At 71.0% G+C, this 55,408-nt stretch carries 55 protein-coding genes, 2 tRNA genes and 1 pseudogene (1 of these 58 cut by a window edge); 38 read left to right on the top strand and 20 right to left on the bottom strand.

What is annotated here, in order from left to right; genetic code table 11:
- The 3 genes in view from Apa02nite_RS36760 to Apa02nite_RS36750 are tightly spaced (at most 45 nt apart) and all read right to left on the bottom strand, a layout consistent with a single transcriptional unit that may run on beyond the window.
- A protein-coding gene (locus Apa02nite_RS36760) for an Mrp/NBP35 family ATP-binding protein (RefSeq protein WP_203829156.1) crosses the window boundary here: on the bottom strand, positions 1–330 show its beginning. Its footprint begins 813 nt before the window's first position; the window shows 330 of its 1,143 coding nt (coding positions 1–330); it begins with the start codon at positions 328–330; its stop codon lies beyond the left edge, outside the window.
- 45 nt (positions 331–375) lie between these two features.
- A complete protein-coding gene (locus Apa02nite_RS36755; RefSeq protein WP_067697585.1) occupies positions 376–900 on the bottom strand; it encodes a DUF1003 domain-containing protein in 525 nt (174 codons plus the stop codon).
- Entirely contained in the window at positions 897–2,180 is a 1,284-nt protein-coding gene (locus Apa02nite_RS36750; RefSeq protein WP_067697583.1) for a magnesium transporter MgtE N-terminal domain-containing protein, read from the bottom strand. Before Apa02nite_RS36750 ends, Apa02nite_RS36755 begins: the two co-directional genes overlap by 4 nt.
- A gap of 27 nt (positions 2,181–2,207) precedes the next feature.
- Between Apa02nite_RS36750 and Apa02nite_RS36745 the strand changes: the two genes are divergently transcribed.
- Positions 2,208–3,083 carry a PhzF family phenazine biosynthesis protein gene (locus Apa02nite_RS36745; RefSeq protein ID WP_203829155.1) on the top strand — a complete coding sequence of 292 codons (876 nt, stop codon included), beginning with the start codon at positions 2,208–2,210 and terminating at the stop codon, positions 3,081–3,083.
- A 49-nt stretch (positions 3,084–3,132) separates the two neighbouring features.
- Here the strand turns inward: Apa02nite_RS36745 and Apa02nite_RS36740 are convergent, their stop codons facing one another.
- Positions 3,133–3,624: a hypothetical protein gene (locus tag Apa02nite_RS36740; RefSeq protein ID WP_203829154.1), complete on the bottom strand. Its 492-nt coding sequence runs from the start codon at positions 3,622–3,624 to the stop codon at positions 3,133–3,135.
- Positions 3,625–3,904: 280 nt separating this feature from the next.
- Positions 3,905–4,603 (bottom strand): HAD family hydrolase, encoded by a 699-nt coding sequence (locus Apa02nite_RS36735; RefSeq protein ID WP_203829153.1) that lies wholly within the window; start codon positions 4,601–4,603, stop codon positions 3,905–3,907.
- A 134-nt stretch (positions 4,604–4,737) separates the two neighbouring features.
- On the opposite strand from Apa02nite_RS36735, the gene Apa02nite_RS36730 reads away from it, so the two are divergent.
- The 3 genes from Apa02nite_RS36730 to Apa02nite_RS36720 all read left to right on the top strand — a co-directional run bounded on the left by Apa02nite_RS36730 (position 4,738) and on the right by Apa02nite_RS36720 (position 7,545).
- Entirely contained in the window at positions 4,738–5,676 is a 939-nt protein-coding gene (locus Apa02nite_RS36730) for a DMT family transporter (protein WP_203829182.1), read from the top strand.
- Between the two features lie 154 nt (positions 5,677–5,830).
- On the top strand, positions 5,831–6,475 hold the full coding sequence (locus Apa02nite_RS36725; RefSeq protein ID WP_203829152.1) for a hypothetical protein: 645 nt from the start codon (positions 5,831–5,833) through the stop codon (positions 6,473–6,475).
- Positions 6,476–6,609: 134 nt separating this feature from the next.
- On the top strand, positions 6,610–7,545 hold the full coding sequence (locus Apa02nite_RS36720) for an SDR family NAD(P)-dependent oxidoreductase (protein ID WP_067697572.1): 936 nt from the start codon (positions 6,610–6,612) through the stop codon (positions 7,543–7,545).
- 79 nt (positions 7,546–7,624) lie between these two features.
- Here Apa02nite_RS36720 and Apa02nite_RS36715 read toward each other — a convergent pair whose 3' ends face one another.
- The 3 genes from Apa02nite_RS36715 to trxA form a co-directional block, all read right to left on the bottom strand.
- Positions 7,625–8,032: a CoA-binding protein gene (locus Apa02nite_RS36715; protein WP_203829151.1), complete on the bottom strand. Its 408-nt coding sequence runs from the start codon at positions 8,030–8,032 to the stop codon at positions 7,625–7,627.
- A 29-nt stretch (positions 8,033–8,061) separates the two neighbouring features.
- Positions 8,062–10,011, bottom strand: coding sequence for an intein-containing Rv2578c family radical SAM protein (locus tag Apa02nite_RS36710; RefSeq protein ID WP_203829150.1), 1,950 nt, complete (start codon positions 10,009–10,011; stop codon positions 8,062–8,064).
- Between the two features lie 131 nt (positions 10,012–10,142).
- A complete protein-coding gene (trxA, locus tag Apa02nite_RS36705) occupies positions 10,143–10,568 on the bottom strand; it encodes a thioredoxin (RefSeq protein ID WP_067697567.1) in 426 nt (141 codons plus the stop codon).
- 494 nt (positions 10,569–11,062) lie between these two features.
- On the opposite strand from trxA, the gene Apa02nite_RS36700 reads away from it, so the two are divergent.
- The 7 genes from Apa02nite_RS36700 (at position 11,063) to Apa02nite_RS36670 (ending at position 15,994) form a co-directional block, all read left to right on the top strand.
- Entirely contained in the window at positions 11,063–11,695 is a 633-nt protein-coding gene (locus Apa02nite_RS36700) for a TrmH family RNA methyltransferase (protein WP_203829149.1), read from the top strand.
- Between the two features lie 60 nt (positions 11,696–11,755).
- The gene (locus Apa02nite_RS36695) at positions 11,756–12,433 is read left to right on the top strand and encodes a DUF6758 family protein (protein ID WP_307872015.1); all 678 of its coding nucleotides are present in this window, start codon (positions 11,756–11,758) and stop codon (positions 12,431–12,433) included.
- 136 nt (positions 12,434–12,569) lie between these two features.
- Complete coding sequence (locus tag Apa02nite_RS36690) at positions 12,570–12,728, top strand: hypothetical protein (protein ID WP_198171056.1); 159 nt, start codon at positions 12,570–12,572, stop codon at positions 12,726–12,728.
- Positions 12,729–12,737: 9 nt separating this feature from the next.
- Complete coding sequence (locus Apa02nite_RS36685; protein WP_067697562.1) at positions 12,738–13,553, top strand: PH domain-containing protein; 816 nt, start codon at positions 12,738–12,740, stop codon at positions 13,551–13,553.
- Positions 13,550–14,404 carry a PHP domain-containing protein gene (locus tag Apa02nite_RS36680; protein WP_203829181.1) on the top strand — a complete coding sequence of 285 codons (855 nt, stop codon included), beginning with the start codon at positions 13,550–13,552 and terminating at the stop codon, positions 14,402–14,404. The genes Apa02nite_RS36685 and Apa02nite_RS36680 overlap by 4 nt, the downstream gene beginning before the upstream one ends.
- A gap of 51 nt (positions 14,405–14,455) precedes the next feature.
- Positions 14,456–15,073 (top strand): MarC family protein, encoded by a 618-nt coding sequence (locus Apa02nite_RS36675; RefSeq protein ID WP_067697560.1) that lies wholly within the window; start codon positions 14,456–14,458, stop codon positions 15,071–15,073.
- Positions 15,074–15,163: 90 nt separating this feature from the next.
- Positions 15,164–15,994 carry a RecB family exonuclease gene (locus Apa02nite_RS36670; RefSeq protein ID WP_083971853.1) on the top strand — a complete coding sequence of 277 codons (831 nt, stop codon included), beginning with the start codon at positions 15,164–15,166 and terminating at the stop codon, positions 15,992–15,994.
- Positions 15,995–16,018: 24 nt separating this feature from the next.
- Here Apa02nite_RS36670 and Apa02nite_RS36665 read toward each other — a convergent pair whose 3' ends face one another.
- On the bottom strand, positions 16,019–16,450 hold the full coding sequence (locus Apa02nite_RS36665; RefSeq protein ID WP_203829148.1) for a Fur family transcriptional regulator: 432 nt from the start codon (positions 16,448–16,450) through the stop codon (positions 16,019–16,021).
- Positions 16,451–16,595: 145 nt separating this feature from the next.
- Between Apa02nite_RS36665 and Apa02nite_RS36660 the strand changes: the two genes are divergently transcribed.
- Positions 16,596–17,063: a DUF2231 domain-containing protein gene (locus Apa02nite_RS36660; RefSeq protein ID WP_067697554.1), complete on the top strand. Its 468-nt coding sequence runs from the start codon at positions 16,596–16,598 to the stop codon at positions 17,061–17,063.
- Between the two features lie 61 nt (positions 17,064–17,124).
- Here the strand turns inward: Apa02nite_RS36660 and Apa02nite_RS36655 are convergent, their stop codons facing one another.
- Positions 17,125–17,457 (bottom strand): translation initiation factor 2, encoded by a 333-nt coding sequence (locus Apa02nite_RS36655; protein WP_239164793.1) that lies wholly within the window; start codon positions 17,455–17,457, stop codon positions 17,125–17,127.
- A 64-nt stretch (positions 17,458–17,521) separates the two neighbouring features.
- Here Apa02nite_RS36655 and Apa02nite_RS36650 point away from each other — a divergent pair, with 64 nt between their 5' ends.
- Positions 17,522–17,701 (top strand): hypothetical protein, encoded by a 180-nt coding sequence (locus tag Apa02nite_RS36650; protein WP_067697551.1) that lies wholly within the window; start codon positions 17,522–17,524, stop codon positions 17,699–17,701.
- Between the two features lie 136 nt (positions 17,702–17,837).
- Here Apa02nite_RS36650 and Apa02nite_RS36645 read toward each other — a convergent pair whose 3' ends face one another.
- Entirely contained in the window at positions 17,838–18,425 is a 588-nt protein-coding gene (locus Apa02nite_RS36645; protein WP_203829146.1) for a hypothetical protein, read from the bottom strand.
- Positions 18,426–18,816: 391 nt separating this feature from the next.
- Here Apa02nite_RS36645 and Apa02nite_RS51405 point away from each other — a divergent pair, with 391 nt between their 5' ends.
- Positions 18,817–19,041 carry a hypothetical protein gene (locus tag Apa02nite_RS51405; protein WP_239164798.1) on the top strand — a complete coding sequence of 75 codons (225 nt, stop codon included), beginning with the start codon at positions 18,817–18,819 and terminating at the stop codon, positions 19,039–19,041.
- A gap of 14 nt (positions 19,042–19,055) precedes the next feature.
- Here Apa02nite_RS51405 and Apa02nite_RS52045 read toward each other — a convergent pair.
- A pseudogene (locus Apa02nite_RS52045) lies at positions 19,056–19,196 on the bottom strand (FmdB family zinc ribbon protein); the annotation flags it as partial.
- 188 nt (positions 19,197–19,384) lie between these two features.
- Positions 19,385–19,999: a 5-formyltetrahydrofolate cyclo-ligase gene (locus tag Apa02nite_RS36635; protein WP_203829144.1), complete on the bottom strand. Its 615-nt coding sequence runs from the start codon at positions 19,997–19,999 to the stop codon at positions 19,385–19,387.
- An 82-nt stretch (positions 20,000–20,081) separates the two neighbouring features.
- On the opposite strand from Apa02nite_RS36635, the gene Apa02nite_RS36630 reads away from it, so the two are divergent.
- From Apa02nite_RS36630 to Apa02nite_RS36605, 6 genes are all read left to right on the top strand, one after another.
- Positions 20,082–22,109: a GGDEF domain-containing protein gene (locus Apa02nite_RS36630; protein ID WP_203829143.1), complete on the top strand. Its 2,028-nt coding sequence runs from the start codon at positions 20,082–20,084 to the stop codon at positions 22,107–22,109.
- A gap of 45 nt (positions 22,110–22,154) precedes the next feature.
- Positions 22,155–23,066, top strand: coding sequence for a UTP--glucose-1-phosphate uridylyltransferase (locus Apa02nite_RS36625; protein ID WP_203829142.1), 912 nt, complete (start codon positions 22,155–22,157; stop codon positions 23,064–23,066).
- Entirely contained in the window at positions 23,063–24,373 is a 1,311-nt protein-coding gene (locus Apa02nite_RS36620) for a molybdopterin molybdotransferase MoeA (protein WP_067697540.1), read from the top strand. Before Apa02nite_RS36625 ends, Apa02nite_RS36620 begins: the two co-directional genes overlap by 4 nt.
- Complete coding sequence (locus Apa02nite_RS36615; RefSeq protein ID WP_203829141.1) at positions 24,374–25,009, top strand: GNAT family N-acetyltransferase; 636 nt, start codon at positions 24,374–24,376, stop codon at positions 25,007–25,009.
- Positions 25,010–25,154: 145 nt separating this feature from the next.
- Entirely contained in the window at positions 25,155–25,910 is a 756-nt protein-coding gene (sepX, locus tag Apa02nite_RS36610; RefSeq protein WP_203829140.1) for a divisome protein SepX/GlpR, read from the top strand.
- 342 nt (positions 25,911–26,252) lie between these two features.
- Positions 26,253–26,326: transfer RNA gene (locus Apa02nite_RS36605), tRNA-Ala, on the top strand.
- Positions 26,327–26,574: 248 nt separating this feature from the next.
- Here Apa02nite_RS36605 and Apa02nite_RS36600 read toward each other — a convergent pair.
- Positions 26,575–27,081, bottom strand: coding sequence for a DUF2199 domain-containing protein (locus Apa02nite_RS36600; protein WP_083971841.1), 507 nt, complete (start codon positions 27,079–27,081; stop codon positions 26,575–26,577).
- Between the two features lie 165 nt (positions 27,082–27,246).
- Here Apa02nite_RS36600 and Apa02nite_RS36595 point away from each other — a divergent pair, with 165 nt between their 5' ends.
- The gene (locus Apa02nite_RS36595) at positions 27,247–28,491 is read left to right on the top strand and encodes a GAF domain-containing sensor histidine kinase (RefSeq protein WP_203829139.1); all 1,245 of its coding nucleotides are present in this window, start codon (positions 27,247–27,249) and stop codon (positions 28,489–28,491) included.
- A gap of 153 nt (positions 28,492–28,644) precedes the next feature.
- Here Apa02nite_RS36595 and Apa02nite_RS36590 read toward each other — a convergent pair whose 3' ends face one another.
- The 3 genes from Apa02nite_RS36590 to Apa02nite_RS36580 form a co-directional block, all read right to left on the bottom strand.
- Positions 28,645–30,996, bottom strand: coding sequence for a bifunctional polysaccharide deacetylase/glycosyltransferase family 2 protein (locus Apa02nite_RS36590; protein ID WP_203829180.1), 2,352 nt, complete (start codon positions 30,994–30,996; stop codon positions 28,645–28,647).
- A 65-nt stretch (positions 30,997–31,061) separates the two neighbouring features.
- A complete protein-coding gene (locus Apa02nite_RS36585) occupies positions 31,062–31,763 on the bottom strand; it encodes a hypothetical protein (protein ID WP_203829138.1) in 702 nt (233 codons plus the stop codon).
- Positions 31,764–32,278: 515 nt separating this feature from the next.
- Positions 32,279–33,859 carry a dolichyl-phosphate-mannose--protein mannosyltransferase gene (locus Apa02nite_RS36580; protein WP_203829137.1) on the bottom strand — a complete coding sequence of 527 codons (1,581 nt, stop codon included), beginning with the start codon at positions 33,857–33,859 and terminating at the stop codon, positions 32,279–32,281.
- 60 nt (positions 33,860–33,919) lie between these two features.
- Here Apa02nite_RS36580 and rsmI point away from each other — a divergent pair, with 60 nt between their 5' ends.
- Positions 33,920–34,774 carry a 16S rRNA (cytidine(1402)-2'-O)-methyltransferase gene (gene rsmI / locus Apa02nite_RS36575; protein WP_203829136.1) on the top strand — a complete coding sequence of 285 codons (855 nt, stop codon included), beginning with the start codon at positions 33,920–33,922 and terminating at the stop codon, positions 34,772–34,774.
- Here the strand turns inward: rsmI and Apa02nite_RS36570 are convergent.
- Positions 34,768–35,820, bottom strand: a complete 1,053-nt coding sequence (locus Apa02nite_RS36570) for a hypothetical protein (RefSeq protein ID WP_203829135.1) — start codon at positions 35,818–35,820, stop codon at positions 34,768–34,770. The two genes, rsmI and Apa02nite_RS36570, sit on opposite strands and share 7 nt — an antisense overlap.
- A 120-nt stretch (positions 35,821–35,940) precedes the next feature.
- Here Apa02nite_RS36570 and metG point away from each other — a divergent pair, with 120 nt between their 5' ends.
- Together metG and Apa02nite_RS36560 are read left to right on the top strand one after the other, a co-directional pair.
- Positions 35,941–37,743, top strand: coding sequence for a methionine--tRNA ligase (metG, locus tag Apa02nite_RS36565; RefSeq protein ID WP_067697526.1), 1,803 nt, complete (start codon positions 35,941–35,943; stop codon positions 37,741–37,743).
- Between the two features lie 278 nt (positions 37,744–38,021).
- Positions 38,022–39,311, top strand: a complete 1,290-nt coding sequence (locus tag Apa02nite_RS36560; protein ID WP_203829134.1) for a hypothetical protein — start codon at positions 38,022–38,024, stop codon at positions 39,309–39,311.
- Positions 39,312–39,369: 58 nt separating this feature from the next.
- Here the strand turns inward: Apa02nite_RS36560 and Apa02nite_RS36555 are convergent, their stop codons facing one another.
- On the bottom strand, positions 39,370–40,404 hold the full coding sequence (locus tag Apa02nite_RS36555) for a hypothetical protein (RefSeq protein WP_203829133.1): 1,035 nt from the start codon (positions 40,402–40,404) through the stop codon (positions 39,370–39,372).
- 69 nt (positions 40,405–40,473) lie between these two features.
- On the opposite strand from Apa02nite_RS36555, the gene Apa02nite_RS36550 reads away from it, so the two are divergent.
- The 6 genes from Apa02nite_RS36550 (at position 40,474) to Apa02nite_RS36525 (ending at position 46,223) form a co-directional block, all read left to right on the top strand.
- Positions 40,474–41,391 carry a TatD family hydrolase gene (locus Apa02nite_RS36550; RefSeq protein ID WP_203829132.1) on the top strand — a complete coding sequence of 306 codons (918 nt, stop codon included), beginning with the start codon at positions 40,474–40,476 and terminating at the stop codon, positions 41,389–41,391.
- A gap of 77 nt (positions 41,392–41,468) precedes the next feature.
- A complete protein-coding gene (rsmA, locus tag Apa02nite_RS36545) occupies positions 41,469–42,356 on the top strand; it encodes a 16S rRNA (adenine(1518)-N(6)/adenine(1519)-N(6))-dimethyltransferase RsmA (protein ID WP_203829131.1) in 888 nt (295 codons plus the stop codon).
- Positions 42,353–42,928 carry a Uma2 family endonuclease gene (locus tag Apa02nite_RS36540; RefSeq protein WP_203829130.1) on the top strand — a complete coding sequence of 192 codons (576 nt, stop codon included), beginning with the start codon at positions 42,353–42,355 and terminating at the stop codon, positions 42,926–42,928. Before rsmA ends, Apa02nite_RS36540 begins: the two co-directional genes overlap by 4 nt.
- The gene (locus Apa02nite_RS36535; protein ID WP_203829129.1) at positions 42,925–43,872 is read left to right on the top strand and encodes a 4-(cytidine 5'-diphospho)-2-C-methyl-D-erythritol kinase; all 948 of its coding nucleotides are present in this window, start codon (positions 42,925–42,927) and stop codon (positions 43,870–43,872) included. Before Apa02nite_RS36540 ends, Apa02nite_RS36535 begins: the two co-directional genes overlap by 4 nt.
- A 7-nt stretch (positions 43,873–43,879) precedes the next feature.
- A complete protein-coding gene (locus Apa02nite_RS36530) occupies positions 43,880–45,682 on the top strand; it encodes an ABC-F family ATP-binding cassette domain-containing protein (protein ID WP_203829128.1) in 1,803 nt (600 codons plus the stop codon).
- A gap of 79 nt (positions 45,683–45,761) precedes the next feature.
- Positions 45,762–46,223: a DUF4383 domain-containing protein gene (locus Apa02nite_RS36525; RefSeq protein WP_203829127.1), complete on the top strand. Its 462-nt coding sequence runs from the start codon at positions 45,762–45,764 to the stop codon at positions 46,221–46,223.
- Between the two features lie 58 nt (positions 46,224–46,281).
- Here Apa02nite_RS36525 and Apa02nite_RS36520 read toward each other — a convergent pair whose 3' ends face one another.
- Positions 46,282–46,884 carry a TetR/AcrR family transcriptional regulator gene (locus tag Apa02nite_RS36520; protein ID WP_203829179.1) on the bottom strand — a complete coding sequence of 201 codons (603 nt, stop codon included), beginning with the start codon at positions 46,882–46,884 and terminating at the stop codon, positions 46,282–46,284.
- 174 nt (positions 46,885–47,058) lie between these two features.
- On the opposite strand from Apa02nite_RS36520, the gene Apa02nite_RS36515 reads away from it, so the two are divergent.
- The 8 genes from Apa02nite_RS36515 to cysD all read left to right on the top strand — a co-directional run bounded on the left by Apa02nite_RS36515 (position 47,059) and on the right by cysD (position 55,325).
- Positions 47,059–47,129: transfer RNA gene (locus Apa02nite_RS36515), tRNA-Gln, on the top strand.
- A 76-nt stretch (positions 47,130–47,205) separates the two neighbouring features.
- Positions 47,206–48,648 (top strand): bifunctional UDP-N-acetylglucosamine diphosphorylase/glucosamine-1-phosphate N-acetyltransferase GlmU, encoded by a 1,443-nt coding sequence (glmU, locus tag Apa02nite_RS36510; protein WP_067697662.1) that lies wholly within the window; start codon positions 47,206–47,208, stop codon positions 48,646–48,648.
- A 114-nt stretch (positions 48,649–48,762) separates the two neighbouring features.
- Entirely contained in the window at positions 48,763–49,743 is a 981-nt protein-coding gene (locus Apa02nite_RS36505) for a ribose-phosphate diphosphokinase (protein WP_203829126.1), read from the top strand.
- Positions 49,744–50,129: 386 nt separating this feature from the next.
- Entirely contained in the window at positions 50,130–50,750 is a 621-nt protein-coding gene (locus tag Apa02nite_RS36500; protein ID WP_203829125.1) for a 50S ribosomal protein L25/general stress protein Ctc, read from the top strand.
- Positions 50,751–50,844: 94 nt separating this feature from the next.
- On the top strand, positions 50,845–51,447 hold the full coding sequence (pth, locus tag Apa02nite_RS36495) for an aminoacyl-tRNA hydrolase (protein ID WP_203829124.1): 603 nt from the start codon (positions 50,845–50,847) through the stop codon (positions 51,445–51,447).
- Between the two features lie 135 nt (positions 51,448–51,582).
- Positions 51,583–53,382: a sugar transferase gene (locus Apa02nite_RS36490; RefSeq protein WP_203829123.1), complete on the top strand. Its 1,800-nt coding sequence runs from the start codon at positions 51,583–51,585 to the stop codon at positions 53,380–53,382.
- Between the two features lie 60 nt (positions 53,383–53,442).
- The gene (locus tag Apa02nite_RS36485; protein WP_203829122.1) at positions 53,443–54,333 is read left to right on the top strand and encodes a 3'(2'),5'-bisphosphate nucleotidase CysQ; all 891 of its coding nucleotides are present in this window, start codon (positions 53,443–53,445) and stop codon (positions 54,331–54,333) included.
- A gap of 80 nt (positions 54,334–54,413) precedes the next feature.
- Positions 54,414–55,325, top strand: a complete 912-nt coding sequence (gene cysD / locus Apa02nite_RS36480; protein ID WP_203829121.1) for a sulfate adenylyltransferase subunit CysD — start codon at positions 54,414–54,416, stop codon at positions 55,323–55,325.
- The last annotated feature ends 83 nt before the right edge of the window (positions 55,326–55,408 follow it).

Raw genomic sequence — 55,408 nt, 5'->3', positions numbered from 1 at the left:
GGCGAACGGGATGACCGGCTCCTCCGTGCCGCCACCGCGCAACGTGGTCTGCAGCGCCTTGCGCTGTTCCTCGTTCATCACCCCGAAGTCGATCTCCACGGTGGTGATCCCGGGGACCTTGGTGACCGCGGCGGTGATGTCGTTCGTCAGCTTGTCCCGCAGGGGGCAGCCGGCGACGGTGAGCAGCAGATCGACCCGGACCAGGCCATCGCTGACGGTGAAGCCCTTGACCATGCCGAGGTCGGTGATCGGGCGGCGGATCTCAGGGTCGTCGACGGTCGCCAGAGCAGCCTGGATCGCGTCCTCGAGAGTTGCGGCTGGTGCGGACATGACGCCCATGCTACGTCGAGGCGATATCGAGGGCAGGGGCCGAGGTCAGGGGTGGTCCTCTTCCCACTCCATACGCGCCCGCTTCTCCCGCCGATGCGCCGCCTCGTCCAGTTCATCGGCCAGCCGGACCAGCTCGTTGCGCAGGAAATCCCTGGTGGTGACCTCACCGAGAGCGATCCGCAGCGCCGCGATCTCGCGGGCCAGGTATTCCGTTTCGGCCTTCTGCATCGCCGCCCGGCGTCGATCCTCTTCCATGATCAGGCGGTCCCGGTCGGCCTGCCGGTTCTGCGCCAGCAGGATCAGCGGGGCGGCGTACGACGCCTGCAACGACAGCACCAGCGTCAGGAACGTGAACGTGTACGGGTCGAACCGCATCCGGTCCGGCGCCATCGTGTTCCACGCGAACCAGGCGCCGATCACCACGGTCATGTAGACGATGAACTTCGCCGTGCCCATGTACCGGGCGATGCCCTCCGACCACCGGCCGAACGCCTCCGGATCGAACTTCGGCAGCCGGACCCGCCCCGGCTCCCGCGGCTGGTCCAAACGGTCCCGCCGTGCCTCGCTCATGGCTCGAGATCCTCGTCCTCGTGGGCGTCCGCGTCCCGGTCCCGCCAGTCACGCGGCAACGAGTGGTCCAGCACGTCGTCCACCGTGACCGCGCCGAGCAGCCGGTGCGTGCCGTCGACCACCGGCATGGCGACCAGGTCGTACGTCGCCATCCGCCGGGTGATCTCGTGCAGGGTGAGGTGCGGTCGCAGCGGCTCGATCCCGCTGTCCACCAGGCCGCCCACGATGGTGGACGGCGGTTCCCGGAGCAGCCGCTGGAAGTGCACCATCCCCAGGTACTTCCCGGTCGGGGTGTCGCTCGGCGCCCGGGCCACGAACACCTGCGCGGCCACCACCGGGGACAGCTCCGGCTCACGGATCCGGGCCAGCGCCTCGGCGACCGTCGCGTCCGGGGTGAGGATCACCGGCTCCGAGGTCATCACGCTGCCCGCGGTGCCGGGGCGGTAGCTCATCAGCTGGCGTACCGGTGCGGCCTCCTCCGGCTCCATCAGGTCCAGCAGCACGATCTGCTCGGTCTTCGGCAGCTCGGCGAGCAGGTCCGCCGCGTCGTCCGGGTCCATCCGTTCCAGCACGTCGGCGGCCCGCTCCCGGTCCAGCTGGATCAGGATCTCCACCTGGTCGTGCTCGGGCAGCTCCTCCAGCACGTCGGCGAGCCGGCGGTCGTCCAGCGCGGCGGCCACCTCGTTGCGGCGGGCGTCCGGCAGGTCCTGCAGCGCGTTCGCCATGTCGGCCGGGCGCATCTGTTCCAGCAGCGCGATCAGGTTCGAGGTGCCCTGCGTGTCGGTCGGGCCGACCAGGCCGCGGACCCGGTTGTACTCCACCTGGTAGATGTGGCCGCGCCGGGCCAGCCGGCCGGTGTGCGCGCGGACCGCCACCCGGGTGACCATCCACTCGGTGTTGCGGTTCAGGTCCATGCCGATGTCGACCACGACGGCGTCGTTCTCCTCGCCGCCCTCCTGCTCCGGCACCACGGTGACCCGGCGGTCCAGCAGGTCCTCCAGCGCCAGCAGCTCGTTCGGCCGCTTCTCGAAGCGGCGCAGGTTCAGCGCGCCGCTGGCCAGCACGACCGCCTCGGAATCCATGCTGGTGATCCGGCCGACGGGCAGGAAGATGCGCCGGCGCAGCGCCATCTCCGCCACCAGGCCGACGATCTGCGGCGGGCGGTTCGTGGTGCGCAGCCGGACGACCGCGTCGCGGACCCGCCCCACCCGGTCTCCGTTGGGGTCGAACACCGGCAGGCCGGCCAAGCGGGCCAGATAAACCCTCGTCCCCATGGTCACAGCCCCAGATTAGGTTAGGGTCCGGACATGTCCACCGTGGCCTACGAGATCGTCGACGTGTTCACGGATCGGCCGTTCGCCGGCAATCCGCTCGCGGTGGTGTTCGGAGCCGAGCATCTGGCCACCGATCAGATGCAGACGCTGGCCCGGGAGTTCAACCTGGCCGAGACCACGTTCGTGCTGCCACCGACCGAGCCCGGCGCGACGTACCGGATCCGGATCTTCACGGCCTCGGCCGAGCTGCCGTTCGCCGGCCATCCCAGCGTCGGCACCGCGGTGACGCTGATGCGGCAGGGCCGGTTCGCACCCGGACGGGTGGTGCAGGAGTGCGGCGCGGGGCTGCTGCCGCTCGACGTGACCGCCGCGGGCGCGGCCACGCTCACCGGCGCCGCTCCCCGGCTCGGCGACCCGATCGACCCGGCCGGCCTGCTGGAGATCGCCGGCCTGCCGGCCTCGGCGTTCGCCGGGTCACCGTCCGCTGTTCCGCGCGAGGCGGGCTGCGGGCTGGACTGGACGTTTCTTCCGGTACGACGATCCGCGCTGGCCGGGGTCCACTTGGACGTGCCGGCCGCGGCCCGGCTCGGGGTGACCGGGCTGACCGTGTTCTCGTGGGAGAGCGGGGAGGCGCACGCGCGGGTGTTCGTACCCGGTGACGCGGTGTGGGAGGACCCGGCCACCGGATCGGCGGCGCTCGGGCTCGGGGTGTGGCTGGTCGGTGCGGGGTGGCTGCCGGGGGACGGGGTGTCGTCGTACCGGGTGCATCAGGGCCTGGAGATGAAGCGGCCGTCGCTGTTGAGCTGCACGGTGAGCGCGGCCGGGGGCGTGGCGACCGGTGCGACGGTGGCCGGGCACGTCTTTCCGGTGGCGGCGGGGGAGATCGCGGTTCCACCGTTCATCGGCTGATCGCCATCAGGTCAGCTGATCGCTTTCAGGCCGGCCGATCGGCGTCAGGTCAGCGCCGGACGACTTTGTGCAGGCGGAATGGTTTGCGGGTGGCCACCCGGGCCGGGGTTTCCCGGGGCGGTGCGGCGGCCGACTCGGCGGGCAGGTCCGGCGCGGCGACCAGGGTGTCCACCGCCGGGGCGATGACGAGCAGCGCACAGTCCGCGACGGCCCAGCGGGCGGCAAGCTCGGTGGCAGTGCCGGAGGCGTTCAGCCGTTTGCCGGCGAGTTGCGGGGCGAGTTCCGCCCACTCCGGGCCCTGCGGGTCGAGCCGGGTCACCGTGGCCTCGGTCGACACGATCAGGCCGCCGTGGTCGCCGCGGAGCCGGACGGTCGCCGTTTTTGCGTCGGCGAGGCCCGGGGCGTACTGCTCGCCGGGACCGGTGATCACGGCAAGGGACAGCTCGACCGGCATGCACCACAGGGCGTAGGCGGGGCCGTCACCCGTCGAGATCCAGGCGATCGACGCCTTCTTGATCGCCTCGTCCAGCACACCCGTCACCGCGCCATCCTCCCACGCTCCCACGCTGACGCAGCACCAAGCTCACGTGTGAAGTTCCGGTGCCCTCCGCACCCAAACTCCCCACGCAGATGGTCGCGCGGCCTTGTGTGTGAAGTTGTGGTGCGGTGCGCGCCCAAAGTCCCCACGCAGGTGGTCGCGCGGTGTTGTGTGTGAAGTTGTGGTGCGGTGCGCGCCCAAAGTCCCCACGTAAGTGGTTGGGCGGCGCTGCGTGTGAAGGTGTGGTGCGCGCCCGAAATCCCCACGCTCGGGAGCGGTGGGGTTAGACCAGGGCGGGGGCGTGGTCGAGCAGCGTCAGGACCTCGGTCAGGGAGCGGACGGTGCGGCCCGTGAACGTGGTGTCGGCGTCGAAGACCAGGTGATCGGCGAGGTCCAGGGCGGCCAGCCGGACCGGGGTCATGCCGACCGCGGCCGCGCCGGTCAGTTCGTGGCTGCCGCCGTCGCCGACGTACAGGCACTCCTCCGGGTGGACGTCGAGCCGCTCGCAGGCGGCCAGGTAGATCCGGGGGTCCGGCTTGCAGACGCCCAGCTCGACGGAGAAGATCTGGGCGTCCAGCAACGGCGCCACCGGGAGCCCGGGCAGGAAGGCGGGTAGCTCGTGGGTGCAGTCGCTGATCAGTGCCGTGCGCACACCGCGGTCGCGGATCGCGGTGAGCGCGCTGACCGCGTCGGCGCGGAGCCGGGTGTCGGCGCGGAGCGCGTCGACGCGGGCCGGCATGGCCGCCCGGATGGCGCCGGGGCGGGGCCGGCCGCCGGCCTGCTCGATGACGAAGCGCAGGGTGGCCTCGGCCGAGCCGTACCGGCCGCAGGCCCGGGCCCGGAACGTGCGATCCAGGACGCCGACCATCGTCTCCGGGTCGGCGCCGAGCGCCCGGGCGATGGCCGCGTGCTGAGGACCGCGCTGCACCGAGCGGGTCAGGGTGCCGAAGAAGTCGAATACCACCGCGCGGTATGCGGGCATGGAAATCGGCCTCCGGGGCATCGAGGGATGAAAATGGCCATGGGGCCGTCGGTGACTGTAGCGATTCCGTCACTGTCCGCCAACCGACAGTGGCAAACACCCCTGCTGGGCTGTGCAAGAAGCGACGGCCGGTGATGAATATGCGCTCATCAGGGCAACCGATCGCCCCGCTCACGGTGTTGGCGCTGGCAGTGGCGGTCTGCGCGGTCTCCTCGTCGGCGCCGTTGATCGCGTTCGCGGCGGCGCCGGCGCTGGCTGTCGCGTTCTGGCGCAACGGGCTGGCGTCGGTGGCGCTCACCCCGGTCGCGCTCGGCCCGCGCCGGGCCGAGGTGCGTGACACGATCCGCGGTTCGCGCCGCCGGGCCGGGATGTTCGCGTTGCTCGCCGGGGTGGCGCTGGCCGCGCACTTCGGTACGTGGATGCCGAGCGTGCAGCTCGGCACGGTGGCCACCTCGACCGCGCTGGTCGCCACCCAGCCGGTGTGGCAGGGCCTGATCGCGGCGTGGCAGGGGCGGCGCCCGTCGGCGGCCGGCTGGGTCGGCATCGTGCTGGCGGTGGCCGGTGCGGCCTGGGCGACCGGCGCCGACGTCGGGGTGTCCGGGCAGGCCGTGCTGGCCGACGCGCTGGCCGTGCTCGGCGCGATCTTCGCGGCGGTCTACACGGCGCTCGGCGAGCAGGCCCGGGTGGCGTTGAGCACCACGACGTACACCTGGATCTGTTACGGCGTGTGCGCCGTGCTGCTGCTCGTCGTCTGCCTGGCCGGGGGTGTCGACCTGACCGGGTATCCGCCCCAGGCCTGGGCCGCGATCCTCGGGCTGGTGGCCGGCGCGCAGCTGCTCGGGCACTCGATGTTCAACTACGCGCTGCAGCACACCTCGGCGACCACGGTCAGCGTCCTGATCCTGCTCGAGGTGCCGGGCGCCGCGCTGCTCGCCTGGCTCTGGCTGGGCCAGGTCCCGCGACCGGGCACCCTGCCGGGGCTGTCGCTGCTGCTGGCCGGCGTGGCGGTGGTCATCATCGGCGCGGCGCGCTCCACCCGGGCCGCCCGGGTGCGGGAGTCGCTGCCGACCTGATCATCCGTACCCCGAAGGGTTGGGGTTTGTGGAAACGGTGACGGCTGTCGTTTTTGCGGGGTTTTGCTGACATCTGAGCCGTCACTGGGGAACCCGGCCGCGTCGTTGCACGAGTGGCGAGGTTCGAGCGGGCACGGTATTGAGGGGAGATGCGATGCATCGGGTACGGCTCAGCCGGCTGCTCCTCGTCGGACTGCTCATGATCGGCGGATGTGCGGAACCGGACAGCGCCGGGGAGGCGGAGGCGGCCGGCCGGGTCGGTGGGTGGCGGACGGCCGGCTGCGAGTTCAGCCGGGCACCGGAGCACACCGAGGTCGGCGGGGTCCGGATGCCGGTCACGCCGGCGCCGCTGCGCGCGGCGATGGAACAGATCGAACAGGCCGGGCGGACGCGGTTCGCCGCCAGCTTCGCCGGGCTCGAGGTGGATCAGCTTCGGGTACGGGCGATCGTCTATCGCGTGCCGTCCGCCGCGGCCGGGTTCGACGATTTCCTGCGGCAGACCGCCGGCAACAACTGCATCGTCGTACGGGACGCCGCGCACGCGGTCACCGACCTCGGCGAGTGGCACGATCGGGTGGTTGCCGACCTGGCGTACTGGTCCGCCCGTGGAGTGCGGATCGTCACCGTGGGGAGTCGTCATGACGGCGCCGGGGTCGAGATCGGCACCCGGGACGTGGATCTGGCCCGCGTCGCACTGCCCGCGCACTACGGCGACGAGGCGCCGCTGGTCTTCGTCGAGGAGGGTCCGGTCACCCCGCTGACCAGCACACGGATCAATTCTCCGGAACCGGGTCGCTGAATTACCGGCGTGCCGGAAAATCGGCTCGGTGAGTCGCGGGCCGCCGGTGCGGCGTTCCGCGGCGGCGGGCCGCCGATTACGCCACGGTGACGCAGATGTTTGCCCCCGCCTCCGGGAGCGGGCAGGATCGCCGCATGGTCTTCGACGCCCGTTCCACCGGCGGCAGCCCCTCGCGGCGTGACGCCACCCGTCCGGCTGACAGCCGGCCACCACGGTCCGGCGTGCCTGGCAGTGATCCGGACCGGCCGGTCGAGATCACGGCCGAGGTGGTCGAGGCGGAGTTCGAGGAAGCGAGTGCGGAGGCTGCGGTGACCATGCGTTTGGATGGGAAGGTCGCGCTGGTGACCGGCGCGGGAAGCCCGGACGGTATCGGGTACGCGACCGCTCGCCGGCTGCGTGACCTGGGCGCCCGGGTGGCGATCGTGTCCACCACCCGCCGGATCCACGACCGCGCCTCCGAGTTGGGTGTCACCGGCTTCGTCGCCGACCTGACCGACGAGGCCGAGGTGGGCGCGCTCGCCGACGCGATCATCGACCAGCTCGGCGACGTCGAGGTGCTGGTGAACAACGCCGGCCTGGCGAGCCGGGCCAGCCCGGAGGTGCTCCGCCCGGTCGCCCAGCTCACCCTGGACGAGTGGAAGGCCGAAATCGATCGGAACCTGAGCACGGCGTTCCTGTGCAGCCGGGCGTTCATCGGCGGCATGTCGGAGCGCGGCTGGGGCCGGGTCGTGAACCTCGCGGCCACCGCCGGCCCGGTGAACGCGCTGCCCACCGAGGCGGCCTACGCGGCGGCCAAGGCCGGCGTGGTCGGGCTGACCCGGGCGCTGGCGATGGAACTGGTCGCCGACGGGGTCAACGTGAACTGCGTGGCACCGGGGACGATCTACACGGCGGCCTCGACGGTGACCGAGATCAAGCAGGGCCTGGGCACGCCGATCGGTCGCCCCGGCACGCCGGACGAGGTCGCCGCGGCGGTGGCGTTTCTCTGCTCGCCGGCCGCGTCCTACATCACCGGGCAGATGCTTGTCGTGGACGGCGGGAACAGCGTGCGCGAGGCCCAGTTCCGCTGATCCGTGCCGGTCTCAGGCCGGGGCCGCTCCGACGGGCCCGGCCTGACCGCTCCCGGTCACGCGCTCGCGTCGGTCAGCGTCAGGTGTTCTTCGTGAGGTTGCCGCGGGCGCGTTCCACGGCGAGGCAGCTGTCCTCGACGTAGTCGATGCCGGCCTCCTCGGCGATCCGCCGGGCCTCGGCCGAGAAGATGCCGCTCTGCAGCCACACCGCGGGCGCCCCGATCGCCACCGCCTGGCGCACCACCTCGGCCGCCTCCCGCGACGGACGGAAGACGTCCACCAGGTCGACCGGCTCCGCCAGGTCCGCCAGGGTCGGGACCGTCTTCACCCCGAAGACCTCATCGACGTACGGATTGACCGGGATGATCCGCCAGCCGTGTCGCAGCATCTGCAACGGCACCGCGTGCGCGGGCTTGAACGGATCCCGTGACGCGCCGACCACCGCGATCACGTTCGCCTCGGCCAGGATCTGCTGAGCAGTACGCATACACCGACTCTAGCCAGGCGCGGGTGGGGTCACAGCAGCGTGAGCTGGTCGGCGCGGGGTGCGGCCGGTGCGGGCCCGGCCGGGTCGGGCAGGGTGCGGAACTCGGCCGGAGTGGGGCGGTGCAGGCCGTGGCGCCGGGCGGCCATCCGGACCCGGGCGGCGAGCTCGTCCTGATAGCGCCGCGGTGAATAGGCGCCGTCGGCGAACAGCTCGCGGTGCCGGGGGACGAGACGCGGATACTCCCGGGCCAGCCAGGACGCATACCACTCCCGGGCGCCGGGGCGCAGGTGCAGCGGGATCGGGGTGACGCTGGTGGCGCCGGCCGCGGCGACGGCGGCGACCGTCGCGTCGAGCGACTCCTCGGAATCGGTCAGCCCGGGCAGGATCGGGGCCAGCAGGACGCCGACCGCGAAACCGGCGTCGGTCAGCCGGCGGACGGCGTCGAGCCGGCGGCCGGGGCTGGGCGTGCCCGGCTCGGCGGAGCGCCACACCTGCTCGTCCAGGAAGCCGATCGAGAAGGCCAGGCTGACCCGGGCCACCTCGGCGGCCTGCCGGAGCAGCTCCAGGTCGCGCAGGATCAGCGTGCCCTTGGTGAGGATCGAGAACGGGTTGGCGTGGTCGCGCAACGCGGCCAGGATCTCCGGCATCAGCCGGTAGCGGCCCTCGGCGCGCTGGTAGACGTCGACGTTGGTGCCCATCGCGATCGGGGCGCCGGACCAGCGGGGCCCGGCGAGCTCGCGGCGGATCAGCTCGCCGGCGTTCACCTTCACCACGATGCGGGTGTCGAAGTCGCGGCCGGCGTCGAGGTCGAGGTATTGGTGGGTGCTGCGGGCGAAGCAGTTGTGGCTGACCACGCCGTCGGCGATGAAGTCGCCGGTGCCGGTGGAGATGTCGAAGAGCGGCAGGGTGAGGCCGAGGTCCTCGATGTCGACGACGGTGAGCCGGCGGTCGCCGCGGACCCCGACACCGGACGCGTCGAGCGGGGCGTCCAGCACGCCGGTGAGGTGCCGGAAGCGCAGCGCCGACCAGAGGTCGCGCCCGGTCTCCACCCGGCCGGCGTCCGCCCCGCCGGACCGGCCGGACCGGCTGCGGGCCGGGGTCCGGCTGGTCAGGCCCAGGTGGGTGAGCGCCTCGGTGATCCAGCGGAGGTAGATCCGGTCGGGGCTCTCGAAGACGACGGCGAGCCGCTCGCAGCGCCCGACCGCGCCGAACGCCCCGGCCAGGAAGCCCCGGAACCAGTCGCCGGAGGGCAGCTCGGGCCAGCGCAGCGCCTCCGGCAGGGAGACGTCGTGCAGATAGCCGTCGGCGCGGATCCAGGAGTCGCCCTCGCGGCCGATCCGGCCGGCGGCGTCCCCGCGGAGCAGGCCGCAGAGGAAACCGGCCTGGTAGTCGGGGGACTCCTTGGGCGGGTCGGCGAACCGGCCCACCCCGGACATCAGGTCGCCGATCGCGAGGGCCGGCTGGTGCGGCCGGCTCGGGCTGACGTGCCGCCACCCGCGGTCGGTGAGGAACCGGTGATCGCCGCTGGAGACCAGCCGGGTGCCGTCGGCCAGGGTGACCCGGAACGCCGGCTTGCTGGTGGCCCAGTGGTCGAGCACGGTGGTCGGCACATACCGCCGGTGCGGGCCGGCGCCCATCGTGCCCAGCACCGAGTCGCCCGGGCGGATCTCGGCGAGCGGCCGGGTGGACCCGTCGGCGAGCAGGATCGGGGTGTCACCGGACAGGCAGTACGTGCAGGCGTGGGAGCAGCCGCGATAGGGGTTCACGGTCCACTCGAACGGCACGCGGGAGGCGCCGGGCACCCGGTTGATCAGTGACTTGGCGCGGATCTCGTAGAACGTCATGCCGGCGAACCCGGGGGTGTCGAAGGTGCGCACGGTCGCGCCGGGCAGCGCCAGCGGCAGGGGAGGAGCCGTTGCCGCCGCCCCGTCCGGGAGCGCGCCGTCGCCGGTCGGAGCCGACAGGTGAGACCATCGCATGGCGGATATTCGAACACACGTACGAGTCGCTGTCCATCACTTCCGCCGACCGCGGACACGGACGGCGTACGGCGGCGGACAGCAAAAGGCCCGCGGACCGGAACCGGTCTGCGGGCCTTTGTTTCAGCTGGTCAGCTCGTCGCGCCACTGGTGGCGCGGGCGGGCTCCTCGGTGCTCGGTGCCTTGGTGTCGTGCGTCTTCTTGTGCGCCGCGACCTGATCGCGCACCTCGGTCATGTCGAGTTGCTCGACCTTCTCGATGAGGCTCTCCAGAGCCGACTCGGGGAGCGCGCCGGGCTGCGCGAACACCACGATGCCGTCGCGGATCGCCATGATCGTCGGGATTGACCGGATGTCGAACTTGGCCGCCAGAGCCTGCTCGGCCTCGGTGTCCACCTTGCCGAAGGTGATCGCCGAGTGCTTCTCCGAGGAACGCTCGTAGGTCGGCGCGAAACGCACACAGGGCCCGCACCAGCTGGCCCAGAAGTCGACCAGGACGATGCCGTCCTTGCTGGTGACCTCGTCGAAGTTCGCTGCGGTCAGCGCAACTGTCGCCATGATGCCTCCGTCTGCGGGAATCGCTTTCGTCGGGTGAAACTCCGGGTACCTGTTCACCATTCCCGCTCCTGGGGCCGCGACACGTGTCCTACGGCACCTTCGGCGCGAGACGGTCTTCAGCGACCTGAGAGTCAATATCGTAACTGATAGTAGGCGACCGGTGTCATTTTGCCGACACGGACTTACCGGGGGATCTATCCATGATCACGCCATCTGGGGTATTTGCCCATGCGGCGCATCCCCCATGGGAACGAGACCACGCGACAAAAGTAATGGTTAATAAAGTTAAATGTGACCTGGGTCACATCTGAAAGTCCTTCACATGGATACGGACGGTAAGGCAAAATCTGTCCCAACAGAGCGTGGGCGGCGGGTGCCGGGGAGGGCCCCGCCGCTCATTGCGTCCCCTGTCGTTTCGGGGAATTCCGCGGGATCCCGTGCCGCGCACCGGGTGACCATGGCCCCGGGCGGCCGGATGAGTAGCCTAACGCCCCATGACCGTGGGCGAGGACGAATCCACCGAGGTCGGCGTGGGCCCCTGGCCGGGCGAGCGACCGGCCGGCGACCGCTACGACCCCGAGCTGCTGGAACTCGGTGACCGGCGCAACGTGGTGGACCGCTACCGGTACTGGAGCCGCGACGCGGTGATCGCCGACCTGGACACCAGGCGTCACGACTTCCACGTCGCGATCGAGAACTGGCAGCACGACCTGAACATCGGCACGGTGGTCCGCAACGCCAACGCGTTCCTCGCCGCCGAGGTGCACATCGTGGGCCTGCGCAAGTGGAACCGGCGCGGCGCCATGGTCACCGATCGCTACCAGCACGTCCGGCACCACCCGACGATCGAGGAGTTCGTGGGCTGGGCGGCCGGCGCCGGGATCCCGGTGATCGGCATCGACAACCTGCCCGGCTCGCGGCCGATGGAGACCGTCACGTTGCCCCGGCGCTGTGTGCTGCTCTTCGGACAGGAGGGGCCGGGCCTCTCCGACGCGGCGCGCGGTGCCTGCTCGCAGCTGTTCTCGATCGCCCAGTACGGCTCCACCCGGTCGATCAACGCCGGGGTGGCCAGCGGGATCGCGATGCACGCCTGGATCCGGGCGCACGCCGGGCCGCCGCCCTCTTGACCTTTGGCGGTTCTTCCGATCCGCTTGACGGCGGCTGCCGGGACCCGCACGGTATGGAGTGTGGGTGTCACTGTGAGTTGCCCCAGATGTGCTGGTCAGGTCCGCAAGCCGGACCTGATGCACAGCAACTGGCGCTGCGACGACTGTGGCGACGTTCCGCCTTTCCACGTTGCCGAGCACATCAGCGCGGAGATCGTCGGCACGGTGCTGCGGGAATCTGCGTCGGCCGGCGCGGAGCGGATGCCGCTCTGGGCTCCCTGGCCGTTGCCGCCCGGGTGGACCGTCACCGGGGTGGGCTGGGCCGGCGACGACCGATCCGGGGTGCGGGCCACCACGGTCGCCTGCAGCGGCCCGGAGCCGCTCGGCGGTGGTCCGGCCGACCTGGTCTTCATCGCCGAGCAGCCGGGTGTCGGTCTCGGCAACCGGTTCGCCGGCATCGCCGGCATCGACCCGGGCTATCTGCTCTCCGAGTCGCTCTCCGCGCGGGGTGCCGGGAGCGGCCCGCACGCGAAGATCAAAGTGGGCGGTCACCCGACTCCACTCTGGTGTGTCAAGTCACCGGAAGATCGAAGCGCGTACGTGAGTGAGGCCAAAGGAATCTGGCTCTATGCGGTAGCGTGGCCGGCAAGCGCGGGCTATCTCCTCGCGGAGCATGTCGTCCTGCACGACCTCTCCGAGGGAGTGCCGCCCGAGTTGGTGTTCGGGGCGCCCTCGCCCTATCTGCACGGTCGTGTGTGATCCCTCGTTCGAGGGTGAAACACCCGCCCGCCGCAATCGGCGATCTGGGCACTTTGTTCACACGAAGCGACGAAGCTGATACCGTCAGTACTGCCGCGGCGCTGTTAGTCACCCGCCTCAGAGGAGAAGGTCCGCCATGATCAAGAAGGTTCTCACCTGGCTTGGTATTGCGTTCTTGATCTTCTTTATCGCCTTCAACCCGAGATCTGCCGCCGCTGTCTTCGAGTCACTCGGAGGCACGATCGCGGACATCGCACGAGGCTTCGGCACCTTCTTCACCTCCCTCGTCGCATAGCATCTCTCTATGGATCCTGGTGAGCCGCGCGACCCGCGAGGCGAGGGCGCCCGGCGCTCTCGGGACGACGATGAGGACTTCCGGTTTCAGGACCCGGCCATGGACGACACTGATCCTGGTCGGACACGAGCCGAGACCTATCCGGACGATGCCCGGTTCACCCAGGGTGCACGGCGTGCCGACGACTACGAGGATCCCGAGCAGTACGAGGCTCCGATCTTCACCGAGGAGGAGCTGGAAGGGCTCGACCGCTCCGGTGGTCCGCGCCGCTTCCTCCCCCTCGAGGACGAGCCGACCACCCTGGTCGCCCGCTATCTGTTCCCCACCGAGCGCTATCGCGGTGAGTGGAAACGGCACTGGATCCACCTGTCGCTGCCGCTGAGTGTCGGAGCCGGCGCCACGCTGCTGCTCGGCTACCTGGCCGGCTTCCTGACCAAGCAGGGTGTGGACGGTATGGTCACCGTCGCCGTGCTGATCTGGCTCGGCGTGATCAGCTGGGTCGCCTGGAAGGTCTTCGACTGGTATTTCGACCGCTTCATCCTGACCAACAAACGGGTGATGGTGGTCAACGGCATCGTCACCCGCAAGGTGGCGATGATGCCGCTGCTCCGGGTCACCGACATGAAGTACGAGCAGTCCGCCCTCGGCCGGATGCTCAGCTACGGCACGTTCGTGCTGGAGTCGGCGGGTCAGGACCAGGCGCTGCGCGAGGTCAAACACCTGCCCAACCCGAACGAGCTGTATCTCCGCGTGGTCGAGGAGATGTACGAGCCGCAGGCGGTCGAGGCCCGGCTGGGCAAGGACGACGAGGGAGACGACGCCTGAGCAGCCGGATCGATCTGCACTGCCACTCCACTGCCAGCGACGGCACGCTGGCCCCGGCCGATCTGGTCCGGGCCGGCGCCGAAGCCGGGCTCGAGGTCATGGCGATCACCGACCACGACACCACGGGTGGCTGGGCCGACGCCGCCGCCGCGCGGCCGGACGGTCTGCGCCTGGTCCGCGGTGCCGAGCTGTCCTGCCGCTGGCACGGGGCGGAGCCGTCGATCTCGCTGCACCTGCTGGCGTACCTGTTCGATCCGGCGGAGCCGGCGCTGGCCGAGTCGATGCGACGGCTGCGCGTGGACCGGGAGCAGCGCGGCGAGAAGATCGTGGAGAAACTGCGGGCCGACGGCGTGCCGATCACCTGGACCGAGGTGTACGGGTACGCCGCCGGTGGTTCGGTCGGGCGTCCGCACATCGCGCAGGCGCTGATCCGGGCCGGACTGGTCACCAGCGTGACCGAGGCGTTCGCGTCGAGGTGGCTGGGCGCGCGGTACTTCGTACCAAAAGCGGATCTTGATGTTTTTGACGCGGTGGCGGCGGTGCGTGCGGCCGGTGGGGTGCCGGTCTTCGCGCATCCGCGGGCGACCAAGCGTGGGCGGGTGGTCCCGGACGAGTTGATCGTGGCGCTGGCCGATGTGGGCCTTTTCGGACTGGAAGCCGACCACGAGGATCATTCCCCCGCGGAGCGGGAAGAGATCCGGGCGCTGGCGGACCGGCTCGGCCTGGTGGTCACCGGATCCTCCGACTTTCACGGTACGCACAAGACGGTCCAGCTCGGCGCGTTCGTCACGGCGCCCGAGGTGTACGACAAAATCGTCGCCGCGGCCACCGGTGTGCCCGTGCTCGGGTGACTATCGACGCACCAGCCTGCGCGGAGCGGCCCGGACACCTACCTTGATCGGGTGAATCTGAAGCTGTTCGGCGAGTTCTTCGTGACTCTGCTGGTGATCGTCGATCCCCCCGGCATGGTCCCGGTGTTCCTCGCACTCACCGGCGCCATGCCGGCGAAGGCCCGCAACCGGGCCGGCACCCAGGCCGTGCTGCTCGCCCTCGGTGTGATCATCGGCTTCGCGGTGGCCGGGCAGACCCTGCTCGACTACCTGCACGTGCAGCTCCCGGCCCTGCAGGCGGCCGGCGGTCTGCTGCTCGTGCTCGTCGCGCTGCAGCTGCTCACCGGCAAGACCGACGAGCCGACCGACGCGGCCGGCACCAGCAACGTGGCCCTGGTCCCGCTCGGCACGCCGCTGCTGGCCGGCCCGGGCGCGATCGTCGCCACCATGCTCTTCGTGCAGCGGGCGCACAGCGCCGACGAATACCTCATCCTGGGCGGCGCGGTCCTGGCCGTGATGGCCACGGTCTGGCTGGTGCTGCGCTTCTCCGGGCTGATCGTGCGGCTGCTGCGCCCGGCCGGCATCGAGGTGCTCACCCGGATCGCCGGCCTGCTGCTCGCGGCGATCGCGGTCCAGCTCATCGCGGACGCCATCTTCGCCTTCGTGCAGCTTTACGCGCCCCGGCTCTGAGACGGTTCTGTCGGGGGGTGCTGGCAGGATTGTCCCGTGCCCCCCATCAGGAACCGTGCCGCCGTTCCCGAGCAACTCGGCTTCGCCGGCATGCCCGAGCGCCTCTTCGTCTGCACCCCGAGCAAGCTCGGGGCATACCTGGACTGCCCCCGGCGGTACCGATATTCCTACGTCGACCGCCCGTCGCCGCCCAAGGGCCCGCCCTGGGCGCACAATTCGCTCGGCGCCAGCGTGCACACCGCGATGAAGAATTGGTACGCGTTGCCGGTCGAGCGGCGCGAGCGCGACGCCGTGCCGAAGCTGCTCAAGAGCACCTGGGTCCGTGAGGGTTATCGCGACGTCGAGCTCGAGCGCGCGGCGTACAAACGGGCGCTCGGCTGGCTGGACACCTACACGGCGACCCTTGACCCGGCCGACGAGCCGCTCGGCGTCGAGCGGGTGGTCGCCGCGAAGACCTCGGTGCTGGCGCTGAACGGGCGCGCCGACCGGATCGACGGGCGGATGGGCGAGGAGGGCCCGGAGGCGGTGATCGTCGACTACAAGACCGGGCGGACCGGGCTGGACGCCGACGACGCCCGCGGGTCCCACGCGCTGGCGCTGTACGCGTACGCGGCGCAGCGGGTGTTCCGCCGGCCGTGCTACCGGGTCGAGCTGCACCACCTGCCGACCGGGACGGTGGCGGCGCACGAGCACACCGAGGAGTCGCTGGCCCGGCAGGTGCGCCGGGCCGAGGAGACCGCGGCCGACATCATGGCCGCGGAGAAGGCGGTGGCCGCCGGCGGGGACGCGGACGAGGCCTTCCCGACCAATCCGGGGTCGCTGTGCGCGTGGTGTGACTTCCGGAAGTCCTGCCCGGCGGGGGCCGGGGTGACCGGGAAGGAGCCGTGGGCCGCGGTGGAGCACCTGGGCGCGGATTCCTGACGGTTTTGACGACCAGCCGAGCGGTCAGGCGGTGTCGGTGGTGCGGCGGCTCTGGCAGGCCGGGCACAGGCCCCAGAAGGTCACCTCGGCCTCGTCCAGGGTGAAACCGTGCGACTCCGCCGGCGTCAGACAGGGGCGTTCACCGACCGTGCAGTCGACGTCGGCGATCGCGCCGCAACCCCGGCAGACGATGTGATGATGATTGTCGCCGGTGCGGGCCTCGTAGCGGGCCGAGCTGCCGGCCGGCTCGATCCGGCGGGCCAGGCCGGCCCGGGACAGCGCACCCAGCACGTCGTAGACCGCCTGGGTGGAGACCGAGTCGAGCCGGGCACGGACCTGCCGGGCGATCTCGTCCACCTCGAGGTGCCCGCCACCGCTGAGCACGCCGAGCACCGCCAGCCGGGGGCGGGTGACGCGCAGACCATGCGTACGCAGCAGTTCCTCACCGGTGGACATCTATCCATGACAGCACGGCCGGGCGGTTTCCCCAACCCGTCCGTGACTGAACCGGAATCGGATTCGCGGGGTAAGTGGGGCCGAGGGGATGTTTGCGCCGTCACATAACTCTAAGCTGGCGATCACCCCGGACCGAGGAGGAAAAGTGTTCGACCAGGTCAACGGCTTGCCGGTTCATATTCTCGTGCTGCACGCCGCAGTGATTTTTGTGCCGCTGCTCGCGCTCGGCGCGGTCGTCTATGCGCTCGTCGCCAAGTGGCGGTCACGGCTGGGCTGGGCGGTCGCGCTGCTCGCCGTGGTAGCTCCGATCACCACGCTCGTCGCCAAGCTGTCCGGCACCGAGCTGTACAACAGCCGCATCTCGACCTTCTCGCCCAAGGGCAAGGAGATCCTCGACAACCACATGGACTTCGGCACCATGACGCTCTGGTTCGCGCTGGGCCTCGGCGTGGTCAGCCTGATCATGGTGGCGCTGACCTTCCGGGGGAAGGCTCTGCCGATGATCGCGCAGGTGACGTTCGTGGTGCTGACGCTGGCGCTGGCGGCCGGGAGCGGTTACTACATCTTCAAGACGGGTGACTCGGGCGCGACGGCGGTCTGGGGAACGTACTGACAAGGAGCCGCCGGGCGAGTCTTGTGCCCGGCGGCTCCTTGCTGTGCTGGGCCCGGCGGGGCTAGAACAGGGCGCGGCCGCAGAGCAGGCAGATCAGGATCAGCGCGACGGCGCCGGCGACCAGGCCCACCCCGAACGTCACGGTGCGCGCCGAGCCCTCGGCCTCCTCGATGGCGTCCATGTTCTGACCCGGCATGTGGCGCGGCTCGGGCGGTGTGGCGATGGTCGGTGGCCGCCAGTGCACCGACGGCGGGTCGGTGCGCGGCGGACCCGGGTACGCCGGCGGCTCGGGTGTGGCGGGCTGATCCTGGGGCGGCCGGCTGAGCGATGCGGCGTCCGGGTCGGGCCGCTGCCAGTACGCGTCGCCGGGCGGGCCACTCGTGGGGGAGCTCACGTTCACCGACGGTACAGCCGGAGGGGGAAGACGGCCGAAGCGATGTCGGCTTACCCTTCTAGGTGTGGACATCCTGGACGGCCCCGAGCGGGATCACGACGCCGAGCGCGCGGTGGACTTCGAGTCGGAGGAGGCTCCGTTGCTTCCGGACCAGACTCAGGACGACACCGAGCGTGGATGGGGCGAGGCCGACTCCTCCAACGACGACCGGCTGCTCGCCGATCGCCCGCCGCACTGGGGCTGACCTCGCGACATCCTGACACCACCCGCCCGTGATCACGCCCGGGGCCGGGTGGCATCGCCGCGCGGCCTTGCGCGGTTCGGCCTTGCGCGGTTCGGCCTTGCGCGGTGCGGCGCGGCCTTTGTGCGGCGCGGCGCGGTCAGCTGGGGTGGAGCAGGATGGCGAAGCCCGGGCCTGAGGGGTCGGCGGCGAGCGCGGCCTTGTCGCGGTCGAGGGCCAGCAGCAGGCCGCCGGTGAGCGGGTCGGCGGACACGTCGAGGACGAGCGCGGCCTTTGCCACCTCGGTGGTGTGGCCCTTGCCGTCGAGCCGGAGCAGGTCGACACGGTCGCCGGGGTGGGTCAGCGCGAGCGCGGTGGGGTCGGCCAGGCGCACCGGGACGCCGACGGCGCCGTCCGGGACAGGCGGCTTGCCGGCGGACTCTTGAGACGAGACGGGGGTGCCCGAGACGGGGCTGCCCGGGGTGGGTTGCCCGGCGGCGGGTCCCGGCGACGGGGTGGTGCCGCCGACGGCGTGTGCGCCGGTTGCGGCCTTGCCGGTTGCGGCCTTGCCGGGCGGAGTGGAGGGGGCCGGGGGCGCGCAGGGTGTGGTGGTCGGCCGGAGCCAGAGCAGGCCGGCGGCGGTGACCAGCAGAGCTGTGATCACGGTGAGCCGGAGCAGGGTGCCTCGGGTGGGTGCGCGGCCGCGCACCGGGTCCAGGCGCTCGTTGCGTGTGCCGGATCGGCTCATGGTCTGCCCTCCCGCCGTCGTCTGCCGTGTGCGAGCAGGAAGCTAGGCGGATTCCGGTGCGATCGCCGGGCGGGCTGTGGACGAGCCGGGACTGTGGAAAACCCCGCGGCGCCGCGCGGACGGGCCAAGATGGCGTGATGCGGGGCGCGGGCCTGGCGAGGAGCCGGGCCCGAGGCACCTGGCGCGGAGCGTGGAACGTGGGGGGCACGGCGGGCACGGAGCGGCAGGCCCGGAACGGCGGGCACGGAGCGGCACGGCGAGGCACGGCGGGGCACGGCGAGGCACTGCGGGGCACGGGGTGGAGGGCCGGGCGCGGAGGTGCTTGCGCGTGGGCTGGAGGCGACAAAAAGGCATGCAGAAAGGGCGTGCCGGGAGTGGCACGCCCTTTCTGGTGGATCAGGAAGCGGCGGCGGTCTTCGCGCCGGAGGACGACGAACTGCTGCTGGACGAGCTGGACGAGCTGCCGCTGGAGCTGCCGGCCGCCGCGGGGGCCGGGCTGCTCGTCGACGGGGTGCTCGACGGGCTGTCCGACTTCTCGGACTTCTTCGGGGCGGCGTCGGCGGTGGCGCCGGAGGTCTCGGTGCTCACGCTGCTGGAGCGGGAGTCGTTGCGGTAGAACCCGGAGCCCTTGAACACGATGCCGACCGAGTTGAACACCTTGCGGAGCTTGCCCTGGCAGTTCGGGCATTCGGTCAGTGCCGGGTCGGAGAAAGACTGCACGGCTTCGAGCTGCTCACCGCACTCGGTGCAGGCGTACTGGTAGGTAGGCACGTGCTCCTCCGGATCTGTCGGCTGCTGGCACTCGCCAACTCCGAGTGCCAATGTTGCGGCATCGGAGGTCAATTCGTCCACTCCGAGCGAGGTCTGAGGACCGTTGCGGGGTGTGACGAACTCCTCGTGAGCGCAACGAGGGTGCGCGCGGGCAGGTGCGCGGGCGAGTCAGGGCCGGGCCGGGCGGGTCAGGCCGGGCGGGGGGAGAAGCCGCCGCTCGGGGTGATGACGCCGTGGACCGGGCGGTCGTGCGGCTCGGCCGGGACCACGTCGAGGGTCTCGCCGTCGTGCAGCAGGGCGATCACCATCGGTCCGGGGTCGGGCAGGCGGGACAGGGCGCGGTCGTAGGAGCCGCCGCCGCGGCCCAGCCGGAGGCCCTCGCGGGACACCGCCAGGGCCGGTACCAGGATCAGGTCCGCGGAGCGGATCGCGTCGGGGCCGAGGCGTGGGCCGGGGGGCTCGCTCAGGCCGCGGCGGCCGGGGGCGAGCGGGCCGGTGAACTCCGCCCAGTCCAGATCGTCGTCGGGCAGCAGCACCGGCAGGAGCAGGCGGCCGCCCGGTGCGAGCGCGCCGCGCAACAGGCGGGGCAGGTCGGCGCCACCCGGCTCGGAGCCTGACGGGACGTAGGCGGCGACGGTGCTCGGGGCGGATCGTCGTACAAAAGTGAGGGTTTGATCGTGAAGTTGGGTGGCGGCGGCGATCCGGATGTCGTCCGGAAGTGATCGACGCGCCGTGAGCAGATGCCTGCGCAGTGTGATCTTGTTTTGGGGTGATTTTTCCGCGTCACCGGCCAAATCCGGCATGCAACACCCCTCTTGTGAAAAGCGGCAAACGGTGCACACTATGTCAGCATCGCTCCAAAGAGGGCCACTCCCGGGAGGATGTGTGACATTACGTGGCCGGCTCACCAGCGCCTTCCTGGTGGTCGTGCTCGGTCCGGTCCTGCTCGGGTCCATCTTCGTCGCGCTGACTGTCGCCGCGGTCAGTCGTGAGCGGACGGACGAGCGTCTCGACCATGCCGCGACGACCGTCCGGGCCGCCGTCGGCGCGATCTGCGGACAGCTGCAGGCGGCCGCCGACGCGGTCGCGGTGGTCCCGGCGAGCGCCCGGTCCAGTGTCGCCGACCAGCTGATCACTCGCGGACTCGCCGCCGATATCCGGATCACCGGCCCGGAGGTCGTGAGCCTGGCCCGGCGCGCGCCGCAACCGCCGGCCGGTGTCACCGGATGGCAGGACTGCACCGCGCCCCTGGGCACCCGGATCACCGCGCTGGCCGCCTCCGCGGCCGCGGCCGACGTCACCGTGCTCGCCGCGCTGCCGGTCGACGCGGCCCTGCTGAACCGGCTCGGCGTGGCCGGCGGGGTGACCGTCACGCTGTCCGGAACCGCGCCACCGGCGCCGGGCGGGGTGACCGTCACCTTGCCCGGAACCGCGCCACCGGCGCCGGGCGCGTCGACCCGCCGCCTCGGCGCCGGGCCGGGCCAGCCGCTGCCGCTCACACTCAGCGCGCCACCGGCCCGGCCGACCATCCGGTACGCGGTCCTGCCGCTGATCGTTCTGCTCACCGCGATCGTCGCGGTGATCGCGGCGCGCTGGCTGGCGCGGTCCACCACCCGGCCGCTCGGCGACCTGGCCTGGGCCGCCGACCGGGTGGCGAACGGCGACCTGGACACCCGGGTGCCGATCCCGCGGCCGGACGAGCTGGGCCGGCTGGCCGGCACGTTCAACCGGATGACCAGGGAGCTGCAGTCCTACGTGCAGGCGCTGACCGCCAGCCGGGACCAGCTGCGCCGGCACCTGGCGATCCTCGGCGACACCCTGTCCAGCACGCACGACCTGGACCGGATCCTGCCGGTGATCCTGCGCACCGCGATGACCGCCACCGGGGCCCGGGCCGGGCTGGTGCTGCTCGTCGACCCGGCCGACGGGACCCTCGCGGCCCGCTGCGGCGCCGGCCTGACCGGCGAGTGGGACCTGCCGCCCGCCGACCTCGCGGCACGGCGGCTGGCACCGGGGCGCGGGGTGCTCGGCGCGGTGGTCGCCTCCGGGACCCCGCTGCGCGGCACCACCGGCATGTCGGCCGAGGAGCCGGCGTGTGAGTCGTACCTCGCGGTGCCGATCTCGGCGCCACCGTCGAGTGACCCTTTCCTGTCCGAGTCCGAGGCCGGACCGGGCACGCTCGGCGTGCTGGCGCTCTACGACCGGCTCGGCGGCCCCACCTTCGACGACGCCGACCTGCGCACTCTCCGCACGTTCGCCGGGCAGGCCGGTGTCGCGGTGCACAACGTGCGGGTGCACGAGGAGGCCCAGCGGCTGTCGCTGACCGATCCGCTCACCGGATTGTGGAACTACCGTTATCTGCGCGAGGTGCTGCGCCGGGAGGTGGAGCGGGCGCACCGGTTCGGCCGGATGCTCACCGTCCTGATGCTGGACCTCGATCACTTCAAGGACGTGAACGACACGTACGGGCACCCGGTCGGCGATCAGGTGCTCGGCGAGTTCGCCCGGCGGATCCGGCTCGGGCTGCGGGAGGTGGACGTGGCGTTCCGCCAGGGCGGGGAGGAGTTCGTGGTGCTGCTGCCGGAGACCGACGCGTACGGCGGGGTGATCGTGGCGGAGCGGCTCGGCGCGCTGGTCCGGGATCGGCCGATGCAGATCGACCCGCGGCGTCCCGGCCTCACCGACCGGATCCCGGTCACCGTCTCGATCGGCATCGCGGTCTTCCCCGAGCACGGCGCGACCGCCCAGGAGGTGCTCGACGCCGCGGACGAGGCGTTGTACGCGGCGAAGAACGCCGGTCGCGACACCTATCGTCTCGCGGAGAGCGTTTCGTCCCGAGTGCCTGAGGGGAATTTCGATCCCACCCCGGCGGTGAGCGGGCCGCAGCCGCCGCGACACGGTTCCGGCCGATAGTCTCGCGGCATGCTCGGGCACGAACCAGCGAAGGTGCGGTGACTGATGACAACGGACGCGCAAGGTACCGGTAAGCGCGCGGTGAAAGCGGTGATCCCGGCGGCCGGGCTCGCGACGCGCTTCCTGCCGGCCACCAAGGCCGTTCCCAAGGAGCTGCTGCCGGTCGTGGACCGGCCGGTTCTGCAGTACATCGTCGAGGAGGCGGCCGCGGCCGGCATCACCGACGTACTGCTCGTCACCGGGCGGGGCAAGACCTCGATGGTGGACCACTTCGACCGCCGGCCCGACGTGGAGCAGCGGCTCGAGGAGAAGGGCGACCTGGAGCGGCTCGCCGCGGTCCGCCGCACCAGCGAGCTCGCCGACATCTACACGGTCCGCCAGGGTGAGCCGCTCGGGCTCGGGCACGCCGTCGGCACCGCCGCCTCGCACATCGGCGACAGCGCGTTCGCGGTGCTGCTCGGCGACGAGTTCGTCGACGAGGACAGCCCGCTGCTGCCGGACATGCTCGACCTGCAGGCCCGGACCGGCGGCATCGTGCTGGCGTTCATCGAGGTCAAGCCGGAGGAGACCAGCCGGTACGGCATCGCCTCGGTGCGCGAGTCGGATCTCGGCACGGACGTCGTCGAGGTGACCGGCCTGGTGGAGAAGCCGGCGCCCAGCGAGGCGCCGAGCAACCTGGCCGTGGTCGGCCGGTACGTCCTGCCCGCCAAGATCTTCGACGTCATCGCCGACACCAAGCCCGGCAGCGGCGGCGAGATCCAGCTCACCGACGCGATGGCCACGCTGCTCGAGGCCGGCACTCCGGTGCACGGCATCGTCTACCGCGGTCACCGCTACGACACCGGGCAGCCGCTCGGCTACCTGCAGACCGTGGTCGAGCTCGCGGTGAAGCGGGCCGACCTGGGCGCGGAGTTCCGGGCCTGGCTCACCGACTTCGTCGGTGGTCAGAAGGGATGACCGCTACGGCCGATGCCGAGGCGGCCGCCAACGAGCTGATGCCTCTCGCCGAGTACCTGGGCAGCGTGCTGCGCAGGTTGCGGGCGCTGCCTCCGCTCGACCTCGACCTCACCCAGGCGCACGGGAACGTGCTCGCGGCCGACGTGTTCGCGCCGCACCCGTTCCCGGCGTTCGACCAGGCCGCGATCGACGGGTACGCGGCCCGGTGGGAGGACCTGGCCGGCGCCGGGCGCCTCGGTGCGCACCCGGCGTTCGGCCACGCCGACGGATCGACCCGCAGCGTCCGGCTGAACGTGGTCGGCGACCTGGGCGCGGCCAGCTGGCGTCCGGTCCGGCTGACCGCGGGCACCTGTTTCTCGGTGGCGGCCGGCGCGCCGCTGCCGATCGGCGCGGACGTGGTCGTCCCGGTGCACTGGACCGACCAGGGCATGGCCGCCGTGGAGATCCTGCACGCCCCGAAACGCGGTTCCGGTGTGCGCCGGGCCGGCGAGGAGCTGGCCGTCGGGCAGGTGCTCGCGTCGGCCGGGTCGTACGTGTCGCCGCCGATGGTGGCCACCTTCGCCGCCGCCGGGATCGGGCACGTGATGGTCCGGCCCAGCCCCCGGGTGGTGGTGGTGGCCACCGGCGACGAACTCGTCGACGTGGGCCGGCCCAGCCAGCCCGGTCAGGTGGTGGACGCCAACTCGCACGCGCTGACCGCGGCCGCGGTGGAGGCCGGCGCGCTGGCGTACCGGATCGGGATCTGTGACGACGACCCGGAAGGGCTGCGCGGCCTGCTCGAGGACCAGACGCTGCGCGCCGACCTGATCATCACGACCGGGGGGACCGGCAAGGGACCCGGCGACATGCTGCGCCGGGTGCTGTCCCGGCCCGGCACCGGCCGCGGGACCGTGGAGTTCACCGACGTGGCGCTCTGCCCGGGCACCGCGCTCGGGTTCGGCACGGTCGGCGGCGAGGAGGTCCCGGTGGTCTGCCTGCCCGGCGAGCCGGGCGCCGCGCTGATCGGTTTCGAGGTGCTGGCCCGACCGGCGATCCAGCTGCTGGCCGGCGCGGAACCGGTGTTCCGGCCGAGCGTCAAGGCGCACCTGCTGGAGACCGTGTCGTCACCCGGCGGGCTGCGTGAGTTCCGTCCCGCACACGTCGCAGAACGGCGGGGCGGTGGTTACACTGTGCAGCCGCTCGCCGGTGGGCCGTACACGCTCTCCGGGCTGGCCGAGGCCAACGGACTGCTGGTGCTCGGTGAGCGGGTCACCACGGCGGCGGCCGGCTCGACCGTGGACGTGTTGCTGCTCGACCGGAGGCGATGAATGCTCGGGGCGACCCCCGGCTGGCCCGCTGTGCTGGCGGACGGGCCGGTGTTGCTGCGGCCGTACAAACGAAGTGACGCCCGTGCCTGGTCCGAACTGCGGATCGCCAATCAGGCCTGGCTGGCGCCCTGGGAATCGGCGCCGCCCGGACCGTGGGCGGAGATGAACTCGACCCGGGCGTACGCGTTCGTGTACCGGGACATGCGGCGGGCCGCCCGGCGCGGCGACAGCATGCCGTTCGCCGTCTGCCTGCGCGAGGGCGGCCGGGAACGCCTGGTCGGGCACGTGAACCTGGGCAACATCGTGCGGCGCGCGTTCGCGTCGGCGTACGCCGGCTACTGGGTGGACTACCGGGTGGCCGGCCGCGGGGTGATCCCGACCGCGCTGGCGCTCGCCGTGGATCACGCGTTCGGGCCGGGTGGACTGCACCGCATCGAGGTGAACATCCGGCCGGAGAACGGGCCGAGCCGCCGGGTGGTGGAGAAGCTGGGCTTCCGCGAGGAGGCATACCACCAGCGCTACATGCACATCGACGGAGGGTGGCGTGACCACCTGGGATACGCCATGACCAGCGAAGAGATCGCCGCCGAGGGTGGCCTGCTGACCCGATGGAAACGCGTCCGCACGCCTAAATGATCTTGAGCGCGCGAGTGCCGTCGGCGCGGCGCGCGAAATATCACGGCTACCGCCCGTAACCTCGCATTCGTCGTGTCATTCAAAGAGTGACTTGTCATGTCGCTCGGTCTCTCGACGTGTGACCTGTCGTGGCGGAACGAAAGGGGTGAGGGTGCCGACCTCGGTGCTCCTCGCCGTCCTCGCCGCGGCCGGGCTGCTCGCCCTCGCCCCGGCGCTGGTACGCCGGTACGACGCCACCGAGCGCCTTGCCGCGGAGCGGGCGACGTCGACGGCGCGGGTGCTCCAGCGCCACCGCCGTCGCCGTACCGTGCCCGGACGCCGACCGATCAACCCCGCACGCCAGGTCACGGTTACGCTGCCCGCTCCATCGGGTGAATCCGCGTCCCCGCCGGCACGCCGCTTGCGCCTGGTCACCGGCCGCCGTCCAGCCCGCCGGGTTCCGCGCCGGCGCGGCACTCCCGCGGTGGTCCGCCGCCGCCGGGTGTTCGCCGCGCTGGCCCTGCTCAACGCGATCGAGCTGGTCGGCGTACTGGCCGTGGGACCCGGGTTCTGGATCGGGTTCGCGGTCACCGGCAGCCTGCTCGGGCTCTACCTCGTGCACCTGCGCAACCGGGCGATCGCCGATCGGCGCCGCCGCAAGGTCCAGGCGCGGGAGGCGGCCTGGCTGGCCGCGCGGCAGGCCGAGGTGCGGCGGGAACAGGCCCGGCGGGCCGCGGCACGGCGGGAGACCCAGCGGCGGCTGGTGGCTCAGCGGGAAGCGGTCCGGCGAGCGGCCATGGGACTGGACCGGGAGCCGTCGGACCTGCCGGTGGCGGCCAACGGAGGGTCGGTGTCGTATCGGCGTCGCGGTGGGTTGCGGGGGCGTGCGTACGAGGCCGGCGGCCGGCACCACACGGCCTGAAATCAAGAGCTTCTTGTCGTGCGTCCGCTGTGGTGCGGACCGTCGCTCCCGCCGGGACCCCTGCGGGCTTCGCTGGCCGCTGGCGCGTCCAGAACGCGAAGCCCTCCGGGGCGACGTCCGCGGGTGGGCGCGGTCACCCCACCACACCCCGAGCGTGTGAAGTAACGGCGAGCTCCGCACCCGAACTTCACACACTCGGGGTTTCTGCGCCGTGCGTGGGGACTTCGGGTGCGGACCGCACCGAAACTTCACACGCCCGGCGGGGGTGGTTCGCGGGGGTGCCGGGGGACCTGTTAGCCTTTCGGAGGTCCCAAGGTGAGGTACTGCCGCAGGACTGGTTTAGGGGCTGTGGCGCAGTCTGGTAGCGCACCTCGTTCGCATCGAGGGGGTCTGGGGTTCAAATCCCCACAGCTCCACGAGTAAGACTTGGGAACGCCTTCGGTTCACGGAAACGTGGACCGGGGGCGTTTTTTCATGCCCGGGATCGGGTTTGCCGGGCGCGGCTGGCTCTCCGGGGTGTCTCCGCCGGTCGATGGCACCCCTGGGGGCCAGCCGGGGCCTGGGGGCGCGGGGCGGTCGTGAGCGGCAGCGGCCTGGCGGGGGCACGGGCGGGACGTGGCTCGTAGCCTGCGGACGGGACTCGGTAAACGTACCCAAAAGGGTTTCAGGTGTGGTGGAAGTGGAACGCGGCGATCTCCTCGACGCGGGAGCGGAAGATGCCGGCGCGCTGTTCGATGGCGAGAGGGTGGCCGGTGGGCTCCAGCTCGATGTAAGGGGGCTGGCCGACCGGGCGGGTGTGCAGGTTGGTCTTGAGGTTCAGCGTGGTCGGCTGGTAGCCGGCGATCTCATTGGCGAGCCAGCCGAAGTACGGGGGCTCCTCCTCGCGGCCGGGCTGTTCCCAGACGTCGACCGCGCGGGTGAAGTTCGGGCGGCTCAGCGAGACCCACATGCTGTAGGTGAAGATTTCGCCGGTGTCCCAGACGGGCAGTTCGATCAGGCCGCGGATGAAGAACCGCTCGCCGGTGATCACGCACAGGTCCGAGTCGAGCAGGCAACCTTCGATGTCGGCCATCTCCGGAAGCCAGACGTCCGGGGCCTGCGCGGCGAAGCTCAGCGGGGGTCCGCTGTGTGCCGAGCCGCAGGTGCCGCACGCGAACTCGTCGGTGTTCATGGCCGCGAAGCATACGGCCGCGAGCCGAGTTGATCAGCGGCAGACCGGGGAAGTCACACCCGATGATCGTGGGATCTGAGCGTGGTGCTCATGGGATCTGAGCGAAATGTGAGGGTGGCTACTTTTGGGTGGTACCTCTTGAGCAAGTCTCGGAGGTGACCCGTTATGAAAGCACTCCTGCCCGACAACGAGATCGAGCGGCTGGCCGCGCTCTACTCACTCGACATCCTGGACAGCCCGGCGGAGAAGGACTTCGATGACATCGTCGCGCTGGCCGCCGCGGTCTGTGAGACGCCGATGTCCATGGTCAGCCTGATCGACGCGGATCGGCAGTGGGCCAAGGCCGGGACCGGCGCGGACTTCGCCGAGACCACGCGGGACCTGTCGTTCTGCGCGCACGCCATCCTCGGCCGTGACCTGCTGATGGTCCCGGACACCCGGAAGGACCCGCGGTTCGCCGACAACCCGGCGGTGACCGCGGCGGACGGCATCCGGTTCTACGCGGGTGCGCCGCTGATGACCACCGACGGCTTCGCGCTCGGCACGCTCTGCGTGATGGACGTCGAGCCGCGCCGGCTGGCGATGGACCAGCAGCAGTCGCTGCGCGCGCTGGCCCGGCAGGTGACCGCCCAGCTGGAGCTGCGGCGGTACGCGTACGCGCTGGCCAACACGACGGCCCGGCTGCAGCAGCTGGAACGTCGCAAGGACGACCTGGCCGGCCTGGTTGGCGGGGAGTTGCGCTCGTCGCTGCGGCTGATGTCGTCGTACCTGGAGAACCTGGGCGACACCGGGCGGCACGACGCCGAGCTGGCCGATCTGGTCGGCCGGGCCACGGCGGCGCACGTCCGCGGCTTCCGTGAGCTGATCGACCACCTGACCACGATGGCCGACGCCGGGCTGGGCGGGGACAGCCTGCACATGCGGGAGTGCGACCTGACCCGGGTGACCCAGCGGGCGGTCGAGGCGGTCCGCCCGATCGCGGCCAGCAAACACATCTGGATCCTGAACCAGGCCGGCGGCCCGTCGCTGCCGATCATCGCCGATCCGGTACGACTCGAGCAGGTGCTCACCCACCTGCTGTTCGCCGCGGTGAAGTACACGCCGGAGGGCGGCCGGGTCCGGGTCGGCACCGAGATGGAATCCGGCCCGGCGGTGCGCCTCGACGACATGGACCTGCCGGACGGACTGCGCCCCGACCTGTTCCCGCACCTGTTCTACGGGACCATCGCGAACCCGGCCGACGTACCCGGCCCGGACCGGGGCCTGGCCGTGGCGAAACGGATCCTGGACGCCCACCACGCGACGGTGGCGCTCTCCGACCGGCCCGGCGACGGCACGTCGTTGCACGTGGTCTTCCCGTACGCGGATCTGACCCCGACGGAGCTGGTCCACGATCTGGCCGTGGCCTGATCATTTTCGGGCGGGCTCGGTTTGGACGCTCGGTTTGGACGCTCGGTTCGGACGCTCGGTTCGGACGCTCGGTTCGGACGCTTGGTTCGGGCGCGAAAAGGCCCGCATCCCACCGGCTGCAGTTCGGGGGATGCGGGCCTTGTCTGTGCGCGCCTACCGCGGCGGTGACCCCGCGTGCGGCAGGTCGTAGTCCTCCCGGTGGGCCTGATCCTCCCGGTGGGCCTGTGACGGCACCGCCGGGGTGGTCGGCGGCGCCACCGCCCGGCCGCGCGCCTGCTGGCGTGGTGCCGGCACCTCCGACGGGGCCGGCGGCCAGCCGTGCACCTGGGGCGCCACGGCCGCGCCGGCCGGTGCGGGCGGCGGGGGTGGGGTGTCCGGGCGCGCGGTCAGCCCGGCCCGGTTCAGCTTGTGCCAGCGCAGCCGGCCACCGGTCAGTGCGGTGGTCGCGGACTGGATCAGCACCAGGTACATCAGCTGGCGGTAGGCGAACTGCTGCAACGGCAGGCGCCAGAGCGGCTTGAGCGGCTCCCGGTCGAAGCGGAACGCCACCGCGGCGGTGAACAGCTGCAGCGCCAGCATGCCGAGCCAGGCGATCAGGGTCTCCTTGAGCTCCCAGAAGACCAGGCCGTAGACCAGCATGATGTCGACCACCGGGGCGAGCATCGGCAGCGCCACCCCGAACAGGGCGAGGAACGGCAGGCCGACCCGGCCGAAGCGACCGGACGGGCCCTTGTCGAACACCGCCCCGCGGTGCTTCCACATCGCCTGCATGGTCCCGTAGCTCCATCGGTACCGCTGGCGGTAGAGCTGCTCCAGGGTGGTCGGCGCCTCGGTCCACGCCTTGGCGTGCTCCTCGTAGACGACCCGGTAGCCCTCGCGGCACAGCGCCATGGTGACGTCGGTGTCCTCGGCCAGGGTGTCGTCGCTGACCCCGCCGACCTTGGCCAGGGCCTCGCGGCGGAACGCGCCGATCGCGCCGGGGACGGTCGGCATGCAGTTCAGCGTCTCGTACAGCCGGCGGTCCAGGTTGAAGCCGATCACGTACTCGATGTGCTGCCAGGTGGCGACGAGGCTGCCGCGGTTGCCGACCTTGACGTTGCCGGCCACCGCGCCGACCGTCGGGTCGCCGAACGGCTGCACCAGCCGGCGGATCGAGTCCTCCTCGAAGATGGTGTCGCCGTCGACCGTGACGATCAGGTCGTGCCGGGCCAGCGCGACGCCGGTGTTGAGCGCGTTCGGCTTGCCGCCGTTGGGCACCCGGACCACCCGGACGTTCGGCAGGCGCAGACCCTCCACGATGTCGGCGGTGCCGTCGGTGGAGCCGTCGTCGACCACCACCACCTCGATCGTCGGGTAGTCGCCACCGGCCAGCGAGCGGACGGCGGCCTCGATGCCCTCCTTCTCGTTGTAGGCGGGCACGATGACCGACACCGGGTCGGTGATCGGCGGGCCCCAGCGCCAGTCCGGTCTGCGGCGCTGCCGGGCGTGCCGACCGGCGAGGGCCAGCAGCAACACGGTGCGGGCGATGGTCAGCAGCCCGACCATCAGGAACAGCCCGGCGACCAGGTAGACCAGGCCGTCGGCCAGCCGGACGGTCCAGATCAGCGCCGCGCCGCGCCACTCGTCGCCGGCCGCCGCGGCCGGGTTGAGCGGCAGCGCCGGGATGACCGAGGCGCTCTCCGGCCCGCGCCCGGCCTTAATGTCCGCGGCCTGTTCCGCGATGCCCAGGTTCAGGCCCTCGGTGACGGTGGTGAACCGGTAGCCGCGGGCCTTCATCATCGGGATGAACTTGGCCAGCGCCGCGACGGTCTGCGCGCGGTCCCCGCCGGCGTCGTGGAACAGGATGATCGCCGAGGTGTCGCCGGCCGGCAGCGCGTTGTGCACGATCTGGTCCACGCCGGGCCGCTGCCAGTCCTCGCTGTCCAGGTCGTTGACGACGATCAGGTAGCCGGCCGCGCCGGCCTCCTTGACGATCTTCCAGTTGGTCTCGTCGATCGCCTCGGTCTTCGACGAGTACGGGAACCGGGCCAGGTTGGTGTGCACGCCGGTGGCCCGGGCGATGGCCACCTGGTTCTGGGACAGCTCCAGACGCCGCCGCCACGGCGCGAGCAGCTGCATGTTCGGGTGGGTGAAGGTGTGCAGGCCCAGCTCGTTGCCGTCGTCGACGATGGTCTTGGTCAGCTCCGGGTGCCGGGCGACCTGCGAGCCGACCACGAAGAACGTGCCGTGCGCGTCGTTCTCCTTCAGCACCTGGAGCACCTTCGGGGTCCAGATCGGGTCCGGGCCGTCGTCGAAGGTGAGCGCGATGGTGCGTGCCGGCAGGCGACTGGTGGTCTCCTGTCCGCCGGTGGTGTTGACGATCGGCCCTCCGCCGCGGATCGACAGTGGCACCCCGGCCTGGTCACCGACCTCGGTCTCCTTGTGGTCGGCGGTGAACTCGGCGTTGATGTACGCCTGCACCACGAGCACCGAGACGAAGATTCCGAGCAGCAGCGCGCCGAGCATCACCCGGGGGCGGGGCAGGATGCGCCGCCGGCTGCGGCCCCGGGTGCGCCGGGTCGGGGTGCTCGTCACACCGGCTCCCCGGACTCGTGCGTCTCCGGTTCGGCGGTGGTCGGGGCGGGCGAGTCGGCCGGGTCGTCACCCGGCTGGCTCAGCGGGGGCAGTTCGACCGGCTGGCCCAGCGTGGGCAGCGCGACCGGCTCGACGGCCGGGGGCTTCGGGGCCACCGGTGAGGCGGACGGCTTCACCTCCGGCGAGGAGCTGACCGGCGGGGTGGTGGTCGACTCGGTGGGCCTGGACGAGCTGACGCTCGGCTTCGGCTTGGCCGGGGTGGCCGACGGCTTGGCGGCCGGCGTCTTGGTGGCCTTGCTGGTCGCCTTCGGTTTCGGCGAGGCGGACCTGGCGACCGGCCGCTGCGCCGGTCGGGCCGGCTGGTTCACCGACTCGATGATGGGTCGTTTGCTCGGGGTGCTCGTCTGGCTCGTCGCCGGCGCCGGGATCGGCCGGGGTGGCACCGGATCGGCCTTGTCGTCGTCGTCCACGCCGGGCAACGGCAGCACGGCGCTGGAAGCCACCGGGCCGCCGGCCAGGCTGACGCTGACCAGCCCGCCGTAGGAGACGACGAGGATGCCGAACGCCAGGGCCGTGCGGCGGAGCAGACGGCTCCGTCGTCCGGTGGAGTCGACGAACACCGGGGCCGGCGTCGCGATCGCGATCACTTCGGTCCGCTGCTCGGTGGTCTTCTGGTGGTGGGGCTCCTGCGTTGTCACGCGGCGAGCCTAGGAACATTTATCGCGATCTTGGCACATGTCACTCATCCGGGGGATGGCCGACTGATCCCCTGAAAAGGGACGAAATGATGAGGCCGAAGAATTGACCCGATGGCGCCGATGTGTGCCCGGCGAGAGCGCGCTCCGCTGAGCTGCGGTGCGGTGCGTGATCGAAATACGTTACGCCAGATTCGACATTGATTTGCTGTCGCATTCCTGACGCTGAAGTTGAATCGTATTCATGAGATGTTATGCGTAATAAAGACTATATAGGTTGAATGTCCGAATAGCCGGGATGTTGGGATCGGCACGGTATTCGGTGGCGATGACCCGTTGTGCGGCTCATCCATGCTCGTTAAGCTGCATCTTGCGCGCCCCTATCGACCGCTTCCCCCGTGGCAGTCGATCGGGGCGCGCCCTATTTCCCGCGCTGTGCAGTCCCGGCAGCGACCTCGTGATCTGCGAAAAAGACGAAGCCCGGCGAATTCGCCGGGCTTCGGTCATCTCACGCCACCTCAGATCCAGCGACTGCCCAGCCACATTCGTACCGACCAGTCGTCGTACGGCATGGTCGTGCCCACGAAGACCGGGAAGAAATAGGCGAAACAGAGCGCCACCAGCACCACGTACGTCCCGGCGACCACCGTGCCGATCAATTGCCGGTCGCTGCGGGCCGCCCCGCGGGCCAGCCCGCCCGGTGGCGTCATGATCGCCCCGAGCACGTAGACCACCGCCAGGATCAGGAACGGCAGCGCCGGCAGCACGTAGAACGAGAACATCGTGCGCCCGTCCTTGACCGCGAAGTAGAACCACGGCAGCAGGCCGGCCATCGCACCGGAGAAGATCGCGTACGCCCGCCAGTCCCGCCGCGCGATGCCGAACCAGACCAGCGCGACGAGCGCCGGCAGGAACGACCACCACAGGATCGGTGTGCCCAGCAGCAGGATCTCGGCCGCGCAGCTGGACGCCCCGCAGTTGCCGTTGCCGTTCCAGTAGAACGCCACCGGCCGCCCGAGCATCAGCCACTGCCACGGCCAGGACTGGTACGTGTGCTTCTCGGTCAGTCCGCTGTGGAAGTTGTACGCCTCGGAGTGGTAGTGCATCAGGTTCAGCAGCGCGCCCAGGATCGGCGGCTCGCTCAGCCCGTTCGCCTCCCGGTAGTGCCGGAAGTAGCCGGTGTCGGTGAGGAACCAGCCGGCCCAGGTGGCCAGGTAGAAGACGATGCTCAGGACGAAGCTGAGCACGAGATAGCCGAAGTCGCCGAGGATGCCGGCCACGAACGGGCCGCGGACCCGGGCCGACCGGCGGGCCTGCCAGCGCCAGGCCACCACCAGGCCGGCGAAGAACGGCGCGAAGAACAGCGCGCTCCACTTCACCCCGCAGGCCAGGCCGAACATCACGCCGCTGGCCAGCAGCCACCACGGCACGATCCGCGGGATCTTGTGGGTGGTCGTGGAGTCGAAGCCCTCCGCCACGGCCCGCTGCCAGCGCCGCCGGTAGTGGTCCCGGTCGAGCACCATGCACGCGAAGGTCAGCAGGATGAACAGGCCGAGGAAGATGTCCAGCAGCGAGGTGCGCGACAGCACCAGCTGGAAGCCGTCCAGAGTCATCAGCAGACCGGCCATCCCGGCCAGGATGATCGAGTGGAACATCCGGTAGGCGACCCGGATCAGGATCAGGATCATCAGGGTGCCGGCGATCGCGGCCGGGAAACGCCAGCCCAGCTCGGTGTTGCCGAAGATCTTCTCGCCGATGGCGATCAGCCACTTGCCCAGCGGCGGATGCACCACGTACGCCGGGCCGTTGGTCTTCTCGTCCCACTCGACGCCGTGCTGGAGCATGTCCCAGGCGTCGGTCGGGTAATACACCTCGTCGAAGATGAAGCCCTTCGGCTTGTCCACCCCGGCCAGGCGCAGGATCGCGGCGGCCGCCACGATCACCGCGGTCACCAGCCACGAGTACGGATCGAGCCGGGTGTCCAGCGTCGACAGGCGTCGCCGGACGAGTTCGGGCACGTCGCGTACGCCACGGGACGACTCCGCCTCGGCGGGGGACTCCGCGATGGTCGGGTCTGTCTCAGCTGTCGCCGTTGTCACCCCGCGATCGTAGGCTGCCTGGCTTTGAAGTGATGCCCGGGCGTGTGGTGGACTTTTCGGGTGTCTCGAGAAGAAGCAGGTACCGGGCGGGTCGTTCTGGCAGGCGCGCCGCTGGGCAACGTCGGTGACGCCTCGGCCCGGCTGCGGGAGGTGCTCGCAACCGCGGACGTGATCGCGGCCGAGGACACCCGGCGGCTGTCCCGGCTGGCCAAGGACCTCGGGGTGACGGTGCGCGGGCGGGTCGTGTCGTACTTCGAGGGCAACGACGAGAAGCGCACCCCGGAGCTGGTGGAGGCGCTGGCCGGCGGTGCGGTGGTCGCGGTGGTCACCGACGGCGGCATGCCGAGCGTCTCCGACCCCGGGTACCGCCTGGTCCGGGCCGCGCTCGACGCCGGGTACCCGGTGACCGCGGCGCCCGGCCCGAGCGCGGTGACCACCGCGCTGGCCCTGTCCGGGCTGCCCAGCGACCGGTTCGTGTTCGAGGGTTTCCTGCCGCGGACCGGCTCGAACCGCCGGTCCCGGCTGCGCGAGCTGGCCGCCGAGCCGCGCACCCTGGTCTTCTTCGAGGCGCCGCACCGGATCACCGGCGCGCTGGCGGACCTGGCCGCGACGTTCGGCGAGGACCGGCCGGCCGCGGTCTGCCGGGAGCTGACCAAGACGTACGAGGAGATCCGCCGCGGCACCCTGAGCGAACTGGCGGCCTGGGCCGCCGCCGGGGAGCCGCGCGGCGAGATCACCGTGGTGGTGGGCGGCGCGCCGGCCGGTCCGGGCGAGCGTCCGGACGACGACGAGCTGCGCGCCGAGGTCGCCCGGCGCGAGACCGCCGGCGACTCACGGCGCGACGCGATCCAGGCCATCGCTGACATGTACGGCCTGAAGAAGCGGGATGTCTACACGCTGGTGCACGCTCAGTAAGCAGCCGCCAGGAAGCCGGCCAGCAGCAGGATCGGGCCGCCGACGCTGGCCAGCAGGGCGTACCGCCGGGACCTCGGCGACTCCAGCCGCCGGGCACCGGTGGCGCCGGCGATCCCGTACCCGCAGATCAGCACGAGCAGGAAGCCGAGCGCCCAGCGCAGGTGCATGAGCAGCCCGGGCGGCGCGGTGTAGGCCTGGTCGCTGCCCGCGCGGACCATCCGGGCGCCGGTGACCGCACCCGGCTCCCGGGCGCCGCCGGAGATGCCGAGCAGGGTCACCCGGCCGGCCGTGAAGCTGCCGTCGGCGGTGGCGAACCGGCCGGTGCAGTGCTGGGTGAGCCCGGCGCCGTCACACTGGGTGGTGATCGCGTACCCCGGGTCGCCGTGCCCGGTGGCCAGCCAGAACGGCTCCGCGCTGACCCAGGCGAAGAACGCCGCCACCAGGCTCAGCCCGACCAGCGAGACCATCGCGGCGACCGGGTTGGCGGCCGGTGGCCGGCGGCGCCGCCCGGGACGCGGGTCGTTGCGGGCCTCGGCCGCGATCCGGGCCTCGTCGGTCGACCAGAACGGCGAGTTCTCCATCCGCTCCAGCCGGGCCTCGGTGACCGGGGTCGCGCCGGCCGGCAGCGGCGGCAGCGGCGCGCGCGGCGGGCGCCGCGGGTCCAGGACGACGGTGGGCCGATCGCCGGCCTTCCCCTCCGGCGCGGCCGCCGTGGTCGCGGCCTCCGGCACGGCCGCCGTGGTCATGGTCCCCGGCACGGCCGCCGCCGTCGACGCGGTCGCCTCGTCGCCGAGCCGGCCCGGCTCGATGATCATCAGCTCGCCGGCCGTGGCGAGGCGCTCGCCCGCGGGGTCCGCCGGCGGCGTGAGCCGTTGCGTGACGTCCTGCGCGCCGGCCGCCCGGGCCGCGTCGCCCGCCCGGTCCGCCCAGTCCTGCGAGGTGGGGTCCCGGTCGGCCGGGCCGTGCCACCACGTGGCGTCCGGCTCCGTCTTGCCCCACGGGTTGTCCGTCGGCGTTTCCCCTGGTTGCGGCGCGTTCCCGGTCACCCGTCCAGTGAACTACGCGGCTCGGTGACCGGCCCGCCAATGTCCGGGCGTGTCGGGACAAATCGGTCGGCCGCCTATCCGTTCGCCAAGCTCCGGGGCGGGTCACTACGCTTAGTCGTCATGAGTCACGTTCTCGCCGCGGTCGCCTGGCCCTACGCCAACGGCCCGCGCCACATCGGTCATGTTTCCGGCTTCGGGGTGCCGTCCGACGTCTTCAGCCGGTACATGCGGATGGCCGGCCACGACGTGCTCATGGTGTCCGGCACCGACGAGCACGGCACACCCATCCAGGTCCAGGCGGACGCCGACGGGGTCACCCCGCGCGAGCTGGCCGACCGGTACAACCGGGTGATCGTGGAGGACCTGCACGGTCTCGGGCTCTCCTACGACCTGTTCACCCGGACCACCACCCGCAACCACTACGCCGTGGTGCAGGACCTGTTCGAGGCCCTGCACGCCAACGGGTACATCGTGGCCCGCACCACGCTCGGCGCGATCTCCCCGTCCACCGGCCGTACCCTGCCGGACCGCTACATCGAGGGCACCTGCCCGATCTGCGGGTACGACGGCGCCCGCGGCGACCAGTGCGACAACTGCGGCAACCAGCTCGACCCGGAGCAGCTGGTCAACCCGCGCTCGCGGATCAACGGCGAGACGCCGAACTTCGTCGAGACCGAGCACTTCTTCCTGGACCTGCCGGCCTTCGCCGAGGCGATCGGCGGCTGGCTCGACCAGCGGGAGAACTGGCGGCCCAACGTCCTGAAGTTCTCCCGCAACCTGCTCGACGACCTGCAGCCCCGGGCGATCACCCGTGACCTGGAGTGGGGCGTGCCGATCCCGCTGGACGGCTGGCGGGACCGCGCCGACAAGCGCATCTACGTCTGGTTCGACGCGGTGATCGGCTACCTCTCGGCGTCGATCGAGTGGGCCCGGCGCACCGGCGACCCGGAGGCGTGGCGCCAGTGGTGGTCGGCCGACGCGCAGGGCAAGGACGCGTCCGCCTACTACTTCATGGGCAAGGACAACATCGTCTTCCACTCGGTGATCTGGCCGGCGCTGCTGCTCGGCTATTCCGGCGAGGGCGACAAGGGCGGCCAGCCCGGCCCGCTGGGCAAGCTGAACCTGCCCACCGAGGTGGTCTCCAGCGAGTACCTGACGATGGAGGGCAAGAAGTTCTCCTCGTCCCGGCGCGTGGTCATCTACGTGCGCGACTTCCTGGAGCGCTACGACGCCGACGCGCTGCGGTATTTCATCGCCGCGGCCGGCCCGGAGTCCAACGACACCGACTTCACCTGGGCCGAGTTCGTCCGGCGCAACAACGACGAGCTGGTGGCCGGCTGGGGCAACCTGGTCAACCGGTCGATCTCGATGGCGGCGAAGAACTTCGGCGTGATCCCGCCGGCTGTCGACCTGACCCCGGAGGACCTCGCGCTGCTCGAGGTCGCCCGGACCGGTTTCACCACGGTCGGCGAGCTGATTGGCAAGCACCGGCAGAAGGCCGCGATCGGCGAGGCGATGCGGGTGGTCGCCGAGGCCAACAAGTACCTCTCCGACCAGGCGCCGTGGAAGCTCAAGGACGAGTCGCAGAAACAGCGGCAGGGCACCGTCCTGCACGTCGCCCTGCAGGTGGTCAGCGACGCGAACACGCTGCTCACGCCGTTCCTTCCGCACTCGGCGCAGAAGGTGCACGAGCTGCTCGGCGGTGTCGGCACGCACGCGCCGATGCCGGAGATCGTCGAGGTCGACGACCTGGACGGCGGCCCGGGTTACCCGGTGCTGATGGGCGACTACACGGTCGGCGCCCGCTGGGAGTCGGTGCCGCTGGTGGCCGGCACGGTGCTGAACGCGCCGAAGCCGGTCTTCCGCAAGCTCGAGCCGACAGTGGTCGAGGAGGAGCTGGCCCGCCTGGGCGGCGACTCCTGACCCCGCGTTCCACCGAGAAGGCCCGGCTCTGCCGGGCCTTTTTCGTGACCGGGAGCTGACGCCCGGGTGTCCATTCCCCGGTTTCCTGACAGTTGTGCCCTACCGCACTGCGGGCTGATCAAAACGGCATTGATCGCGGTCGTGTCGACCGGCTACATTGATCGCTGCCACGGGGGAACGTTGGCGTTCTGTCGATACGGGTACGTCCTGACGTAGTCCGCATCGTCCAACATTGCCCTTCATGTGGTTTTCTTACCCCTCGAAGGACTGGAATTCCCTTGAAACCACGTCTGGCCCGGCCGCTGCTCGCGGCCATCGTCGGCGGTGCGCTGGCTGCCGGTGGCGCCGTCGCCGCCTCGCCGGCCTTCGCCGGTAGCTCTCCCGTGCGTGCCGCGATCGCCGTCGAGGAAAGCGGCGAGCCGACCGCTTCCGCCGAGCCGTCGCCGAGCGACAGCGTCACCTCCGAGCCGGCGCCGAGTGACAGCGCCTCCTCCGAGCCGGCGCCGAGCGACAGCACCTCCGTCGAGCCCGCGCCGAGCGACAGCACCTCCGTCGAGCCGAGCACCCCGGCCACGAGCCCGAGCGTCAGCCCGAGCGTGAGCACCCCGGCGCCGGACACGATCCCGCCGAAGGGTGCCTACAAGCTGTCGGCAACCTCGATCTGGACCGGTCAGTTCGTCAAGTTCACCCAGACCTCCGCGGACTTCAGTGACAACGTCACCCCCGACGCGCAGATCAAGCGGACTGTCAACTGGGGCGACGGCACTGGCCTGCTCACGCTCACGGCCTCGCAGACCGTCGTTCAGCACAACTACAACAAGCCCGGCACCTTCACGCTTGTCGAGCGGCTCACCGACAAGGCCGGCAAGTTCAGCGACATCAAGAAGACCGTCAAGGTGTCGAACGCCGCGACCAAGCTGGTGAACAGCAAGACCAGCGTGTGGAGCGGTCAGCGCTACTACGTCACGGTCAAGGCCGTCCCGGCCGGCACCCAGTACGTGCTGGTTGAGAACGGTGACAACTGCCCCGGCTACGAGTTCAAGTGGACCGGCAAGGCCAAGGTCATCAAGATGTTCCTCTGGAAGGACTGCGTGACCGGCCGGGTCATCACCGGTAAGCGCCCCGCCAAGGTCAAGTACCGGAACGCGAACGGCTACAGCGCCTGGTTCTCCGGCGCCGGTGTCTCCGTGAAGAATGACGCCTGGGGGCCGAAGGTCACGGTCACCAAGCCGAAGAACTCCACCAAGCTGTCGGCGTGGAAGTACGTCACCGGCACCGCCTCGGACAAGGGCTCCGGCGTCCGGGTCGTGTGGGTCTCCCTGGAGAACTACAGCAACGGCCAGGACTACTGCCTCAACATCAACAAGAAGTGGCAGAAGGTCAACAACGACACCTTCAACGACGTCTGCTACTCGTGGCAGGCCCCCGTCGCCGCGAACGGCAAGTGGAAGTTCAAGGTCCCTGCGGGCCTGAAGAAGGGCCTCTTCTGGCCGGCCGCGAGGGCCGAGGACTGGTCCACCAAGCGGAGCGGCTGGAAGTACATCGAAGCGAAGATCACCCGTAGCTGATCTTCCGTAGGACAACGAGAAGCGGGGCCGGAGCGATCCGGCCCCGCTTTCGTGTGTCTCAGAGCTGGTACGCGAGATCCGAGATGTGGTGGTCGGCCAGCTCGTCCACCGGCGCCCACGCCTCGTACACCCCGCGCTCGTAGCAGCGGGCCCCGGTCGCGCTGAGCGCGTCCACGTCCGGGCGCAGCAGCCGCAGCCGGGCCCAGGTCTCGTCCCGCTGCAGCACCCAGCACGGCACCCCGCGCCACAGCGCCTGCTCGGCCCGGCGGCTCAGGGTCTGCACCGAGTAACGGGCGGCGCGGGTCAGCGCCCGGACCCGGAACTCGTTGGGCGGGTCGGCGACCGCCTCGTACTCCTTGCCGTCGATCGTGCCGACCAGGCGGGCGGTGCCGGCCGCGGTGCACGGCACGTACTCCCGGTCCGGGCTCACCCCGGGCAGCTCGTCCAGCAGGCCGCGCCAGCGGGGACCGGCCAGCCGCAGCCACCCGTGCTGCTCCGGCTGGTACGTGTAGAGCACCACCTCGTCACCGCCCGGGGCGTACGCGATCAGCTGGGCGTTGCCCGGCAGCGGCAGGTCGGCGAACCCGGCGGTGATGTACTCCGGGATCAGCTCGTCGGTGCTCGGCGTGAACCCGGTGCCCAGCACCATCGCGCCGATCCGGGAGTGTGCCGGCAGCGCGGCCAGTCCCGGCTGACCGGGATCGGCGGGCAGCTCGAAGTCCATCGGGTCGGTGGCCCGCCAGCGCAGCCCGTACGCCACCCGGCCGTCCACCGCGCCGTCGGTGCGCAGCAGGTTGAGCTGCTCCGGATCGGTCAGGTGGGCGATGTCGCAGGCCCGGTAGCAGAAGCCGTACGGAAGCCAGCCGCCGAGATGCCCGGCGACCTGGGCCGGCGACAAGATCTTGGTCATCCGGGTGCCGCGCCGGACGATCGCGGTCTCCCGGATCCGGCGCATCGTCGCATCGTCGCGATACACCGCGGACTGACTCATCGACTGCACGTGCTGCCAGGTCAGGTCGCGGCGCAACGGTGCCATCAGGGGCGGGTCGAGCGGGTCGGCGCCCAACTGGCTGTCCTCACCGGTCACGGTCACGGCCGGAACTTAAGTGACGATGGTGGATATCGGATGAACATGCGGTTACCGGTACAGGTGCCGTGCAGAATGTCTCACATGCCATCGACACCCCCCACGTCGCCGACGCCGTCCGAGAAGCGCCGGGCGAAGGCCGCCCGCCGGGCCGGCGAGTTCCCGCCCGCGCCGGAACCGCTGGCCGTGCCGGTCTTCGACAGCCACACCCACCTCGATCTGACCGTGCAGGAGGCCGGTGTCCCCGGCGGCGCCACCGGTGACCCGGTCGAGGCGCTGATCGCCGCGGCCGCCAAGAACGGTGTCGACCGGCTGGTCCAGGTCGGTGTCGATGTGGACTCGTCGCGGTGGGGCGCCGAGCTGGCCGGCCGGAACGACGCGGTGCTGGCCGCGGTGGCCCTGCATCCCAACGAGGCGCCCCGGCTCGCCGATCTCGACGAGGCGTTGCGCGAGATCGAGGCGCTCGCGGCCCAGCCGCGGGTCCGGGGCGTCGGCGAGACCGGGATGGACACTTTTCGTACGGGTGACGACGGCCGGTCCGCGCAGGAGACGAGTTTCCGGGCGCACATCGCGATCGCCAAGCGGCACGGCAAAGCGCTGATCATCCACGACCGGGAGGCGCACGCCGACGTGCTGCGGATCCTCGACGACGAGGGCGCGCCGGACACCGTGGTGCTGCACTGCTTCTCCGGCGACGCCGAGTTCGCCGCCGAGTGCGTGCGCCGGGGCTACCACCTCAGCTTCGCCGGGACGATCACCTTCGGCAGCGCGGCGAACCTGCGCGCGGCGGCCGCGATCACCCCGCCCGAGCTGATGATGGTGGAGACCGACGCGCCGTACCTGACCCCGGCCCCGCACCGCGGCCGGCCCAACGCGTCCTACCTGATCCCGATCACCGTGCGGGCCCTGGCGGCGGCCCGCGACATCGACGTGGACGAGCTGTGCGCGACCATCTCGGCCACCGGGGAGCGGGTCTTCGGTCCCTGGAGGTGAGCCCCGCCGGCGAGCGCCGCACGGGGCCGGGTGTGCCCGCCGGGTCCGGCCGGTGACCGGCCTCCTAGGCTGCTCCTATGGCTGACGGACTCCTCGGCCCGGCGGAGATCCGGGAACTCGCCGCACGCCTGGGCGTCGCGCCGACCAAGAAGCTCGGCCAGAACTTCCTGCACGACCCGAACACCATCCGGCGGATCGTGGCCGCCGCGGCCCTGCGCCCGGACGACGTCGCGCTGGAGGTCGGGCCCGGGCTCGGCTCGCTGACCCTGGGCCTGGCCGCCGCGGTCCGGCACGTGCACGCCGTCGAGATCGACCCGGTCCTGGCCGCCGCGCTGCCGGCGACCGTCACCGCCGCGCACCTCACCGTGCACGCGGCCGACGCGCTCCGGGTCACCGGCGACCGGTTCGACCCGGCGCCGACCGCGCTGGTCGCGAACCTGCCCTACAACGTGGCCGTCCCGGTGGTCCTGCACCTGCTCGCCGAGCTGCCGACGCTGCGCAGCGGCCTGGTGATGGTGCAGAAGGAGGTCGCCGACCGGCTGGTCGCCGGTCCGGGTTCCAAGGTGTACGGCGTGCCGTCGGTCAAGCTGGCCTGGTACGCCCAGGCCAAGTCGGCCGGGAAGGTGCCGCCCGCGGTGTTCTGGCCGGTGCCCAACGTGGACTCCGGGCTTGTCGCGTTCACCCGCCGCGAGCCGCCGACCGGCGCGGAGCGGGCCGACGTGTTCCGGGTGATCGACGCGGCGTTCGCGCAGCGCCGCAAGACCCTGCGGGCCGCGCTCGCCGGGTGGGCCGGCGGGCCGGGCAAGGCCGAGGACGTGCTGGTCGCGGCCGGGATCAGCCCGCAGGTCCGCGGCGAGATGCTGACCGTGGAGGAGTTCGTCGCGATCGCCGCGGCGGCGAAAACGTCAGGGTACGGCGGTAAGCTCAGCCCGTCCGGCGCACAGCCCGAGGAGGTGGACTCATGACCGCTGAACCGATCGGTGAAGTCGTGTGGGCTCCTGACCTTGTCAAGCAGCGAAAAGCTGGATACACGATCGAAGACGTCCTCGCCCTGCCTGATGAGGCGCCTCGCGTGGAGCTGTCGGATGGAGTCTTGATAGTGGTTCCTTCGCCCTCCGCCCGTCACCAGAAGCTCAACTGGAGACTGGCGAGCTGGTTGGAGCGACACGTGCCGAAAGGCTTCGAGCCGCAGATGGCGGTGGGGGTGGCGGTCGACTACACCAGCACCCTCGAACCGGATGTGCTGATCCTGCACGGTCCGGTCGACCCCGATCGTCACTACTTCTCGCCTGATCAGGTCGTCGTCGCCGTCGAGATCGTTTCGCCCGGGACCAAGCGGCGTGATCGACTGGAGAAACCAGGCGTCTACGCCGCCGCCGGAATTCAGCATTTCTGGCGCATCGAGTTGAATCCCGTGCACGTCTTCGCCTATGACCTCGTCGATGGTCGCTACGAGCTGGTCGCGGACGCGAATGACGAACTGGTGCTGGAGAAGCCGTTCGAGATCCGGTTGCCGATTCGGGAACTCGCTCCGTGACCGAGGCCTGGGGACCGGACGACGACGAGCCGCGTCCGCACATCGGCCCGGTCAAGGTCCGGGTGCCCGCGAAGATCAACCTGCACCTCGGCGTCGGCCCGCTGCGGATGGACGGCTATCACGAGCTGAACACCGTCTACCACGCGATCAGCCTGTTCGACGAGATCACCGCCCGGCACGGCGACACCCTCACGCTGACCATGGAGGGCGAGGGCACCGGCGAGCTGCTGCTCGACGAGACCAACCTGATCATGCGGGCCGCCCGCGCGCTGGCCGCCCGGGCGCGTGTCCCGGCGTACGCCAGGTTGCATCTGAAAAAAGTGATCCCGTTGGCCGGCGGCCTGGCCGGAGGCAGCGCGGACGCCGCGGCGACGCTGATCGCCTGCGATCTGCTCTGGGGTCTCGGGATGTCCCGTGACGAGCTGGCCGAGGTCGGCGCGCAGCTCGGCTCGGACGTGCCGTTCCTGCTGCACGGCGGCACCGCGCTGGGCACCGGGCACGGCGAGGCGGTCAGCCCGATCCTGGCCCGGCCGACCATCTGGCACTGGGTGGTGGCGATCGCCGACGGCGGGCTCTCCACCCCGGCGGTCTACCGCGAGCTGGACACCCTGCGGGCCGGCTCCTGGCCGCCTCCCGCGCTGGAGAACGCGGACTCTCTGATGTCCGCGCTGCGCCAGCGCAACCCGGAGGTGCTCGGCGCGGCCCTCGGCAACGACCTGCAGCCGGCCGCGCTGTCGCTGCGCCCGCAGCTCGCCGACGTGCTCAAGGCCGGCACCGAGGCGGGCGCCATCACCGGTCTGGTCTCCGGTTCCGGCCCGACCTGTGTCTTCCTGGCGGCCGACGCGGCGCACGCGCAGGAGGTCGCCGAGGGGCTGACCGCGGCCGGGGTCTGCCGGACGGTGGTCACCGCGCGCGGCCCGCAGCCCGGCGCGCGGGTAATCTAGAGCCATCGTGGCCAATATCATCAACCTGGACCGGGTCAACAAGGGTTACGGCGCCGCCGGTCAGCTGCTCACCGATGTCTCGCTCGGTTTGGACGACGACGCCCGCTTGGGCATCGTCGGTCTGAACGGGGCCGGCAAGTCCACCCTCCTGCGGATGCTCGCCAAATCCGAGGAGCCGGACTCGGGTCGTGTGACGCACCGCCGAGACCTCCGGGTCGCCACCCTTCCGCAGACACTCAACCTGGCCGCCGAGGCGACCGTGCGCGATGTCGTGCTCGGCACCGCCTGGCTGCCGCAGGGCATGGGCGCCGAGCACGAGTGGGCCGGTGACTCCGGTGTCCGCCTGATCCTCGACGGCCTCGGCATGGGCTATCTCGGCCTGGACACCCCGGTCGGGCCGATGTCCGGTGGCGAACGCCGCCGGGTCGCGCTCGCCGCGCTGCTGGTCCGGGAGAGCGACCTGCTGGTCCTCGACGAGCCCACCAACCATCTGGACGTGGCCGGTGTCGACTGGCTCGCCAAGCACCTGCTGACCCGCCGGGGCGCGCTGGTCGTGGTCACCCACGACCGCTGGTTCCTGGACGAGGTCTGCACCGCGACCTGGGAGGTCGTGGACGAGCAGGTGCACATGTACGAGGGCGGGTACGCCGCCTGGATCCTGGCCCGCGCCGAGCGGCAGCGGGTCGCCGCGACCGTCGAGGCCCGCCGGCAGAACCTGCTCCGCAAGGAGATCGCCTGGCTGCGCCGGGGCCCGCCGGCCCGGACGTCCAAGCCCAAGTTCCGGATCGACGCGGCCAACGAGCTGATCGCCGACGTGCCGCCGGCCCGTGACACGGTCAGCCTGCAGCGGCTGGCCACCACCCGGCTCGGCAAGCAGGTCTACGACCTCGAGCAGGTCACCCTGAACGCCGGCCCCAAGCCGATCTTCCGGGACCTGACCTGGCAGGTCGGCCCGGGTGACCGGATCGCGATCCTGGGCGCCAACGGCGCCGGCAAGACCACCCTGCTGCGGTTGCTGGCCGGTGTCACCAAGCCGGACGGCGGGCGGCTGATCACCGGCTCCACCGTGAAGCCCGCGTTCCTGTCCCAGGAGCTCAAGGAGCTGCCCGGGCACCTGCGCCTGCTGGAAGCGGTCGAGGAGGTCGCCCGGCGGGTCCAGCTCGGCGACCGGGAGCTCTCCGCCGGTCAGCTCGCCGAGGTGTTCGGCTTCACCGACAAGCGGATCTGGACGCCGGTCAGCGACCTGTCCGGTGGTGAGCGCCGCCGGCTGCAGATGCTGCGCCTGCTGGCCACCGAGCCGAACGTGCTGCTGCTCGACGAACCGACGAACGACCTGGACACCGACACCCTGGCCTCGCTGGAGGACCTGCTCGACTCGTGGCCGGGCACCATGGTGGTGGCCAGTCACGACCGCTATCTGGTCGAGCGGGTCACCGACGTGGCGTACGGGATGTTCGGCGACGGCAAGCTGGTGCACCTGCCGGGCGGCATCGACGAATATCTGGCCCGGGTGCAGACCCCGATCATGGGCGGCGACGCCGGTTACGTGTCCGGCGGCGGGTCGGCCGCGACCGGGCCGGGTCTCTCCCAGGCCGAGTTGCGGCAGGCCCGCAAGGACCTGTCCCGTCTCGAGCGGCAGATGACCAAGCTCACCGAGAAGGCCGCCAAGATCAACGAGCAGCTGGCCCAGCACGGCAGCGACTACGACAAGCTGGTCGAGCTGGAATCCCAGCTCAAGGCGGTCAAGCAGGAGCAGGAGCAGATCGAGCTGGCCTGGCTCGAACTGGCCGAGCAGGTGCCCGGAAACTGAACTGGGGGGTGTACCTGCGCCGCTTGTCGCGGATACGCGAGAATCGGAAAGACAACACCTGACCTTGGAGACGGACAGCATGGCGCATATTCCGGTCAATCACCCGCTTCGGCCGATCTACCGCCTGGTGGGCTTCGCTTCCGGGGCCTACCTGGTGGTCTACGGCATCCTCGGCCTGATCGGCACGGCGAGCGAGGGCATCACCGGTCACCCGGTCGACCGGGTCCTCGGCCAGAGCACGAACCTGCTCGGTGCGATCGTCTCGCTGGCCGCCGGTGGTCTGGTGCTGCTCGGCACGGCCGTCGGCCGCAACGTCGACGTCGAGGTGGACAAGTTCGTGGGCTGGGGCCTGCTGGTGGTCGGCAGCTACTCGCTCGCCACCATCCGCACCGACGCCAACTTCTTCGGCCACAGCATCTCCACCGTGATCGTCATCTACCTGGTCGGCACGCTGCTGGTCGCGGTCTCGCTCTACAGCAAGGTCGCCGCGCCCGGCAAGGCCGGCGCGCCGCGGCAGGTCCGTGAGGGCCGCGCTGCCTGATCGCCGCACCCGATCGTTCGCACCGACGACCGCCGCCCTCACCCCCGAGGCGCGGCGGTCATCGCGTCTTACGGGTGATCAGGCCGGGCTTGGCCTCCAGGTGGGACAGGCCGTTCCAGGCCAGGTTCACCAGGTGCGCGGCGACCATCTCCTTCTTCGGCTTCCGCGCCTCCCGCCACCACTGCCCGACCAGCGCCACCATCCCGACCAGCGCCTGCGAGTACAGCTCGGCGAACTTCGGGTCCAGGCCACGGCTGGTGAACTCGGCGCCCAGGATGTGCTCCACCTGGTGCGCCACGTCGTTCATCACGCTGGAGAACGTGCCGGCCGGCGCCAGCACCGGCGCCTGCAGGACCAGCACCCGGAAGCCGTGCGGCTCCTCCTCGATGTAGTCGAGCAGCGCCAGCGCGGCCTGCTCGAGCAGCTCCCGCGGGTGGCCGGCGGTCAGCGCCGCGGTGATCCGGTCCAGCAGGGCGCGCACCTCGCGGTCGACGACCACCGCGTACAGGCCCTCCTTGCCGCCGAAGTGCTCGTAGACCACCGGCTTCGACACCTTCGCCCGGGACGCGACCTCCTCGACGCTGGTGCCGTCGTAACCGCGCTCGGCGAAGAGCTGCCGGCCGGTCGTGATCAGCTGCTCGCGGCGCTGGGCGCCGGACATCCGGACCCGGGGTGCGGGCTCGGGGCGGGCCCGGCGGGGACGCGGTGGATCTGTCGCCTCGGTCACCGGGCCATCCTGCCAGGAGACCCGCCCGCGCAGCCCCGAGTGAAGATCGACGGCCGCCCGCTATCATGTGACACGGTAGGCATGGCCCGAGGGAAATGCCGGAATCAGTCCCGGATCGTCTAATGGCAGGACCACGGCTTTTGGTGCCGTTTATGGGGGTTCGAGTCCTCCTCCGGGAGCTTTTCACACTGCGGCCGGGCCGTGCTCGGCTGCATCGTCTGCCGACAATTGCCTACTGCGAACTTGGAGTTCCGCGTGAGCCAGGCCCCCAGTCGTACCGTCGTCGTCCTCGCCGCCGGTGAGGGCAAGCGGATGAAGTCCGCGACGCCCAAGGTTCTGCAGCCCCTGCTGGGCCGCACCCTGCTCGGCCACGTGCTGGCCGTCTCCGCGGCGATCAAGACCGACCGCACCCTGGTCGTGGTCGGGCACAAGGCCGACCAGGTCGGCGCGTTCCTGTCCGAGGTCGCGCCGGACGCGACGCCGGTGCTGCAGGCCGAGCAGAACGGCACCGGCCACGCGGTGCGGATCGCCCTGGACGCCGCGCCCGAGCTGACCGGGACCGTGGTGGTGCTCAGCGGTGACGTGCCGCTGCTGCGCCCGGAGACGGTCGAGGCGCTGCTGGCCACGCACGAGCGGGCCGGCGCGGCGGCCACCGTGCTGAGCGCCGAGGTGGCCGAGCCGGGCGGGCTGGGCCGGATCGTCCGGGACGCCGGGGGCAACCTGGAGCGGATCGTCGAGGCGAAGGACGCGTCGGCCGAGCAGCTGGCGATCCGGGAGATCAACTCGGGGATCTACGCGTTCGACGCGGCGCTGCTGCGCGAGGCGCTGGGCAAGCTGTCCACCGACAACGCGCAGGGCGAGGAATATCTGACCGACGTCTTCGCGATCCTGGCCGGTCAGGGCCAGCCGGTGGCGATCGAGATCGCCGAGTTCGCGTACGAGACGCTGGGCTGCAACGACCGCGCCGAGCTGTCCCGGCTGCGGGTGCTGATGCGCGATCGGGTGAACGACGGCTGGATGCGCGCCGGCGTGCTGCTGCTCGACCCGGCGACCACGTGGATCGACGTGACCGCGACGCTGGAGCCGGACGCGGTGGTGGATCAGAACTGTCAGATCTCCGGCACCTCGTCGGTGGCCACCGGCGCCGTGATCGGGCCGGATTCCACGCTCGTCGACACGTCGGTGGCCGAGGGCGCGACGGTCCTGCGTACCCATGCGATCGGTGCGGTGATCGGCCCGGACGCGACGGTGGGCCCGTTCTCCTACCTGCGCCCGGGGACGACGCTGGCCCGCAAGGCGAAGGTCGGCGGGTTCGTCGAGACCAAGAACGCCGAGCTGGGCGAGGGTGCGAAGGTGCCGCACCTGTCGTACGTGGGTGACGCGCAGATCGGCGCGAAGGCGAACATCGGCGCCGGCACGATCTTCGCGAACTACGACGGCGTGAAGAAGAGCCGGACCGTGGTCGGCGAGGCGGCCTTCGTCGGGTCGGACTCGGTGCTGATCGCGCCGGTCGAGATCGGGCCGGGCGCTTACGTGGCGGCGGGCTCCGCGGTGGTGAAGGATGTTCCTGCGGGCAATCTCGGGGTGACGCGGGCGCAACAGCGCAACGTCGAGGGCTGGGTGGCGTTGAAGCGACCGGGGACGGTGTCCGCCGAGGCCGCCGACCGGGCCCGGATTATCACCCCTGAGCAGGACTGATCCAGCGGGGGTGAGGCATCCCACGTAGTGCCCCGGAAACATGGCGGTTACGTGTCCGGCAGGGATACTTCACTCGAACCCAACACCCCCTAATTCAACGGGAGCAGCGAGCCGATGGGCAGCATCGTCGCGGAGAACCGTAAGAGTTTGATGCTCTTCACCGGCCGGGGGTTCCCCGAGTTGGCTGACGAGATCGGTCAGGTGCTCGGCGTGGCACCGACCCCGTCGGACTCGTACGAGTTCGCCAACGGTGAGATCTTCGTCCGGTTCAAAGAATCGGTCCGGGGCTCCGACGCGTTCGTGGTCCAGTCGATCACCGAAGGGGTGAACCGCTGGGTCATGGAAACGCTGATCATGGTGGACGCGCTGAAGCGGGGGTCGGCCAAGCGGATCACCGTGGTGCTGCCGTTCTACCCGTACTCGCGTCAGGACAAGAAGCACCGCGGCCGGGAGCCGATCTCGGCCCGGCTGGTGGCGGACCTGCTGAAGACGGCGGGCGCGAACCGGATCCTCACGGTCGACCTGCACACCGCGCAGATCCAGGGCTTCTTCGACGGTCCGGTGGACCACCTGTTCGCGATGGACATCCTGGCCGAGTACGTCGAGCGCAAGTTCGCCGGCCGGCCGATGACCGTGGTCGCGCCGGACTCCGGCCGGGTGCGGGTGGCCGAGCGGTGGACGGACCGGCTGGGCGGGTGCCCGCTGGCGTTCATCCACAAGACGCGTGACCCGATGAAGCCGAACCAGGTGGTGGCGAACCGGGTGGTCGGCGACGTCGAGGGCCGGGTCTGCCTGATCGTGGACGACATGATCGACACCGGCGGGACGATCGCGAAGGCCGCGGACATCCTGTTCGACGAGGGCGCCGCGGACGTGATCGTGGCGTCGACGCACGCGCTGCTGTCCGACCCGGCGACCGAGCGGCTGAAGAACAGCCGGATCTCGGAGCTGGTGGTGACGAACACGTTGCCGCTGGCGCCGGAGAAGCAGCTCGACAAGATCACTGTGTTGTCCATCGCGCCGCTGCTGGCGCGCGCGATCCGTGAGGTGTTCGACGACGGATCGGTGACCACCCTGTTCGGTGGCTTGAGCTAAATCACGAGGGGTGAGGGCGTCCGCCGTCGGCTGTGGCCGGTGGCGGGCGCTCTCGCGTGTTTCCGATGTGCCCGCCCGTGGTCTTCTCCCGGGTGGATTTTTCCGCGGACGCCGTGTTCCGGCGGGACCCGCTGATGTCCGCCGGCCGACAGCAGGTAGGGTAGAGGGGTTGCCACGGCGAGGGTGCCCCGCGGTCTGCTGAGGTTCGCAGTCCGCTCGAGGCTCCGTGATCGACGCGGTGCTCCGGGCCTGTGCCCAGCGCGCCCCCTTGCCCGGCAGCGCCGGCGACGGCTTAGGCGTCGTCGGCGAGCACTACCGAAGCACTGCCGGAATACCGCAGCCGCAGCTTAGACGCAGCCCGATCCCAGAGTTTCAGGAGTTTCCCCGTGTCCGAGGTAAAGATCAGCGCAGAGCCCCGCACCGAGTTCGGCAAGGGTGGTGCCCGCCGCACGCGCCGGGCCGGTCTCGTGCCCGCCGTGCTGTACGGGCACGGCGAGGCGCCGCAGCACATCGCGCTGCCGGCCCGCGAGTTCGCCGCCGCCATCCGTAAGGGCGGCCTGAACCAGATTTTCACCATCGACATCGTCGGCAACGCGGCCGCCACCCTGGCGCTGCCGAAGGCGATCCAGCGTGACCCGATCAAGGACACCTACGAGCACATCGACCTTCTGATCGTCAAGAAGGGCGAGAAGATCCAGGTCGACGTCCCGGTGTCGCTGACCGGCGAGGCTGCGAAGAACACCCTGATCACGCACGAGTTCACCACGGTCGCCGTGATCGCCGACGCGCTGAACCTGCCGTCCGAGATCGAGGCGTCGCTCGAGGGCAAGGAAGCCGGTTCCACGGTGACCGCCGGCGACCTGAAGCTCCCGGAGGGTGTCGAGCTCGCGGTCGAGGCCGACCACGTGCTGGCGTACATCAACGCCGCGCAGAGCACCACCACCGCCGCTGAGGACGAGGCCGCTGCGGGCGAGTCCGCCGAGGCTTCTGCTGCCGCTGCGGAGTAATCTCGGCGCTTGCGTCGCGGTAACGCGGTAAATCGATCATCAGGGAAAGTGCCGACCGGCACTTTCCCTGTTGTGTATCCGGAGGGGCTTGAGGGTGAGCGACGAGTCGCCGTGGCTGGTGGTGGGTCTGGGCAATCCGGGCCGGGAGTACGCCGGCAACCGGCACAACGTGGGCTTCATGGTGGCCGACCTGCTGGCGTCCCGGATCGGGACGAAGCTGGGCCGGGCCAAGCGCGTCCAGGCCGAGGCCGGCGAGGGCCGTCTCGTCGGGGCAGGTCAGCACAGTGGAGGGCCGAAGCTGGTGCTGGTCAAGCCGCTGACGTTCATGAACCTGTCCGGGGCGCCGGTGGTGTCGCTGGCGCAGTTCTTCAAAGTGCCCGTGGCGCATGTGATTGCGGTGCATGATGAGCTGGATGTGCCGTTCGGCCAGGTCCGGGCGAAGAGCGGCGGCGGTGAGGGCGGCCACAACGGGCTGCGCTCGATGTCGAAGTCGCTGGCGAGCAAGGACTACGCGCGGGTGCGCTTCGGCGTCGGCCGGCCCCCGGGACGACAGGATCCGGCTGACTACGTGCTCTCCGACTTCTCCTCGGCCGAGCGCAAGGAGCTGGACTTTCTGGTGGACCGGGCCGCCGACGTGGTGGAGGCGATCGTGCTCGAGGGTGTCGAGTGGGCGCAGAACAAATACCACGGAAGTTGATGGTCCGGGTCGGAATGGCATGACCGGTTGGGTCGATTTGTCCGCCTAGCCATACCGTGACGCCGCAGCCGTCCGTCCGTTGGTCACCACAGGCGCACGCTTTCGATGCGCCGCCGACGTGACGGGGGTCGTGGAATGTCGCAAGACGTGTCCGAGAACCGGGCGGACGCGTCTACCGAACCCACGGTGAGCCTGCCGGTGACCCCGGTGGAGCCGCCGCAGGGTTTCGTGCCGGCCAATCATCCACCGGCCAACCACGGTCCGCAGCGCCCGCCGCTGCGTACCGCCTCGGGCCGGAACAACCGGATCCCGGTGCCGGTCGTGCCGGTGAGCCCGGCGCCGGCCGGTGCCGAGGCGCGGCGGGCGGAGAACGGGCCGCCGCACGCGGTGCGCGGCGTGGCCGATCCGGCCCGCAACAACGCCGGTGAGCGGCACTGGTCGCCGGCGCCGAACCGGTCCGCGGCGGCACGCCCGGCGACCCGGCCGTTCGTCCGGGCCCGGGGCCGGCACGCGGCGATGTCGCGGCGGCAGCGGTGGGAGACCCGGTACGTACGGACCCTGGTGCTCGCGGATCTCGCGGCCGGGACCGGTGCCGGCGCGGCCGGGTTCGGGCTGCGCTTCGGCGACGAGGTGACCCTCTACAACCGGGCGTACATGCTGCTGTCCGCGCTGCTGCCGGTGGTGCTGCTGGCGGTGCTGGCGGTGTCCCGGGCGTACGAGCGGCGCTACCTGTTCGTCGGGAGCGACGAGTACCAGCGGGTGATCCGGGGCGGGGTGGGGCTGATCGCCGGGGTGGCGCTGCTGTCGTACGCCCTCGATCTCGACCTGGCCCGGTCCTATGTCCTGGCCGCGCTGCCGTCCGCGGTCGTCGGGGTGCTGGTGCTGCGGTTCGCGCTGCGCAAGCGGCTGCACCTGGCCCGGGCCCGGGGCGAGGCGCTGCGCCGGGTGATCGTGGTCGGACACGAGTTGTCGGTCATCGGGATCACCCGTCAGCTGCGCCGGGAGCGCTATCACGGCCTCGAGGTGGTCGGTGCCTGTCTGCCGCCGGACGCGGACGGTGTGGGTGTGCGCGGCGGCCCGCTGGACCTGCCGGTCTACGGCACGTTCGAGGACGTGGCCTCGGCGGTGGAGCAGGCCGACGCGGACACCGTGGTGGTGCTGAGCTGTCCCGAACTGGACGGCGCGATGGTGCGACGGCTCGCCTGGCGGCTGGAGCGCGACGAGGTGGACCTGGTGGTCGCCAGCACGCTGATCGACGTCGCCGGGGCGCGGACCACGATCCGGCCGTTCGACGGGCTGCCGATGCTGCACGTCGAGCACCCGCGGCTGCACGGCGGCTCGCGACTGGTGAAGGACCTCGTCGATCGGGTCGGCGCGCTGGTGCTGCTGCTGCTGTTCGCCCCGGTGCTGCTGGGGGTGGCGCTCTGCGTGCGGCTGACGTCCCGCGGCCCGGTACTCTTTCGCCAGGTGCGGGTGGGACGCGACGGGCAGATGTTCCGGATCTTCAAATTCCGCAGCATGTATGTCGACGCCGAGGCCCGGTTGACCGAGTTGAGGCATCTGAACGAGCACGACGGTGTGCTCTTCAAGATCCGCGATGACCCGCGGGTCACCCCGGTCGGTCAGTGGTTGCGCCGGTTCTCGCTGGACGAGCTCCCGCAGTTGCTGAACGTGCTCTCCGGGCGGATGTCCCTGGTCGGGCCGCGTCCGCCGCTGCCGACGGAGGTCGCCGCGTACGCGGATGACGTCCGCCGCCGGCTGGCCGTCAAGCCCGGGATGACCGGTCTGTGGCAGGTCTCCGGAAGGTCTGACTTGTCGTGGGAAGAAGCGGTTCGGTTGGACTTGCGCTATGTCGAGAACTGGTCGCTCAGTTTGGATCTCGTCATCCTGCTGAGGACCATGACTGCAGTGGTGCGCTCGTCGGGAGCGTATTAATAGAGCCCTCAGTCCGCTCACCGGCGGCGAGCGGGGCGGTTCGACGACAGGAGCGAGACGATGGGCGAGCAGACGAAGGCGTCCGCGCGCGTGGCCGTGCAGCGGGACAGCGCTGACGGTGGCGCACCACCGGTGATCGACGCCGCGTTCGCCCGCTGGCTCGCCGACCGGGCCGGGCAGGAGCTGCTCCGGGTCCGGGCCGCGATGGGCCACGCCGACGGCAAGGCCCTCAAGGTGGCCGGCGACAAGGCCGCGCACGACCTGATCCGCGCCGAGCTGGCCCGCTGGCGGCCGGCCGACGCGGTGCTGTCCGAGGAGGACGAGCACGCCCGGGTGGCCTGGAACGAGGGCGAGTCGGAGGTGGTCCGGCCGGACCGGTTGAGCGCGTCCCGGGTCTGGATCGTCGACCCGCTGGACGGCACCCGGGAGTTCTCCGAGGAGGGCCGCCCCGACTGGGCGGTGCACGTGGCGCTCTGGACCGCCGATTCGACGAACCAGGCCTGCCTGTCCGCGGGCGCGGTGGCGATGCCGGCCCAGCACTCCACGCTGGCCACCGACCACCCGCCGGCCTATCCGCCGCTGCCGCTGGAGTCGGCGACCGGCGGGGCGATCCGGATCGCCGCCAGCCGGACCCGCCCGCCCGCGTTCGTCACCGCGCTCGCCGAGGACCTGGGCGCCGAGCTGGTGCCGATGGGCTCGGCCGGCGTGAAGATCGCCGCGGTGATCAACGGCGAGGCGGACGCCTACGTGCACGCCGGCGGCCAGTACGAATGGGACTCGGCCGCCCCGGTCGCTGTGGCGTTGGCCACCGGTCTGCACGCGTCCCGGATCGACGGGTCCCCGCTGAGCTACAACCGGGCCGATCCGAAGCTGCCTGACCTGGTCGTCTGTCGCAAAGATCTCGCTCCTCGGTTGCTTGCTGCGATCAGCAGGCATCTTCCGACAGAATGACCCCTCGGCAACGACCGTGGAAAATCGCAGGATGAGCTCAGCTCGGCCGCCGACACCTGAAAGGTCTGGGGACTGATCCCATGAGCCAGACGAAGGACTATCGCGTCTCGCATCTGGATGCACTCGAAGCGGAGAGCATCTTCGTCATGCGGGAGGTAATGGCCGAGTTCGAGCGCCCCGTGCTGCTCTTCTCCGGCGGCAAGGACTCGATCGTCATGCTCCGCCTCGCGGAGAAGGCGTTCGCGCCCGGCAAGGTGCCGTTCCCGGTGATGCACGTGGACACCGGGCACAACTTCGCCGAGGTGCTGGCGTACCGGGATCACCGGGTCGCCACGCTGGGGCTGAACCTGGTGGTCGCCAGTGTGCAGGAGGCGATCGACACCGGCCTGGTGCGCGAGCTGCCGGACGGCACCCGCAACCGGATCCAGACCCCGGTGCTGCTCGCCGCGGTGGAGAAGTACCGCTTCGACGCGCTCTTCGGCGGCGCCCGCCGCGACGAGGAGAAGGCCCGGGCCAAGGAGCGGATGTTCAGCTTCCGCGACGAGTTCGGCCAGTGGGACCCGAAGAACCAGCGCCCCGAGCTCTGGGGGCTCTACAACGGCCGGCACCACCCGGGCGAGTCGATCCGGGTGTTCCCGCTCTCCAACTGGACCGAGCTGGACATCTGGCACTACATCGCCAAGGAGCAGGTGCCGCTGCCGAGCATCTACTACGCGCACGACCGCGAGGTGGTCGAGCGCGACGGGATGTACTACGCGGTCAACGAGTTCATCAAGCTGCGCGACGGCGAGACCTCGCAGGTGCGCCGGGTGCGGTACCGCACCGTCGGCGACGCGTCGCAGACCGCCGCGGTGCTCTCCGAGGCCGACACGGTCGACAAGGTGATCGACGAGGTGGCTGCCACCCGGATCACCGAGCGGGGCGCGACCCGCGGCGACGACCGGGTCAGCGAGGCCGCGATGGAAGACCGTAAGCGAGAGGGTTACTTCTGATGAGCCAGGCGATTCTGGAGCCGGACGCCGCTGTCGCGCGGAACATGGACCTGTTGCGGTTCGCGACGGCGGGCAGTGTCGAT

The organism is Actinoplanes palleronii (genome assembly GCF_016862315.1).
GTDB classification, from domain to species: domain Bacteria; phylum Actinomycetota; class Actinomycetes; order Mycobacteriales; family Micromonosporaceae; genus Actinoplanes; species Actinoplanes palleronii.
This window is presented reverse-complemented; position numbering and strand designations above follow the sequence as displayed.

What these genes read in the sequence shown, in the direction of transcription:
- Apa02nite_RS36755 (WP_067697585.1), bottom strand. Translation starts at nt 900, where the DNA reads ATGAGCGAGGCACGGCGGGACCGTTTGGACCAGCCGCGGGAGCCGGGG.
- Apa02nite_RS36745 (WP_203829155.1), top strand. Translation starts at nt 2,208, where the DNA reads ATGTCCACCGTGGCCTACGAGATCGTCGACGTGTTCACGGATCGGCCG.
- Apa02nite_RS36735 (WP_203829153.1), bottom strand. Translation starts at nt 4,603, where the DNA reads ATGCCCGCATACCGCGCGGTGGTATTCGACTTCTTCGGCACCCTGACC.
- Apa02nite_RS36730 (WP_203829182.1), top strand. Translation starts at nt 4,738, where the DNA reads ATGAATATGCGCTCATCAGGGCAACCGATCGCCCCGCTCACGGTGTTG.
- Apa02nite_RS36725 (WP_203829152.1), top strand. Translation starts at nt 5,831, where the DNA reads ATGCATCGGGTACGGCTCAGCCGGCTGCTCCTCGTCGGACTGCTCATG.
- Apa02nite_RS36720 (WP_067697572.1), top strand. Translation starts at nt 6,610, where the DNA reads ATGGTCTTCGACGCCCGTTCCACCGGCGGCAGCCCCTCGCGGCGTGAC.
- Apa02nite_RS36715 (WP_203829151.1), bottom strand. Translation starts at nt 8,032, where the DNA reads ATGCGTACTGCTCAGCAGATCCTGGCCGAGGCGAACGTGATCGCGGTG.
- Apa02nite_RS36710 (WP_203829150.1), bottom strand. Translation starts at nt 10,011, where the DNA reads ATGCGATGGTCTCACCTGTCGGCTCCGACCGGCGACGGCGCGCTCCCG.
- trxA (WP_067697567.1), bottom strand. Translation starts at nt 10,568, where the DNA reads ATGGCGACAGTTGCGCTGACCGCAGCGAACTTCGACGAGGTCACCAGC.
- Apa02nite_RS36700 (WP_203829149.1), top strand. Translation starts at nt 11,063, where the DNA reads ATGACCGTGGGCGAGGACGAATCCACCGAGGTCGGCGTGGGCCCCTGG.
- Apa02nite_RS36690 (WP_198171056.1), top strand. Translation starts at nt 12,570, where the DNA reads ATGATCAAGAAGGTTCTCACCTGGCTTGGTATTGCGTTCTTGATCTTC.
- Apa02nite_RS36685 (WP_067697562.1), top strand. Translation starts at nt 12,738, where the DNA reads ATGGATCCTGGTGAGCCGCGCGACCCGCGAGGCGAGGGCGCCCGGCGC.
- Apa02nite_RS36670 (WP_083971853.1), top strand. Translation starts at nt 15,164, where the DNA reads ATGCCCGAGCGCCTCTTCGTCTGCACCCCGAGCAAGCTCGGGGCATAC.
- Apa02nite_RS36665 (WP_203829148.1), bottom strand. Translation starts at nt 16,450, where the DNA reads ATGTCCACCGGTGAGGAACTGCTGCGTACGCATGGTCTGCGCGTCACC.
- Apa02nite_RS36645 (WP_203829146.1), bottom strand. Translation starts at nt 18,425, where the DNA reads ATGAGCCGATCCGGCACACGCAACGAGCGCCTGGACCCGGTGCGCGGC.
- Apa02nite_RS36635 (WP_203829144.1), bottom strand. Translation starts at nt 19,999, where the DNA reads ATGCCGGATTTGGCCGGTGACGCGGAAAAATCACCCCAAAACAAGATC.
- Apa02nite_RS36625 (WP_203829142.1), top strand. Translation starts at nt 22,155, where the DNA reads ATGACAACGGACGCGCAAGGTACCGGTAAGCGCGCGGTGAAAGCGGTG.
- Apa02nite_RS36620 (WP_067697540.1), top strand. Translation starts at nt 23,063, where the DNA reads ATGACCGCTACGGCCGATGCCGAGGCGGCCGCCAACGAGCTGATGCCT.
- Apa02nite_RS36615 (WP_203829141.1), top strand. Translation starts at nt 24,374, where the DNA reads ATGCTCGGGGCGACCCCCGGCTGGCCCGCTGTGCTGGCGGACGGGCCG.
- Apa02nite_RS36600 (WP_083971841.1), bottom strand. Translation starts at nt 27,081, where the DNA reads ATGAACACCGACGAGTTCGCGTGCGGCACCTGCGGCTCGGCACACAGC.
- Apa02nite_RS36595 (WP_203829139.1), top strand. Translation starts at nt 27,247, where the DNA reads ATGAAAGCACTCCTGCCCGACAACGAGATCGAGCGGCTGGCCGCGCTC.
- Apa02nite_RS36590 (WP_203829180.1), bottom strand. Translation starts at nt 30,996, where the DNA reads ATGCTCGGCGCGCTGCTGCTCGGAATCTTCGTCTCGGTGCTCGTGGTG.
- metG (WP_067697526.1), top strand. Translation starts at nt 35,941, where the DNA reads ATGAGTCACGTTCTCGCCGCGGTCGCCTGGCCCTACGCCAACGGCCCG.
- Apa02nite_RS36550 (WP_203829132.1), top strand. Translation starts at nt 40,474, where the DNA reads ATGTCTCACATGCCATCGACACCCCCCACGTCGCCGACGCCGTCCGAG.
- rsmA (WP_203829131.1), top strand. Translation starts at nt 41,469, where the DNA reads ATGGCTGACGGACTCCTCGGCCCGGCGGAGATCCGGGAACTCGCCGCA.
- Apa02nite_RS36540 (WP_203829130.1), top strand. Translation starts at nt 42,353, where the DNA reads ATGACCGCTGAACCGATCGGTGAAGTCGTGTGGGCTCCTGACCTTGTC.
- Apa02nite_RS36525 (WP_203829127.1), top strand. Translation starts at nt 45,762, where the DNA reads ATGGCGCATATTCCGGTCAATCACCCGCTTCGGCCGATCTACCGCCTG.
- Apa02nite_RS36520 (WP_203829179.1), bottom strand. Translation starts at nt 46,884, where the DNA reads ATGTCCGGCGCCCAGCGCCGCGAGCAGCTGATCACGACCGGCCGGCAG.
- Apa02nite_RS36505 (WP_203829126.1), top strand. Translation starts at nt 48,763, where the DNA reads ATGGGCAGCATCGTCGCGGAGAACCGTAAGAGTTTGATGCTCTTCACC.
- Apa02nite_RS36490 (WP_203829123.1), top strand. Translation starts at nt 51,583, where the DNA reads ATGTCGCAAGACGTGTCCGAGAACCGGGCGGACGCGTCTACCGAACCC.
- Apa02nite_RS36485 (WP_203829122.1), top strand. Translation starts at nt 53,443, where the DNA reads ATGGGCGAGCAGACGAAGGCGTCCGCGCGCGTGGCCGTGCAGCGGGAC.
- cysD (WP_203829121.1), top strand. Translation starts at nt 54,414, where the DNA reads ATGAGCCAGACGAAGGACTATCGCGTCTCGCATCTGGATGCACTCGAA.